Source organism: bacterium (genome assembly GCA_035530055.1).
Taxonomy (GTDB): domain Bacteria; phylum UBA6262; class WVXT01; order WVXT01; family WVXT01; genus WVXT01.
In genome coordinates this window covers 1-46,787 of the sequence record DATKVN010000005.1, presented here as the reverse complement: position 1 = coordinate 46,787, position 46,787 = coordinate 1, and the positions used below count along the sequence as shown (strand labels likewise).

46 protein-coding genes are annotated in these 46,787 nt (G+C 41.6%); all 46 read right to left on the bottom strand.

Going from position 1 to position 46,787, the window contains the following annotated elements; all coding sequences use genetic code 11:
* The coding region (locus VMW39_00470; protein ID HUW22496.1) for a hypothetical protein at positions 1–1,186 on the bottom strand (1,186 nt) is incomplete at its 3' end.
* Positions 1,187–1,195: 9 nt separating this feature from the next.
* Complete coding sequence (locus tag VMW39_00465) at positions 1,196–3,415, bottom strand: glutamine amidotransferase (protein ID HUW22495.1); 2,220 nt, start codon at positions 3,413–3,415, stop codon at positions 1,196–1,198.
* A gap of 118 nt (positions 3,416–3,533) precedes the next feature.
* On the bottom strand, positions 3,534–4,304 hold the full coding sequence (locus tag VMW39_00460; protein HUW22494.1) for a DUF4159 domain-containing protein: 771 nt from the start codon (positions 4,302–4,304) through the stop codon (positions 3,534–3,536).
* 6 nt (positions 4,305–4,310) lie between these two features.
* On the bottom strand, positions 4,311–6,491 hold the full coding sequence (locus VMW39_00455; protein HUW22493.1) for a BatA and WFA domain-containing protein: 2,181 nt from the start codon (positions 6,489–6,491) through the stop codon (positions 4,311–4,313).
* A gap of 3 nt (positions 6,492–6,494) precedes the next feature.
* Positions 6,495–7,391, bottom strand: coding sequence for a DUF58 domain-containing protein (locus VMW39_00450; GenBank protein ID HUW22492.1), 897 nt, complete (start codon positions 7,389–7,391; stop codon positions 6,495–6,497).
* Between the two features lie 63 nt (positions 7,392–7,454).
* Positions 7,455–8,459, bottom strand: coding sequence for a MoxR family ATPase (locus VMW39_00445; protein ID HUW22491.1), 1,005 nt, complete (start codon positions 8,457–8,459; stop codon positions 7,455–7,457).
* A 233-nt stretch (positions 8,460–8,692) separates the two neighbouring features.
* Positions 8,693–9,592, bottom strand: a complete 900-nt coding sequence (xerD, locus tag VMW39_00440) for a site-specific tyrosine recombinase XerD (protein ID HUW22490.1) — start codon at positions 9,590–9,592, stop codon at positions 8,693–8,695.
* The gene (locus VMW39_00435; GenBank protein ID HUW22489.1) at positions 9,589–10,203 is read right to left on the bottom strand and encodes an MBL fold metallo-hydrolase; all 615 of its coding nucleotides are present in this window, start codon (positions 10,201–10,203) and stop codon (positions 9,589–9,591) included. Before VMW39_00435 ends, xerD begins: the two co-directional genes overlap by 4 nt.
* A 6-nt stretch (positions 10,204–10,209) precedes the next feature.
* On the bottom strand, positions 10,210–11,217 hold the full coding sequence (gene recA / locus VMW39_00430; protein ID HUW22488.1) for a recombinase RecA: 1,008 nt from the start codon (positions 11,215–11,217) through the stop codon (positions 10,210–10,212).
* A gap of 19 nt (positions 11,218–11,236) precedes the next feature.
* A complete protein-coding gene (locus tag VMW39_00425) occupies positions 11,237–11,677 on the bottom strand; it encodes a phosphatidylglycerophosphatase A (protein HUW22487.1) in 441 nt (146 codons plus the stop codon).
* 53 nt (positions 11,678–11,730) lie between these two features.
* Positions 11,731–12,369 (bottom strand): CDP-diacylglycerol--glycerol-3-phosphate 3-phosphatidyltransferase, encoded by a 639-nt coding sequence (pgsA, locus tag VMW39_00420; GenBank protein ID HUW22486.1) that lies wholly within the window; start codon positions 12,367–12,369, stop codon positions 11,731–11,733.
* Complete coding sequence (locus VMW39_00415) at positions 12,370–13,188, bottom strand: RodZ domain-containing protein (GenBank protein HUW22485.1); 819 nt, start codon at positions 13,186–13,188, stop codon at positions 12,370–12,372.
* A gap of 143 nt (positions 13,189–13,331) precedes the next feature.
* The gene (locus VMW39_00410) at positions 13,332–13,985 is read right to left on the bottom strand and encodes an outer membrane lipoprotein carrier protein LolA (GenBank protein HUW22484.1); all 654 of its coding nucleotides are present in this window, start codon (positions 13,983–13,985) and stop codon (positions 13,332–13,334) included.
* Entirely contained in the window at positions 13,972–16,038 is a 2,067-nt protein-coding gene (locus VMW39_00405; GenBank protein ID HUW22483.1) for a DNA translocase FtsK 4TM domain-containing protein, read from the bottom strand. The genes VMW39_00410 and VMW39_00405 overlap by 14 nt, the downstream gene beginning before the upstream one ends.
* Positions 16,039–16,214: 176 nt before the next feature.
* Entirely contained in the window at positions 16,215–17,012 is a 798-nt protein-coding gene (locus VMW39_00400) for an undecaprenyl-diphosphate phosphatase (GenBank protein ID HUW22482.1), read from the bottom strand.
* Between the two features lie 93 nt (positions 17,013–17,105).
* Positions 17,106–17,303, bottom strand: coding sequence for a winged helix-turn-helix domain-containing protein (locus VMW39_00395; GenBank protein HUW22481.1), 198 nt, complete (start codon positions 17,301–17,303; stop codon positions 17,106–17,108).
* A gap of 6 nt (positions 17,304–17,309) precedes the next feature.
* Positions 17,310–17,798, bottom strand: a complete 489-nt coding sequence (locus VMW39_00390; protein HUW22480.1) for a biotin/lipoyl-containing protein — start codon at positions 17,796–17,798, stop codon at positions 17,310–17,312.
* Positions 17,795–19,987 carry a polyribonucleotide nucleotidyltransferase gene (pnp, locus tag VMW39_00385; GenBank protein HUW22479.1) on the bottom strand — a complete coding sequence of 731 codons (2,193 nt, stop codon included), beginning with the start codon at positions 19,985–19,987 and terminating at the stop codon, positions 17,795–17,797. The genes VMW39_00390 and pnp overlap by 4 nt, the downstream gene beginning before the upstream one ends.
* Positions 19,988–20,010: 23 nt before the next feature.
* On the bottom strand, positions 20,011–20,280 hold the full coding sequence (gene rpsO / locus VMW39_00380) for a 30S ribosomal protein S15 (protein ID HUW22478.1): 270 nt from the start codon (positions 20,278–20,280) through the stop codon (positions 20,011–20,013).
* A 63-nt stretch (positions 20,281–20,343) separates the two neighbouring features.
* Entirely contained in the window at positions 20,344–21,663 is a 1,320-nt protein-coding gene (locus tag VMW39_00375) for a sensor domain-containing diguanylate cyclase (GenBank protein HUW22477.1), read from the bottom strand.
* A gap of 56 nt (positions 21,664–21,719) precedes the next feature.
* Positions 21,720–22,703, bottom strand: coding sequence for a bifunctional riboflavin kinase/FAD synthetase (locus VMW39_00370; protein HUW22476.1), 984 nt, complete (start codon positions 22,701–22,703; stop codon positions 21,720–21,722).
* 23 nt (positions 22,704–22,726) lie between these two features.
* Entirely contained in the window at positions 22,727–23,626 is a 900-nt protein-coding gene (truB, locus tag VMW39_00365) for a tRNA pseudouridine(55) synthase TruB (protein HUW22475.1), read from the bottom strand.
* Between the two features lie 13 nt (positions 23,627–23,639).
* Positions 23,640–24,641, bottom strand: coding sequence for a bifunctional oligoribonuclease/PAP phosphatase NrnA (locus VMW39_00360; GenBank protein HUW22474.1), 1,002 nt, complete (start codon positions 24,639–24,641; stop codon positions 23,640–23,642).
* Complete coding sequence (rbfA, locus tag VMW39_00355) at positions 24,598–24,990, bottom strand: 30S ribosome-binding factor RbfA (protein HUW22473.1); 393 nt, start codon at positions 24,988–24,990, stop codon at positions 24,598–24,600. The genes VMW39_00360 and rbfA overlap by 44 nt, the downstream gene beginning before the upstream one ends.
* 47 nt (positions 24,991–25,037) lie before the next feature.
* Complete coding sequence (locus VMW39_00350) at positions 25,038–25,328, bottom strand: DUF503 domain-containing protein (protein ID HUW22472.1); 291 nt, start codon at positions 25,326–25,328, stop codon at positions 25,038–25,040.
* Positions 25,329–25,483: 155 nt separating this feature from the next.
* A complete protein-coding gene (gene infB, locus VMW39_00345; GenBank protein HUW22471.1) occupies positions 25,484–27,700 on the bottom strand; it encodes a translation initiation factor IF-2 in 2,217 nt (738 codons plus the stop codon).
* Positions 27,697–28,938 carry a transcription termination factor NusA gene (nusA, locus tag VMW39_00340; protein HUW22470.1) on the bottom strand — a complete coding sequence of 414 codons (1,242 nt, stop codon included), beginning with the start codon at positions 28,936–28,938 and terminating at the stop codon, positions 27,697–27,699. Before nusA ends, infB begins: the two co-directional genes overlap by 4 nt.
* 179 nt (positions 28,939–29,117) lie before the next feature.
* On the bottom strand, positions 29,118–30,836 hold the full coding sequence (locus VMW39_00335) for a proline--tRNA ligase (GenBank protein HUW22469.1): 1,719 nt from the start codon (positions 30,834–30,836) through the stop codon (positions 29,118–29,120).
* Between the two features lie 130 nt (positions 30,837–30,966).
* A complete protein-coding gene (radC, locus tag VMW39_00330; protein HUW22468.1) occupies positions 30,967–31,677 on the bottom strand; it encodes a DNA repair protein RadC in 711 nt (236 codons plus the stop codon).
* A 7-nt stretch (positions 31,678–31,684) separates the two neighbouring features.
* Positions 31,685–32,830, bottom strand: a complete 1,146-nt coding sequence (ispG, locus tag VMW39_00325; protein HUW22467.1) for a flavodoxin-dependent (E)-4-hydroxy-3-methylbut-2-enyl-diphosphate synthase — start codon at positions 32,828–32,830, stop codon at positions 31,685–31,687.
* Positions 32,831–32,835: 5 nt separating this feature from the next.
* Positions 32,836–33,873 (bottom strand): RIP metalloprotease RseP, encoded by a 1,038-nt coding sequence (gene rseP / locus VMW39_00320; GenBank protein HUW22466.1) that lies wholly within the window; start codon positions 33,871–33,873, stop codon positions 32,836–32,838.
* On the bottom strand, positions 33,864–35,024 hold the full coding sequence (locus VMW39_00315; GenBank protein HUW22465.1) for a 1-deoxy-D-xylulose-5-phosphate reductoisomerase: 1,161 nt from the start codon (positions 35,022–35,024) through the stop codon (positions 33,864–33,866). The genes rseP and VMW39_00315 overlap by 10 nt, the downstream gene beginning before the upstream one ends.
* Positions 35,025–35,036: 12 nt before the next feature.
* Positions 35,037–35,876 (bottom strand): CDP-archaeol synthase, encoded by an 840-nt coding sequence (locus VMW39_00310; GenBank protein HUW22464.1) that lies wholly within the window; start codon positions 35,874–35,876, stop codon positions 35,037–35,039.
* Between the two features lie 8 nt (positions 35,877–35,884).
* Complete coding sequence (locus VMW39_00305; protein HUW22463.1) at positions 35,885–36,631, bottom strand: isoprenyl transferase; 747 nt, start codon at positions 36,629–36,631, stop codon at positions 35,885–35,887.
* 62 nt (positions 36,632–36,693) lie between these two features.
* On the bottom strand, positions 36,694–37,251 hold the full coding sequence (gene frr, locus VMW39_00300; protein ID HUW22462.1) for a ribosome recycling factor: 558 nt from the start codon (positions 37,249–37,251) through the stop codon (positions 36,694–36,696).
* 19 nt (positions 37,252–37,270) lie between these two features.
* Positions 37,271–37,984, bottom strand: a complete 714-nt coding sequence (pyrH, locus tag VMW39_00295; protein HUW22461.1) for a UMP kinase — start codon at positions 37,982–37,984, stop codon at positions 37,271–37,273.
* Positions 37,985–38,108: 124 nt separating this feature from the next.
* The gene (gene tsf, locus VMW39_00290) at positions 38,109–38,705 is read right to left on the bottom strand and encodes a translation elongation factor Ts (GenBank protein ID HUW22460.1); all 597 of its coding nucleotides are present in this window, start codon (positions 38,703–38,705) and stop codon (positions 38,109–38,111) included.
* Positions 38,665–39,498: a 30S ribosomal protein S2 gene (gene rpsB / locus VMW39_00285; protein HUW22459.1), complete on the bottom strand. Its 834-nt coding sequence runs from the start codon at positions 39,496–39,498 to the stop codon at positions 38,665–38,667. Before rpsB ends, tsf begins: the two co-directional genes overlap by 41 nt.
* A gap of 115 nt (positions 39,499–39,613) precedes the next feature.
* Positions 39,614–40,627 (bottom strand): hypothetical protein, encoded by a 1,014-nt coding sequence (locus VMW39_00280; GenBank protein ID HUW22458.1) that lies wholly within the window; start codon positions 40,625–40,627, stop codon positions 39,614–39,616.
* Positions 40,628–40,639: 12 nt separating this feature from the next.
* Complete coding sequence (xerC, locus tag VMW39_00275) at positions 40,640–41,560, bottom strand: tyrosine recombinase XerC (protein ID HUW22457.1); 921 nt, start codon at positions 41,558–41,560, stop codon at positions 40,640–40,642.
* Positions 41,561–41,593: 33 nt separating this feature from the next.
* Positions 41,594–43,585, bottom strand: coding sequence for a type I DNA topoisomerase (gene topA, locus VMW39_00270; GenBank protein HUW22456.1), 1,992 nt, complete (start codon positions 43,583–43,585; stop codon positions 41,594–41,596).
* Between the two features lie 29 nt (positions 43,586–43,614).
* A complete protein-coding gene (locus VMW39_00265; GenBank protein HUW22455.1) occupies positions 43,615–43,803 on the bottom strand; it encodes a hypothetical protein in 189 nt (62 codons plus the stop codon).
* A gap of 70 nt (positions 43,804–43,873) precedes the next feature.
* Positions 43,874–44,983: a DNA-processing protein DprA gene (dprA, locus tag VMW39_00260; protein ID HUW22454.1), complete on the bottom strand. Its 1,110-nt coding sequence runs from the start codon at positions 44,981–44,983 to the stop codon at positions 43,874–43,876.
* Between the two features lie 70 nt (positions 44,984–45,053).
* Positions 45,054–45,248: a hypothetical protein gene (locus VMW39_00255; protein ID HUW22453.1), complete on the bottom strand. Its 195-nt coding sequence runs from the start codon at positions 45,246–45,248 to the stop codon at positions 45,054–45,056.
* Positions 45,249–45,321: 73 nt separating this feature from the next.
* A complete protein-coding gene (locus VMW39_00250) occupies positions 45,322–46,260 on the bottom strand; it encodes a LysM peptidoglycan-binding domain-containing protein (GenBank protein HUW22452.1) in 939 nt (312 codons plus the stop codon).
* Between the two features lie 42 nt (positions 46,261–46,302).
* Positions 46,303–46,787, bottom strand: a 485-nt coding sequence (locus VMW39_00245; GenBank protein HUW22451.1) for an ATP-binding protein, incomplete at its 5' end; no start/stop codon positions are given.

Here is a 46,787-nt window from a genome sequence, read left to right as displayed (position 1 = left end):
GGGGATTGTCAAGAAGCGTCTTTATGTAGTGCTTGATTGGACTGGGATTCGTATAACCCTGAGTGTCTTCCACTTCCACCCAGTAGACTCTCTCGCCAGTGAGAACTAAACCCCCTTCCAAGTACAAATCTTTCTCAATTTTGAGGGGTAGTCTCTTTCCATCATCGGTTAGAAGGAATCCTTTCCTTATGGGCTTATTAGCCTTCAAAGTCATTTGCACTTGAGTTCCCAGTAGTGCCTCAAGGTCCCCGCTGGTCTTCTCCACCTTCAACTCAGGCAATCCTGTATAGGAAGGATAGATGTATTTGACAGAAACGTCTCCCACTTCCGGAAGGATGACTACACTGATAGAGTAAGTCTGAGTACGCAAATCTTTCCACTTAATAAAATAATCGATTGGTTGAGTAATCTTCGAGAATTTATAAGAGAACTTACGAGTTTCTCCTTCTGGGTATGCTTCTTTAAGCATTTTGGCTCTTTGCCAGTTACCTCCGGAAATCTTATAGATTAAGTAAGGAGTTCCCCCTCTCTGGAAAATCTCCACTCCAATCTTCTGACTTTCGTCATGTAACACTTCTACGTTCCCTGGAGTAACCTGCAGTAACCGATTCACCTGTTCATAATCCAAGGGCCTCAAAAGCCGGGGAAGTGAAAAGGGAAGAATACGCGGTGGAAAGAAAAGAAGAAAAGAGAAGATGAGAGAAACTGAAAGACTTGTAAAGAAAAATTTCTTAAGACGCTTTATATCTTCTACCTCAAAAGGGTTAACGATTCTCACCTTTTGGGAAGTCCTTCTAATAAGTTCACCAATCAGTGCTTTAGATACATAGACTTCATCTCTCAAGCTTGCTATGGGAAAGAGCTGTATAGAATTTATCAAATCGTCTCTTAAGGCGGGGTACCTTTTCTGAATTTTGAGGGCAATCTTATTCTCGGTTAAAGGGGAAAGTAAAGGAATAACAATAAATTTTACTAACAGAATAATAATGGAAAGAATAAGACCTATAAGAAAATAGAGGCGCACCCTGGAATTAAACGAAATTGAATAGTCTAAAATGCTAAAAACTATTACCAATCCCAGAAGAATGGAAAAGGACAAAAGAATCCCCTCAATTAAACTTTTGATTCTTATCCATCTTTTGACCTTACCAATTATTCTAATCAATTGGAAATAGGCATCGACCATTTTCTCCTCTTACATCATCCCGCTTCTCCTACGAATATACCATTCTATACCTAACAATATACACAGAAGAAGAAAGATAAAAGGATTGTTCCACACAGCTACTACTCTCTTCACTACAGGAGTAGTCTCCCTTACTTCAGGTAAAATGATTTCTTCCGATTCAATACTACTAATATGGAAATATTTTCCCTTAGTTAAATCTGAGAGTTCTCTCAAAAGTGGTTCGTTCAGTTGCGCATTTTCCCACTCCAGAGAAGGAATGGCCACTTTACAGAAAGCAGTATCCCTGCCGAGAACCTTCGAGCCTTCCCAGGCTGTGGCAGTAAATGTATACTTTCCTTCTCTCTCGGCTAAATAATTAGTTCCATATTCACCAAGTCTATCTGTTGGTGAGATGCTTCCTAAATCAATCCTCTTTCCTGAGGGGTCTACCAATTCTACATACACCCGGGCATGTTCACTGGGCCTATAGTATTTGTTAAACACCCTGACAGATAAAAGGATCTCTTCCCCTTTTGCATAGGTTTTCTTGTCTGTATTTAGATGGACGAGTTTTAGTTGGGGAGATTTCACTAACCAGTGAACAGCCTGATGCCAAAACCGTTCATAATAGGCACCTGTGCCGCCTCTCCCCCGAGCCTGAAAGCTCCATCTCCAGGTACTATTGGAAGCCACACTCATTACCCTCCCTTTACCTTTTTCCCAAACAGCAAGTATTACCAGATTTCCGTACTTATTCTTAATTAAAGGATGGACTCCTAAAACAATGGCATCAGGCTTTGCTTTTAATAGACGATTGCAACCATCCAACTCCGGCATCCTTGCCCATATCTGGCTATTCTCTCCCGGGTTATCGGATAATCTCAGAATTGGATGCGTGGCTTCTCTGGTTAACATTTTGAACTTACCGTCTATAATAATGTTTCCTTTTACCTCCTCCATTTCCACCGGCAATATCTCTTCAACCGGCGTCCCTTTATATCTTCCCCGGGCAAAGGAGTTGTCTCCACCTATCATCAGAAAGCCTCCCCCTGCTTCCACAACAAATTTCCGAATGTTCTCCAGGTACTCTCTGGGAATCCCAAAGCGGGTATAGGTAAAATTTTCAAATATAAGTAAATCGAAGTTGAATATCTGTTTAGTAAATATTTCTGTTGTAGGAAAGGGAATCAAGGAAAGCTGATTTTCCGGCACTATAGAGATATTTTCGGGATTACGCAGGATTATAAAAGAGACAAGTTCTATGCTCGGGTCGTTCTTCAAAGCAGTCCTTAAAAATTTATATTCCCAGCTTGGTTGCCCACAGATGTAGAGAATTCTAATTTTATCCCGAAGTACCTGGAGAGTGAAATCTTTTCTGTTATTGACAAAGGAGATTTCACCTCTATAAGAGGGAACGGAAATCGTATAGTGGAAAGAACCTATCGAGCGGGGAGTGAAGCGCAAACTCAAAGAGACCTCTTTCCCATCTTCGGGCATGCGAACTTTCTTTGTCTGGAGTATTTCCGTCTCTTTCTTTAAAATAACCGATATCTCCTTATTTTCAAATCCATAACTTCTTATGTTTACCCCTATATCTGTGGGAGTATTCTTGAAGACAAAATCGCTAACTTGAACTTCGGAAATTTGCAAATCCTTGAATTCCCGGGGATTCCCCACGCCCACGGAAAAGATAGAGGCAGGAATCCTTTCAGTTGCCAGACGGGGATCTCTTCCTGCATTATGAGCCCCGTCTGTAACGAGGAAAATTCCCGCCAGTCTCTGGCCACGAAGTTCTTCTTCTAAGCCATCCAAAGCCTGTCCAATATCAGTCGATTTTCCTTGAGGAATCGACTGCAGGATTTCCTCTGCTGTAGCTCGCCTGAAGGTGGAAGCGAAAGTAAAAAAGAGGAGATTGTATTTCTCTTTTAATCCTTCAAGCAAAGGACCTTTCAGAAATTCTTTGACCAGAGAGAACCGGGAAATAGGATCCTTCACTCCCATGCTGCTTGAGGTATCTATCAAAAAAGCGACGCTTGCTTCCTCATCCGGCTCTTCTTCTATAGTTCTTACTGGCTCAAAGAGAAGAAATATGAGAAGGAGATAGATTGATAGCCTCAACATAAAAAATAGACCTTTCCTTTTCCCTATCCATTTGAAATTCCAGTATAAGAGAACTACTAAGACGAGAATAGTGGCTATTACCAGCCACAGTCTATTAGGGTCTAAAGAAAAATGGAGAGTTCCCACAGTTAGCCTTCCTCTCAGCAAAGCGTAATCGTAGTGTAGCCCTTTATGGGCGTAATTTTTACGGGGACAAGCCCTTGGGCGACCATAAAGGTCGCCCCTACGCTACCAAAAACTCCGTTTACGGTGCTGTCCTCCGAGTTTTGAGTTTCTGTTGAATATAGGGTTGATGAATAGTATCCTTCTTATATGTGCCAGTTAAAGAATAGATAATGACGTTTAAAAAGAGTTTCATTGCTTCCAATCTTTGCAATTCTCCCCCGGGAACACATTCGTAAAGCCAGTTCCCTAATCTATCTCTAACCCAGGCTCCTCCCAGGTCATTCTGGGAGTAGATTACCACTGTTTGACCATCAATATCGATGCCTTCCAGATAAGGATTTCCTACCCTTCGGCCAACAACCCTGGGCGATAGATAGAATGAACGAAAAACAGCATGGTCTGGGGGAATCCTTTTTAGCTTCCCTTCAGGGAAGAACTTCTCCATTTCCCTCAGCACTGCCCTGTTGAATCCGAGATCTCTCCCTCCCGAAGCATCGTCAATTAACAGTAGGCCTCCACAGGACAAATAACGCCTAAGATTCTCTATTTCTTGTGCAGTGAAGGGAGCAAATTCCTCCTTGCCGCTCATATACAGAAAAGGAGAGAAAAAAAGTTCCGGATCACTCAATGATAACTCTCTTCTTGCTGTTTGAGCCCTCACACTGGTAGTTGTCGTCAGGTAATGGAGAATTTCCTTATATGCTGTAGGATAGGGATCCCAGTCTCCTCCTTTATAACGCAATTGGCTGAACACAAACCTGTCCCTCTGTTCGGCTGGAAGAGGACTGGCAATCAAATTACAAATAACTATACCTATGACGAGTAGCGAGCCAAACTTCCCATGTCCCATCACAAATTACCTCTTTCCCCGCGGATTTGCCAGAAAAACCTCTAAAAATAGGAACCCCACTAAAAGAAAGATTAAATTTTTGGATATTTCCTTTCCATAGAGGAGTTGTAGAATCTCCTTTTCTAAATTAGTCAAGTCATCGATTATTTTAATAGGTGTGGCGAGAAAAAGTTTTCTTATTTCCCTGGTTCCCATTTTGGCCAGGTCAGACTCATTGCTTTCTATATTGAGGTTAAGCGGTAGATATTTATTATTCCATTTTCCATCCGTTATGTATGAGAGCTGATAGATACCAGGCACCTCCACAGGGCCAAATTCTATACCAGAGAAATCTCTCTTCTGGACGGGAATCACTGAAAACTTTTTTCCCTGAGGACCGATTATTTCTACAGATGGAGGTAATTCTCCTGGGCCCAGTTTATATCTTATTTCCTCGCCAACAAGAAAAGTTCCCCAAGGTTCTTCCCTTAAAGTAGAGAGAGCTAGGTAGCGAACCATCTGTTGGATTAAAGGTAAAAAGACTGGCTTGGTGGGCAAGTTATTCCAGTCTCGATCTAAAGTAGAGGTGAACAGTAACACCTTCCCTGCCCCGGGATACGGCAGTTCTCCCTCGATAAGTAAAGGTAGTCCATCTGCAAGACCGAGAACCACCTTTGCTGAAGGTTTAACCTGAGTGGCGAAGTATTGGTAGAATCTTGTTCGGGTTAAATCTCCCTCTTTCCCTTGGGCAAAAACCTGTAAGATTGGGTGAGTAAAGTCTTGAAAATCAATCGCTTTGAATTCTCTTTCTCCTTTAGATTTTCCTTTAACTTCCACCAACTCAGCTGGCAGGAGGTTGTCAAAATTAAGATTATATTCTTGGGCATTCACGTTATCACCCAGGGAAAAGACGACTCCCCCTCCTTCCCGGACAAAATTTGTGAGTCTCTCCCTTAAGGAACTGGTAACTTTTCCCACATTAGCCAGGAAGATTACAGAAAAATCATCTAATTTCTCTTGGGGAAATCCATCTAGCGTGACCACCTTCACCACTAACGGTGACTGTATAGGGGAAACTTCGGAGGTGGTCGGTGAAAGGCTGAGTGTTAAATAGAATGTCTCACTGGAAAAAGAGGAAATTCCCGGATGGCCATCAATCAGGAGCACCTTAATTTTCTCTAAGGCCTCTGCTTTAAAGTAGAATCTATCGTCAGAAGGGAGACTGTCTTCCTGAATCTCTACTTTCCCCAGATAAGTTCCTTCTCGAGGGAAATTGTAGAAGAAATCTTTACTGGCTTTTCTTCCCCCTTTTAAATCTACAAAGCCCTGGCCTACTTTCTCTCCAGTTTCTCTGTCAATTTGAAACTTGCTTTGCGGCTCCAGGAAAACTGAAACAAATAGACGGGAAATTTTTTCTTTAGAATAATTTCTTATTTTAATTGATATCTGGGAAGTCTCTCCCATAGTCAGTCGGCGACAATCGACTTTTGCTACAGCGACATTGGAAAGCGATTCCCTATTTAAATCGATAATAATAAACTTCACTTCCGGGTCGAATTCTTTTATACTCTTTCCGTCAATTCCCTGCCATCCGTTAATTCCCAAATCTGCAATCAGGATAATCTCTCTATTTGGTGAACCGGACTCCTGGAGAATTTTATATGCCTGAGAGATGCCCGGGAAGAGATTCGTAGGACGGAAACTCAAGGAGCCTTCCTCCAATCTCTCCCAGAGAATCTGCTTGTCGTCAGTGAGATAAGAGACTAAAGGCTTCACCTCATCGGAAATTAAAAAGAGTGCTGCGCGGTCACCTCTTTTGGTCATTTTCAGAATACGTCTGGCCACTTTCTTGGCTAGAGCGAAGCGGGATTCTCCTTCTTCCACATATCCCATAGAATAAGAGTTGTCGATGAGAATTACACTGGACCGTGAGACCCCTTCTGCCTGGGCAAACAGAGGCATTCTCCTCACCACAGGCCTGGCGAAAAGAAGAGTTAACAGGAGAAGAATAAGAGACCTCAATATAAGTAAGATTAGCTGTTTCAATTTAAACCGTCTGATTACTGTGGTGGAGGCTAATTGAATAAACTTAACAGAAGAAAATTGGGAAGTTATTGGTCTTCTTCTAGAGAAGAGATGGATAAGTATGGGAATGGAAACTACTGGTAATCCCCACAGGAACGATGGATTTAAAAATGTTATGTTCATCTCTCACCTTAACATTTTTCTCCTGGCAAGGTATGCTCCTAATGCGAAATCGAGAGGAGTTTTTGTGTCCATAAGACAATAATCTATATCGCTTCTTAAACAACTTAACTTGTACGTTTCCACGAATTCTTTTATTACATCTTTATACTTCTCCCGGATGATTTTTGGATGGGTTAGAACTCTCTTTCCATTCTCCATATCTTCCAGCCAGAGGACGTTGGTAAAGGGAAGTTCCAGCTCGGCGGGATCGAGGAGATGAAAAACGATTACTTCGTGTTTCTTAAACCGGAAGTACTTCAGAGCATTCAGAACCTTTTCTTGTTCATCCAGGAGGTCGGAAATCAGAATAATCAATCCCCGTCGTTTGGTATATTGTCCCAGTTCCTGAAGAGAGCGGTTTATTCCTGTTTGGGAAGATGGAACCAGTTTCTCCAGCTCGTCTAAGATTAGCGAAAGGTGCCCCTTGCTCTGGCGGGGAGGAATATATTTTTTAATCCTCTCATCGAAAGTGGCCAGTCCCACCGAGTCCTGCTGTCTGAGCATCAAGAAGGCTAATGAGGCTGCTAAATAAGAGCCATACTGGAGCTTAGTTATTTCCTTACTCTTATATCCCATAGAGGCGCTTCTATCAAGGAGAATATATCCCTTCAGGTTTGTCTCTTCCTGATACTGTTTGACGAAGTATTTGTCTTTTCGCCCATAGACTTTCCAATCTACATGTCTGGTTTCATCTCCTGGTGAGTATTCCCTGTGCTGGGCGAACTCGAGACTAAAACCCCTGTAGGGGCTCTGGTGTAGTCCGGCAATAAATCCCTCAACCACAAATCTTGCTTTGAGAAGCATGGTGGAAAGTTTAGCCACAATTAAAGGGTCGATGTAACCTCTCTTTGGTTGTTCCATTTTTACCTCTCAAAAAAGGGGACAGGTACTTTTTTCTTCTGTGAAACCTTGTTGCTTCCAGACTCAAGTTTCCCGAACTGTTTCCAGTAGTCTATCTATTACTTGATCGGTGCGCACGCCTTCAGCCTCTGCATTAAAATTAAGTAGGATACGATGGCGTAAGACAGGGTGAGCTAAGGCCTTGATGTCTTCTACCGAGGCATTGAAGCGACCATTAAGGATTGCCCTTGCCTTTCCTCCTAAGATTAAGTTTTGTGAACCCCTGGGGCTCGCTCCCCAACTGACCCACCTTTTGATGAATTCCGGAGCTTGGGATGAAGATGGTCGGGTAGCTGTCACCAAATTTACTGCATAGTTAACAACATACTCGGAAGCCGGGACTTTTCGCACAATCTCCTGTAGATGGATTATCTCTTTAGCATTAAGAGTTTTTATTAATTTCGCCTGGAAAGTGGAGGTGGTTTTAGTGACAATCTCCTTCTCCTCTTCATACTTAGGGTAGTCGATATTCACCTCAAAGAAGAATCGGTCAAGCTGGGCTTCGGGCAAGGGATATGTCCCTTCCTGCTCAATGGGATTCTGGGTAGCTAAGACGAAGAAGGGAAGTTCTAAAGGGTAAGTATTTCCACTGGCAGTAACCTTATACTCTTGCATAGCCTGCAGGAGAGCAGATTGTGTTTTGGGAGGAGTACGATTAATCTCGTCTGCCAAGACTATGTTAGCAAAGATGGGTCCCTTGATGAAACGGAAACTTCTCTTTCCTGTGGAAATATTCTCTTCAATCACATCTGTTCCCGTGATATCAGAGGGCATAAGATCTGGGGTAAATTGGATTCTCTGGAATTTCAAATCGAGAATCTCGGCAATCGTAGAGATCAACATTGTCTTAGCCAGACCAGGCACGCCTACAATCAGACAGTGACCTCGGGCAAAAAGAGCAATCAGGAGCTGTTCAATCACCTCATCCTGCCCCACAATTATCTTATGGAGTTGTTCCAGAATCGATTTCCGTCCCTGAGCTAACTTCTCTACTAACTTCAAATCTTCTTTTCCCTCTGGTCTAACCATAAAATTCCTCCTTTAAAACTCTTTTTTAGTATTATAACCCATTTCTCCCGTCTTTTCAAGACGAATTTTGTTCCATATAGGTAGTGTAGGGCTTTATGCCCGTAAGAATTACGCCCATAAAGGGCTACACTACGAATAATGATTTGGTAGTGTAGGGCTTTATGCCCGTAATGGTTTTGGTAGCGTAGGGACTTATCTCGGTAAAGATTACGCTCATAAAGGGTTACACTACCTTAACCCCGAGGATGGAATTTTTTGTGGAGGTCTTTCAAACGTTCGCGGGTTAGGTGGGTATATATCTGGGTGGTGGAGATATTTTCATGTCCCAACATCTCCTGAATTGAACGCAGATCAGCACCCCGTTCTAAGAGATGGGTGGCAAAAGAGTGCCTCAAGGTGTGGGGTGTTATCTCTTTAGTTATTCCGGAAAGAATAGCGTATCTCTTAATTATCTTCCAGAATCCCACACGAGAAAGTTTTCTGCCTGAGGGATTTAAAAAGAGACTCTTCGGCTGCCGTGCAGACGGTTTGGAGAGTGCTTTATGGGCAGACCTTACCTTTTTCAGATAGATGTTTATGAACTTAATCGCCTCAGAACCGACGGGAACAATGCGCTCTTTCCCCCGTTTGCCAAGGCAACGCAAATAGCCCAATCTAAGATTAACGTCTTCCAGTTTAAGATTGATAATTTCTGAGACCCTCATTCCCGTGGCATAGAGAAGTTCCATCATTGCCTTGTCTCTGATTCCTACAGGGGTATCAGGAGGAACGTTGAGCAATGTTTCCACTTCGGCAAAAGTCAACACTTTGGGTAGTCTCATGCCGAGGTGCGGGGAATCTAAGTTCTGAGTGGGATCCATTTTACAATAGTTATCTGATACTAGGAAACGATGAAACATCTTAATTGAAGTTATTACCCTGGCTAACGAGGAAGGCGATAGATATCTCCTTTTAATCAGTAAGAACTCCATAAGGTCACTATGGGTGATGCGAGTGGCAATTTTGCGATTCTCTTCCAAATATGCGAGATACTGCGAGAGGTCTCTGTGGTAAGCCAACTTTGTATTTTTTGACAGACCTTTTTCCACATCTATGTAGTTGATAAATTCGTCAAGAAGCTCGGAATTTTTCATGTTATAAAGGGGTTACTGTGGAGTTCCTGACTAACGGTGGTCGCTGGACCATGTCCAGGGTATACAATTAAATTTTCATCCAAGGACAAAATCTTCTTTATTGAATTTAAAAGTACCTCTGGAGAACCGCCGGGCAAGTCGCTTCGGCCAATCGAACCTGAAAACAGCGTGTCACCAGTAAAGATGGAATCATCTATCAAAAGAGAGATTCCTCCCGGCGTATGTCCGGGAGTATGGAGAACCTTCAACTTCATTCCCGCACATTCAATTAAATCCCCGTCTTTTATGAAAGTGTCCGCCGGAGGTGAGGAGGATTCTACAGGAAAGATGAGAGAAAGAACGCTCCCGCTTTTTGCAAGCATGGGAGCGTCGTATTGATGAATCAAGATTGGAGCATTAGTATGCTCTTTGATCTTTCGGTTGGCACCTATGTGGTCTGGATGTCCGTGAGTATTAATGATGTAGTTAATGGATATTTTTTCTTGTTTAATAAATTTAATTAAATGCGACCCTTCTGCACCAGGGTCAATAATCAATCCTTCTCTTTTATCAGGATTATAAAGAATATAACAATTGGCCTCCATGGGGCCAACTGTGAATATCTTTAGCATGTTCTATTAAGATTCTTCTTTCGAGCTAAGTAGCTTTTCTCTTAGAATGTTATCGATTTCCTGGGTGATTTCTGGGTTTTCCTTCAGGTAAGACTTGGCATTTTCTCTTCCCTGTCCGATTCTGTTTCTTTTGTAAGAAAACCAGGTTCCACTCTTCTCAATCAGGTTATTTTCCAGCGCAACATCCAAAATGGAACCTTCTCTGGAGATACCCTCATTATACATCATATCGAACTCTGCCTTCCGGAAAGGTGGAGCCACCTTATTTTTGGCTACCTTAACTCTTATGCGGTTACCTATATGTACCTCTCCCGCCTTAATAGCGCCTATACGACGAATGTCCAGTCTAACAGAAGAATAGAACTTCAATGCTCTTCCTCCTGGAGTCGTCTCTGGATTGCCAAACATCACACCTATCTTTTCTCTTATTTGATTAATAAAGATTACACTGGTATTAGATTTAGATATACAAGAGGTAAGTTTCCTGAGAGCCTGGGACATCAACCTGGCCTGTAAGCCCATCTGCGCGTCGCCCATTTGACCCTCGATTTCTGCCCTGGGCACCAGAGCAGCTACACTATCAATTACAATTACATCGATAGCTCCGCTACGAACCAGAGTCTCAGTAATCTCCAGAGCCTGCTCGCCGTTATCGGGCTGGGAAATTAGGAGGTTTTCGATGTCCACTCCCAACTTGCCGGCATAGGCTGGGTCCATGGCGTGCTCGGCATCTACGAAAGCAGCTGTCCCTCCCATTCTTTGAGCATTGGCAATTATCTGGAGAGAGAGAGTGGTTTTTCCTCCCCCTTCCGGACCGAAGATTTCCACCACTCTTCCTCTAGGCACTCCTCCCACCCCTAAAGCTACATCTAATGCTAGGGAGCCAGTGGGAATCACTCCCACTTCCCCCTTATAAGCCTCATCACCCAACCTCATTATTGTTCCTTTCCCGAACTGTTTTTCAATCTGGGATACTGCTGCCTCCAAAGCTTTTACTTTCTCATCTTTTCCCATTTTTTTCCTCCTTTCTCTCTTATAGTGTGTGAATTATGTGTAAAATAATATTAGTTATTATGCCCGCACAAACATCATCAAGCATTATCCCTAGGCCTCCGGCAAGCATTTCTAACTTCTTCATCGGATATACCTTGATTACATCCAGAAGCCGATAGATAATAAATCCTACAACCATCAAGCCAAGCGTTTTGGGCAAAAAGGCCATAGCGATAAAGTATCCACATATCTCATCAATAACTATTTTAGGAGAATCGACTTCGCCTATGATATTTTCTGCCTGGTGAGAAATCATTGTTCCGCCAATAATTAAGCATAAAATGAGCATCCAGTAGAAGGGAATGGTTGTAGGTAAAATAGCATAAAGCAGAAATGCTACCAGTGTTCCCATTGTCCCTGGAGCAAATGGCGAATAGCCAACAAAAAATCCTGTCGCTAAAAATCTAATAACCCAATTCATCTTTTCTTCTTTACCCTATAATGTAAAGATGTTATATCTTTTGCTAACTGGGTTTATCTTGTGGTTTTAATGCTTATCTCTTCAAAAAGTAGCTGTTTATTTTTGAAAATGTAATTAAATCCTGAAATCACGGTCAAAATCGTAACCACAAGCATCAACCAATAAGGAGCTCTATCTAAAATATATCCAAGCACTCTTTTCCAACCCAGAAAAGCCTGTAATTCCAAAGGAGTGGTGTGCCAATAATTCTTCAACACAGCATTGACAATCAAGATTAGCAGAAGAGTGATAATGACTACCATTTGTGAGGTCGTCTTAAATTTTCCGGAAAGGGAAGCTGAAATTATTGTTCCCCTGGACGCCGCTACACTTCTCAATCCTGTTATTATAAATTCGCGACTGATCACAAGGATAACCATCCAGGCAGGTATTGCCAGCTCCCTTAACTGAACGAAAGAAATGAAAGCAGCAGAAACTATCAATTTATCAGCAAGGGGATCTATGAACTTTCCGAAATTAGTGACTTCCTCTCGATGGCGAGCAATAATCCCATCGTACATATCGGTGAGTGCCGCCAGAATGAAAATTAGAAGAGCTGCTACCCGGGTATAAATATTGCCTATAAACATAAACAGTATGAAAAATGGAATAGCAATAATTCTTCCCATAGTAAGTTTGTTGGCTAAATTCATTTATCTTTCCTCTTTTTGCAATTCGTTTTCCACTGGCTCCATTTCTTCCCCTTGTTGAGACCATCTCTGTTCCATCTTAATCAAATCTTTTCCCTTTAACCTGGTGAAAACCAACTCATTAACCCGTCCTAAATTTCCAGAAATAGTCTCTACCTCTTCCCCATTTACATATAGTTTGACACCATCCACGTTTCCAATGCGAACATTCATTCCATTTTCTGCCATCCATCTTCTATTTTCACCAGGAAACAGTATTCCTTCAAAAGAGACCACTCCATCCCCAACTACTCGTAGCCAGGTCTTGTCATTTATTTCCGCTATCACAGAAATATTTTGGGGAATATTAGTGGAGACATTTGTTCCTGCTTTCACCTGCGGAGAGAGTTGCCATAAAGCTGAGTAAAGATAAAAAATCACCAAAAGACCCACCCCCACAATCACTCCTGTAGCCAAGATAAATGGAATGAGACCCTTCTTAGTAAATCGAAATGCAGTAATCCCTCCTTTAAGTTTCGATTTCTCTCCTCCACCCTGACTCACCACAATAGGAAATTCAGGATTGAGACCCATTTTGTCTTTTCGTCCGGAATGCTCTCTCTTATAAATATGGACAAGCACTTCAGCGTCCAGCCCCAGATAGCGAGCATAACTTCTGATAAATGAGACTACATAAACCTTTGCTGGAAAGAGACCGTATTCTTCTTTTTCCAAGGCTTTCAGGTACTCCTTGCTTATTTTCGTCTCTTCTGAAACTTGCTGTAAGCTAATTTCTTTGCGCCGACGAGCTTCCTGGAGTCGTTTACCAATATTTTCTGCCATTTCTGTTCCTGTTTATTTTTGTAGCCGCTCCGATTAATCGGAGCTTCCCTGTAGGGGACGGACTCCGTGCCGTCCCTTCCTTTGGGCGACCACAGAGTGTCGCCCCTACAATATAGAGCTTCGCTCTGTGGCTACAATGCCCACTATGGGGATTCGAATACTTGTGCTTCTAAAGGTATTTTAAACTCAAAAATTTCATTATTTACTTCAGGATTCTTTACGATGTTTTCCAGACGAGTGAAAACCACTGTATAACTATCGCTAACTTCTGTTTCCACTGGCAACCAATCTTGTTTAGAAATTGTCAGAATTATCTCTACTCCATTCCCAGTTTCTGGAACCAATTTAATCTTACAACTTTCACTTTTTTCTTCTACTACCTCTTTTCTATAATTCTCCAACTCTCCAATCCTACTTGCCCAAAAGAAGAGACCTAAATTTAATCCCATTAACTCTTCCAATCTGCCAACAGACTGGATGGAAACCTGGTTATAGTCAGGCAAATAGAACCAGACCTTTTTGCCATTGCTTACAATGATTTGTGGATAAGGTCGAATGTACTCAGCATATAGTTTATCGGGAACTTTAAATTTTATTGAACCTGTAATTAGTTTTTCTTCCAGAGTAGCTCTTATCAGTATTTTTTGTCGGAAGTCGAAACTCCCCGTTTCTATCTTTTTCCTTTCCCTCTCCAATTTTTTCAGAATATAGGAAATTGTCTCCTTTTGAGAAAAGCCCTCACTAGAAATCAGAAAAGTCAAAGAGAGAAAAACCAGACCTATTTTAGTTATCTTCATCCTTCTCTATCTTTTGCCAGAACTGTTCAATTTTATCTAAAAATATCTGGCGAGGTTTAGAACCCTGCTGAGGACCAACGAACCCTTTGGTCTCCATTAAGCTTATAAGATTTGTTGCTTTTCCGTCGCTAATATGTAATGCTCCCTTGAATAGGGAAGTGGATGCCTGTCTCCTTTCCAGGGTCAATCTCAGAGCCTGCTTGAATAATTTCCTGATTTCCTGGTCCTCTTCTTCTTCTTCTTTCTCTTCTGAGATCTTTGTCAAATGGAATAAGTCTTGAGAATAGGTCGCCTCTCCCTGTTGTTTAATAAAGGTTACAACCCTGTTTATCTCCTCTCCACTTATGAATGCTCCTTGCAGGCGTATTGGTTTTGCCTCTCCTGGAGCGAGAAAGAGCATATCCCCGCGTCCCAAGAGGTTTTCCGCTCCGTTCATATCCAAAATTGTCCGGGAATCTACCTTAGAAATCACCTCAAAGGCGAGGCGCGCCGGAAGATTTGCCTTAATAATGCCCGTGATTACATTTACGGAAGGCCGTTGTGTGGCCAGAACAAGATGGATTCCCACTGCTCTGGACATTTGGGCTAAGCGGATTATCACTTGCTCAATTTGATTGGGAGCTGTAGCCATCAGGTCAGCAAGTTCATCAATAATAATAACTATAAAAGGTATTTTCTTCCCTTCTTCTTTAAACTTTTGGTTGTACTCGAATATATCACGAGTCCCGGTAGCAGCGAACCTTCGATAACGGTTTTCCATTTCGCCAACAATCCATTTCAACGCTGCTACAGCGTGCTTTACGTTAGTAACCACAGGACTTTTCAAGTGGGGAATGCCATTATAAATCGGCAATTCTACCATTTTTGGGTCAATTAAGAGAAATTTAACCTCCTCAGGCCTGGCTTTATACAGAATGGACAGGATTATTGTATTGATCGATACCGTCTTACCTGAACCCGTAGCTCCGGCAATCAGGAGGTGAGGCATCTGGTTCAAATCAGCAATGTATGTCTTTCCAGCTACCGTCTTACCTAAGGCAAGGGAAAGGAAAGAGGCACTTTTCTTGAACTCGGGAGATTGGAGAAGTTCTTTTAAACATACCAATGCCATACTCTGATTGGGGATTTCTATGCCGACAGCAGCCTTTCCTGGAATGGGAGCCAGTATTCTTATGCTCTGTGTCCGTAACGTCAAAGCGAGATCGTTAGATAAACTCTTCACACTACTAACTTTTATTCCTGGAGCCAGTTCCAGTTCATAACGCGTAATTACAGGTCCTGGATGAATCTGGGATACCTTTGCCGAGATGCCAAAATTCTTGAGTGTCTTTTCCAAGACCTCGGCGTTATTTTTCAATTCTTCCTCCCTCTGGACGAGATCTGTTCGCGGTGGGTCATCAAGGAGCTCTATGGAAGGAAGTTCGAAAGTGAGTGCACCTAAAGGGGAAACTGGGGAAACAGACTCGGCTTTCACCTGAGGAGAGACTTTCCTATAGGAATCAGGTTTTACCTCTGGGGTGGAGATCAGGTGCTTTATTCCCGGAGGTCTAGCTCGAACTACCTGAACCGTCTTTCTTAAGGTCTGCAGAAATTGAATAATAGATGTTTCGGTTACTAATTGTATAGAAATGAGGAATACAGTCAATACAATAAGATAAGTGCCTGTTTCTCCAAAAGCAGGAACCAGGAGGGAGTCAGAAACGAAGTCACCCGCTGTTCCACCCAATCTCGTTTGCCTCCCCAAGAGGTTCAAAAAACTGCAAAAAGCCAATAGCAAAAACCCCAAGCCAGAGAGTTTAACCCAGATACCTTTTATTTTTTTTCCTTTTTGAAAGGTCTTCCATCCCCAGTATCCAATAGAGCAGGGAAGGAAATATGCCCCCCATCCGAAGGCGGCTATTAGGGAAAGAGCCAAATATCTTCCCAAAGCGCCCACAATACAACGCCCCATCTGATAGGAGACCAGACTCAACAATATAAGCAGAGAGAGTGTAAGGAGTGCAATGCCAGCGATTTCGTTCCTTTCCTCTTTTGTCTTGCTTATTATCTTCACTTTATAACCTCTTGTCCTCGAAGAAAGTTTACTTTTTTTTGTTCACAAAGTCAAGATTTTTCTAAAGGAGTAGCAGAGCTTGCTCTGCGTTAACGCGAAACAAGTTTCGCTACTCCAAATAACGTGGAGTAGCAGACTTCAGTCTGCGTATAAATCGCTCCGACTGGTCGGAGCGGCTACCAGATGTGAAGGAACAAAACAATAAGTCCTAACGTTACGCAATAATAAGCAAAATAGTGAAGTCTGCTTTTTTGTACAAACCTCAACACTACTCTGAGTGACCAATATCCAGAAAAAAGAGCTGCAAGCGCTCCAGCTATATAAAAAGTCAGTGTGGAGAAGTTAACCAGGGATAAGATGCTGGGGAGTTCAATGAGGGTAGCTCCCAAAATTGCCGGCACGGCAAGGAAAAAGGAGTACTTTACTGCCCATTTCCGTTGTAGACCACAAAATAGCGCAAAAATGATAGTGACCCCTGAACGTGAGATACCCGGCAGAATTGCAAAAGCCTGAGCTGTGCCAATTATCAATGCATCTGCTATTCCTGTCTCCAGGACACCCTTATGAACGTTTCTTATCCGGTTACCAAAGTAGAGAAGTATTCCGGTTAAGATAAGAAACAAACTGACTAATTCAATATTGGAAAAAAGAGATTCTATTTTATCTTTAAGAAGTATTCCCAAAATAGCTATAGGCAATGAACCGATAACCAGAAGAAAAAGAATTCGTGTGGAAGGATTGGTCTTTGGCCCCTTTATGTTTCGGAAACCTTTCAATATTTCCCATAAATCTTTTCTAAAGAAGAGAAGGATTGCTAACAGCGTGGCGAAGTGTAAGAATACAGTAAAGGAAAGTTGCGGTTTATCTATACCTAGATACTTCTGGAAATATGTTAGATGAGCACTACTGGAGATAGGCAAAAATTCTGTTATACCCTGAACTAACCCGAGTATAACAGCCCTCGTCAGACTCATTTTCATCCTTCCAGGCGGGGATAGTTATTTTATTTTCGCCGTAGAAAAAGACGAGGCAATTGAGGGGAAGTATATAGAGGAGAATAGTGAACATCAGTGCAGCCCTACCCGGTAATCCTTCGTTTCCTTTTTGATGTATATCTTCTCCTCTCGTATTAACCACCCCAATGCTAAGTAGAGTAAGCTGTTAGGTACTCCCAGTCTGGTCTTCAACACCAGAACCGGAACTTCACCTTTGGCATTCAAAAAATTCCAGATTTTTCCAGCAAGGAGCCCAATCTGTTTGCTCATATGAATTTACTCCATTATAGGCAATACCAGAAACAATGGCTCGTTCACTTGAATGTTCTGATTATCGGAAACTAATACTTTCAGTATTTTGCATTTTGTCTCTGTCTGAATTTCATTCATCAGCTTCATTGCCTCAACGATGCACACCGTCTCACCCACCGAAACTATATCACCTTCTTCGACAAAATGCGGGGCTTCCGGTGCGGGAGAAGAATAAAAAATACCTACAATTGGCGATTTTATGATAATTGTATCCTGTTCAATTTGCTCGGCAGGCGCCGAAGCTTCTTTTTCCAATACCTTACTTCTCGATTCCTTTCCGTAGCGCCTGAAGGAGATACCAGAGCCAAATTCGCGTCTTATCATAATTTTAAATTCTTTCTCTTCCCAATTCAGTTCACTGAGATCCTGGTGAACCATAAAATTATAAATTCGGAAAAGCTGAGAAAGATCACTGGAGCCGTTGCCTTTTTTCTTCGGTTTGATTTTACTCATTTAATATCTTCTCCCTGTTTCCCTCCAGAAAACTCTTTCTCTTTTAATACAGCCTTACGACTGAGATTGACCCTACCCTCATGGTCAATTTCCATACACTTTACTAAAATTTCTTGCCCTTCCTTTACAACATCACTTACCTTGTTGACGCGCCTGTCATCTAACTGAGAGATATGCACCAGTCCTTCTTTTCCCGGTAAAACTTCAACGAAGGCGCCGAAGTCCTTGATGCGTGTTACTTTACCTTTGTATATTTTCCCCACTTCAACGTCAGCAGTAAAGTATTCCACCATTTCCTTGGCCGCATTGGCAGCTTCTCGAGTATCTGCGGTAATGATAATCACGCCGTCTTGTCCTATATCCAATTTAGTTCCTGTCTCATTTTGAATTTTGTTAACGATTTTACCTCCCGGACCGATTACTTCTCTGATTTTGTCAGGATTGATTTCTATTATCAAAATCTTAGGTGCTAATGGTGAGATTTCTTTACGAGGAGCTTCTATTTTTTCCTGCATCTTCTCTAGAATAAACAGCCGAGCTTTCCTCGATTGTTCCAAAGCTTTAGCCATAATTTCTGGTGTAATCTCGTCAGTCTTACTATCTAACTGCACTGCGGTGACCCCTTTTTTGGAACCGGCAACTTTAAAATCCATATCGCCAAGAAAATCTTCCATACCAAGTATATCAGTTAACAGGACAGCTCTTTCCCCTTCTTTAATCAGACCCATTGCTATTCCAGCTACAGGCGTAGTAATAGGCACTCCCGCATCCATTAGAGAGAGTGTTCCACCACAAACAGAAGCCATAGAAGAAGAACCATTAGATTCTAAAATATCAGCGACGATTCTTATAGTGTAAGGGAACTCTTCCTCAGAAGGTAACACCGGAGATAATGCCATCTCAGCCAGCACCCCATGTCCAATTTCCCGTCGTCCGGGACCCCGGGCGGGCTTCACCTCTCCGGTGCTGAAAGGTGGAAAATTGTAGTGGAGCATAAATCGCTTCTTATATTCTCTTTCCAATTCGTCCATAATTTGCATATCCCGGGATGTGCCCAGTGTAGTGGTTACCAAAGCTTGCGTTTGTCCACGGGTGAATAAGCCAGAACCATGGGTTCGTGGCAGGACGCCTACGGCACAGGTAATTGGACGAACTTCGTCTGTTTTCCGTCCATCTATTCGCTTATTCTCTTCCAGGACTAATCGCCTTAAATAATTACGTTGAACCTGGTCAATGGTATCTCCGATGGTTTTCTCTTGTTCAGGATAATCTTTGGAAAGATTATCAATAGTCTCAGAGACGATTTCACTGATTCTCTTCTCTCTTTCAAGTTTGTCGCTAATTCTCAGTGCTTCTTCTACCTTTCCCTGGCAGAACTCAATAATCCGAATTGTCAGTTCTAAATTTGCAGGAATTGCCTTCCTCTGGGCATATGGGAGAAGGCGATAGAATTCCTTCTTCAGTTCTTCATTTATGGGGGGTTCCTCTTTTCCAGGAAGTTCAATTTTGGGCTTCCCAAATTGCTTTATTAACTTTTCCTGTAAGTCTATTGTTTCTATTATAACTTTATGAGCCAGTTTGACCGCTTCCTGCAAGACTTCTTCTGGTACTTCCTTTCCCCATCCTTCCAGCATGGTTACTGTGTTTCTGGTGCCGGCAACAACCAAATTGAGACTACTCTCCTCCAGTTGAGCGAAGGTGGGATTAATGATGAACTTTTCCTCAACCCTTCCCACCTTTACTGCACCAATAGGCCCAGCAAAAGGTAACCCCGAAAGACTTACTGCACAACTAGCACCAATGATTGAGGGAACATCGGCATCGTTTTCCTGGTCGGAAGATAAGACGGTAATCATTACTTGAATTTCGTTCAGAAAGTTTTTGTCAAAAAGAGGTCTTAAAGGTCTATCCACTAGTCGGGAAGTTACCACCTCGTTCTCGCGCGGCCTTCCTTCTCTCTTGAAGAATCCTCCAGGAATTTTACCAGCAGCATAAGTTCTTTCTCTGTAATCTACCGTGAACGGAAAGAAACTCAGCCCTTCTTTTGGCTCAGACGCTACTGTGGCAGTGGCTAAAATAACAGTTTCTCCATATCTAACCAGTGCCGAACCAGCAGCCTGCTTTGCCAGGTCTCCTGTCTCAATAGTTAATAATCGTTCTGCAATTTCCGTCTCTACTTTTCCAGCCATAGTTAATCCTCCCTTGAGAAAAATTATTTTCTCAATTTCAATTTACTGATAACCTCTCGATATTTCTTCAAATCATTAACCTTCAAGTAGTTTAATAGTTTCCTTCTCTTCCCCACAAGCTTTAAAAGACCCTGCCGAGAATGGTGGTCTTTACTGTGAGTTTTGAAGTGGTCTGTCAGATCATTAATTCTCTCGGTCATTAAAGCAATTTGAACTACTGCAGAGCCAGTGTCTTTTTCGTTGATGCGAAATTTCTTTACGATATCTTTCTTTTTATCATCTGTTAACGTCATTTTCCCCTCCTTATTCGTCCCGATTTCATCGGGACCATCCTGACCATTATCTATTTTATAGAATCAGGCCGAACAGGTCCGGTTGCGACCCTCCCTTTTAGCTCGATAAAGAGCCTCGTCTGCCTTCTTGATTAAATCAGTCCTCAGACAGGCATCGTCAGGATAGGATGCCACTCCCAGACTTACAGTCATTTTTGCCCCAACTTCTCCAAAAGTCTGCTCGTTTATTGTTTTTCTTACCCTTTCTGCTGCAACAGAGGCTCCTTCTTTGTTAGTTTCCGGAAGAATCACTACAAATTCTTCGCCACCATATCTGGCTACGAAGTCTGTTTCTCTTAGAGAATTCTTTAGAATTTGCGCTATTTTTCTCAGTAAGGTATCTCCCTGTAAATGTCCATAACTATCGTTAAATTTCTTAAAACGGTCGAGATCAATCATAATTAATGAGAGATTCAGGTCGTATCTCTGGGCGCGTTTTACCTCCACTTCCAATTGCTCATGGAAGTGTCTATGGTTATATAAGCCTGTTAAACCATCGGTTATGGAGAGATGTTCTGTAGACTTATACAGCATAGTATTTTCAATAGCTTGCGCTGAATAGTTGGCAAAAGTAGAAAACAACCTTTTCTCCTCATCTAAGAAATGGTGGTTCTTTTTCTTACTATGTAAGGTTATAAGCCCAATCAACTTCTCTTCTCTTCCAATCAATGGAATACACATTCCTGTTTCTATCTCCGGAACCCCCTTAAAATTTTCCGAGAGGGACTCATCTTCTTCCCTGTTGATTATGGGCTGAGGCAATTTTTGCTCTTTCCATAACTGGAGTTTCTCTTTTTCCTTTTTCTTAATTAGTCCAATTATCTTTTCATCCAAACCCCAGGCTGTCTTTAGCGACAATTCTTTGCATTTCTCATCAAAAATGAAAAGGGAGCCTGCATCCGCCTTGGTCCCTTTAATACAGGAATTCATAATTAAAATGTATAGCTCTTCCAATCCTATAGAAGGGTCTGTCATTTTACTGAGCCGTTCAAATTCAGCTAAGGCCTTTTTTTCTCTAAGGTGGTCCCAGAGAAGGCCTGTTACAGGACCCTTCATAACTTCGATATTTGAAGATTGACCTATCCTCTGGAGTTGTTTATCTACTTCCGGGTCATCACTCAGGTTTAGGATAGCATCTATTTTCTTCTCTTTAAGCAAATCGCGAAAATCTCCCGCCGTAGGAATCCCTAGCTTCTTGGCCAATTCCATTCCACTAGAATTTTGATTCCGATCAGCAATACCCGCAATTCGCAATTCCTCATCTTCATGTAATGCTTCGATAATTGCTATTCCTCTTCTCCCTCCTCCAATAATTATGATATTTTTTTTCTTCTGTTTATCCATAGTTTTAAATTATACCATTTTAATCCACCTTTGTCAAACACCCAGAAAGCTTTCCTCTATCTTTTAAACAGAGAGAGTTCTGGCCGTAGCTTTTTTGTAAATTGGATATCTTTCTTTATTCGGTTCATCAACTTCTCGGGAGTGGGGAATTTCATTTCTTTCCTTATTCTTTTTATGAGAAAGATTTCCAGCTTTTGCCGGTAGAGGTTTCCTTTAAAATTGAAAATATATACTTCCACTATCGGGCGAATATATTTTCTGGTTACTTTCCGAGGGAAAAATTGAAGGCCAGGAGAGAATGTAGGACGGGTGCCAATATTGGCAACTCCCATGTGCTTTTTTCCTTTAAGACTAACCAGAACAGCATAGACTCCCTGAGGTAAAATGACATCTCCAGAAATATCTAAATTTGCCGTGGGAAAAGATAGCTCCTTTCCTCTGCCGCTTCCTTTCTTCACTCTCCCGCTAATGCTATAATATTTTCCCAACAGGCGGCCTGCTATCTCTATTTTACCCTGCCAGAGCAATTGACGAATCTTACTGGAACTTACTTTGATATTACCTATTTTGACTTTACCAACAATAGTCACTTCAAAACCATACTTCCTTCCCAGTCGTTTGAGTAACGCCACATTTCCCAGGCGGTTCTTTCCAAAACGGAAACCAGGACCTACAACCACTCTTCCTGCACCTATTCTTTGATAAATGACTTTTTTAACGAATTCTTCTGGTTCTACCTGGGCAAGTTTGCGATTAAAGTGGATAACCAGCATCGCGTCGATGCCCAGATTTCTGATTATCTCTTCCTTTTGTTCCAGTGTTGTAATTAATCCGACTTTCTCTCTTTCTTTTCCTATTATCGCCCGCGGAAGTGGTTGGAAAGTCACCACCACTGAGGTCTTACCTTGCCTCCGGGCTACATCCTGCGTAGTCTTAATAACCTGTTGATGGCCGCAATGGACTCCGTCAAATGTTCCCAGGGCGACCACACTACTTTTAAACTTTCTCCTTAATTTGTATAGTCTTTCTATGACTTCCATTTTCTTATATAAGCCTTCTTTCCCTATATCTCTGGATTAAACACTCTCAATAACTTAAACTCTCTCTCCCCAGATGCAGGCTCTCCTTTAGCCAGGGCTATCAAATTTCCGTCTTCATCGGATACTTTGAATGTCCCATGGGTATTAGCAATTTCTGAAGGAGACAGAGAAACATTTATAATTTCTGAGCTTTTTATCTGTCTACCCATTCCAATTCCGCGAGCCATCCTGCGGGTAACTACAATACTGGGAAAGTCGGATAATGCTTCTGAAATAGATTGAATTTTCTGGTGAAATAACTCCTTCCTTTCCCAGGAAGGAGCATCGCTCAATTTGAAGTTACCTACCCGCATCCGCACCAGATGCGACATATAGGCTCCGCAACCTAAAGCCTCTCCTATGTCATGGCATAAAGTGCGCACATAGGTGCCAGAAGAGCAAATGGTGCGAAACTTAACTTTAGGCATATCGTAAGATAAAAGTTCCAATTTTTTAATCTCCACTTTCTGAGGAGTTCGTTCAATTACATTTCCCTGGCGAAAGAGCTGGTATAACCTTTTCCCATGGTATCTTTTGGCTGAAACCATAGGAGGAATCTGTTCTTGTATTCCCAAGAATTTATCAAAAACCTTATTTAACTCTCTTAACTCTATTTTTTTTGGTTCAATCCTTCTCAAAATTTCGCCTTGTTCATCCTGAGTGGAGGTACTGACTCCTAAAACCATCGTCGCTTCGTATTCTTTCTCCAGCCTCATCAAGTATGCGGAAATTTTAGTTGCCTCACCTAAAAGAATAAGAAGAACCCCTTCTGCCTGGGGATCGAGTGTTCCAGCATGGCCTGCTTTTCTCACTGAAAGGAACGTTTTCACTTCCTGAACTACAGCAAAAGAAGTCAAGCCCTTTGGCTTATCAATATTAAGAATGCCATCCTTTAGCTCATCCAGTATTATCTGCCTCCTGGGAGATAGCTTTTAAGACTTTCTGTTTAACTTCTTCCACAGCCCCTTGAATTGCACACCCAGCAGCATTCCTATGACCGCCCCCACCAAATAACCTGGCAATCTTACTCACGTCTATCTTGCCCTTCGAACGGAAACTAACTCTAAGCTGGTTACTAACATCAGTTTCTTTGAAAAGAACTCCCACTTCCACCCCTTCCATCTCTCTGGCGAAGTTAACAAATCCCTCAACCTCATCCTCCCTGGCGCCGGTTTTTTTATACATATCTTGCGTAATCAAAAGAAGAGCAATTTTTCCGTCAGCGGTTACTTCTAATGTACTTAAAGTTAACGATAGTAATTTCAATCCGGGTTCAGTCCTCGCCTCATAAACCTTCTGACTAACGACTTGTGGGGAGATTCCCTTGCTTATGAGTTCAGCGACAATTTCATGGCAACGGGGAGTAGTGTTAGCTTCCTGAAATCTACCTGTATCGGTGAGAATGCCCACATAGAGAGCAAGTGCCTCCTCCTCAATTATTTCCAAATGAGCCTGTTTAAATATATCATAAAGTTCTTCGGCAACAGATGATGCCCGGGGTTGGACGTAATTGTAATCTCCGAATAGTTCACAGTTTACATGATGGTCTATATTAATTATAATTTTTACCCTGTTTTTGAGGTCTATTATATTTCCTGTTCTTTGGAGGTCACCACAATCTAAAATAAAAGCCACATCAAAGTTTCTCTCTACCTTTTCTACAATGTGAATATCGCTACTATGTGACAAAAATTGGTAAATCACTGGAACAGGGTCTCGATTTGCAATATAAACATCCTTGCCCAATCGCCTCAAGAAGGAAGCAAGAACTAACTGTGCACCTATCGAATCCCCATCTGGTTTCATGTGAGAAGAGATAAAAAATGTACGGTTTTCTCGGATTACTTTTAGAATCTTATTGATTATCTTCTTTTTTTCTCTCCTGAGTCTCTTTTGCATTATTTCTCTCTTGATGGATTTTGTTAATTAACTCATCGACGCGGGTAGCCCGTTCAATTGTCTCATCGTACTGAAAAACAATTTCCGGCGTATACCTTAACCTGATTCTCTGACCAACAAGGTAACGCACAAAAGATGTCTTTCTTTTCAGTACTTTTTTCGTCGATATTCTTTCCTGCTCTGAACCATAAACTGTAAAATAAACTTTAGCATGCTGTAAGTCATCGGTAACTTTAACTTCAGTTATGGTAACAAAACCCAATTGGGTATTTTTTATCTGCTTTTGAAGGATTTCACTAATCTCTTTTTGGATTAAATGGGCTACTCGTTTCGGTCTTTTAAGAGGCATTTTTCCAACCATTAAGGGAGAGCGACAACACGAGGAGAAATGGAGGTTTAGTGGTTCTCTATTATAAAATCGTGCTCGATAATTTCTGCTTTCTTCGCTTCCCGAATAAATTCAACTATTCTATCACTTATTGTTTGTGCCTGTTTCCTGTCAGAACAAACTAACGCAATTCCCAAAGTAGCACGGTGCCGTAAATCTTGGTTATCCACTTCAGAGATGGAAACATTGAACCTGGCTCTTATTCTATCCTTAAGGCTTTTAACCACTCTTCTCTTCTCCTTGAGAGAGGGCGGTTTTTCCCGAAGATATAGAGTAATCCGTCCTAAGCTAAAGACCATCTCCTTATCCGATATATCGCGGATCTGTAGTGTAGCCCTTTATGGGCGTAATTTTTTACGGGGACAAGCCCCTACACTACCAAAACCATTGCGGGCATAAAACCCTACACTACCTACATTGATGTAGAGCTTCGTTCTACCGCTACATCCATTTGCTATAATTTGCGCGCAATTTTTTCTAACGTGAAGGCTTCCATAATGTCGTTTTCTTTTATGTCATTAAAATTTTCCAGACCTATTCCGCATTCAAAACCAGCATCTACTTCTCTCACGTCATCTTTGAACCTTCTCAGAGAAGATAATTTACCTTCATAGATTATAACGTTATCACGCAAGAGCCGCACGTTACTCTGGCGGGAAATCTTTCCCTTAGCCACAGAACATCCTGCTACTGTACCTACCTTGGGGATTCTGAATATGCGTTTTACTTCAGCTCTGCCCAATGGGATTTCCTTGAACTCCGGCTCCAGAAGCCCCTCCATCGCTTTTTTCGTCTCCTCCACTACTTCATAAATAACCCTATAAATGTGGATATCCACTCCCTCTTTTTCAGCTAATTCTTCTGCGCTTGGCCCTGGACGAACATTAAAGCCGATAATAATTGCATTGGAAGCAGCACTTAACATCACATCGCTTTCATTGATTCCACCCACTCCCCTGTGGACTATATTTAGAGCTATTTCCTGAGTACTCAATTTTTGCAGAGAATCGCAGAGCGCTTCAACAGAACCTTGAACATCGGCCTTAATAATTATTTTGAGTTCCTTAAGCTTCCCCGATGCAATCTGCTCATGTAAGTCTTCTAATGTAATTCTCCTGCTCCGGGACAGAATCTCTTCCCGTCTGGTTTTCTGCCGTATCTCACTAATTCCTCTTGCTGTTTTCTCGCTATCTAAGGTATAAAATTTATCCCCAGCCTGCGGTAGACTGGAAAATCCTAACACCTCTGCAGGCATAGAAGGACCGATTCTTTTAACTTTTTTCCCTCGATCGTTAAACATGGCTCTTACCTTACCTGCCGAAAAACCGGAAATAAAAGGATCACTAACCTCTAACGTGCCAGATTGCACTAACACAGTGGCCACCAAACCCCGTTGCTTATCTAATCTCGCCTCAATAATCGTTCCCCGGGCTTTCTTATTAGGATTCGCTTTTAATTCCGACATCTCCGCTTCCAAAAGAATCATCTCTAAGAGATTATCCAGACCAATTTTTTCTTTGGCAGAGACTTCCACAAAGATAGTCTTGCCTCCCCAGTCTTCAGAAACAAGATCATATTGACTCAGTTCCTGTTTTACCTTCTCCACGTTGGCATTGGGCAAGTCTATTTTATTCACTGCCACCAAAATCGGCACACCTGCTGCACGGGCATGATCTATAGCTTCTACGGTCTGAGGCTTGGCTCCTTCATCGGCAGCCACAACTAAAACTATTATATCAGTCACCTGAGCCCCGCGAGCTCGCATTGCTGTAAAGGCTTCGTGGCCGGGGGTGTCTAGAAATACGATATCTCCTTTATCTACACTGACATGGTATGCCCCAATATGTTGCGTAATTCCACCTGACTCTTTGGCAATGATCTTGGATTCTCGAATTGCGTCCAATAACGATGTCTTACCATGGTCTACATGTCCCATTATAGTCACTATCGGCGGACGTGGTTGTAATAAGGATTTGTCTTCTTTTTCCTCCTCAAGAAGTTCTTCTCCGTATAAAGGAACTACTTCTATTCCGAAACCGAATTCTCCTGCGACAAGGGTAGCAGTATCTATACCCAACCTTTGGTTGATTGTGACCAGGATACCCTGAGTCATTAACTTCTTAATAAGTTCACTTACTTTTACTTCCATTTTACTGGCCAGCTCGCTCACTGTAATCGTTTCGTCTATCTTAATAACTTTAGTAGGAGGTAGGGTAACTTTCTCTTCTTCTATTTTTTTCGCTACTTCAGGAACTACTTTTTCCTCTTTTTTCACCTCTTCGACTACAGGTATGGCTTTCTTAGGGATTTTCTTCTCTACCGGTTTTATGGTTTCAACCGCAGGGGAAACTGAAGGAAGAGTGGAAGGTTTTTCTTTGGCAACAGCGCGTTTAGTAGCCTTCTTTCGTCGCGTAGTAGGCGCTTTTTTCTTTTTAACCCCAACTGCTTTTTTTTTCGCTACTTTAACTTTAGCACTTACTTTTTTTCGGGCGACCTTTTTCTTGACAGGAACCTTCTTCTTTTTCTTGGCAAAAGAACTTTTAACTTTCTTCGCTTCCTGAGAAGTCAGGGAATCTTCAGAACTTTTCACTTTAATTTTCAACTCAGAAGTTTTTGCCAATAATTTCTTGTATGAAATATTCAGTTCCTTAGCCAGTTCTTTTACCTTCATTTTATCTTGCCTTCTTTCTTTGCAGCCTTGTAAATTTTCTCTGCTAATTTCTCCCCAATTCCAGAAACCTTAGTTAGTTCGGAAACGGAAGATGAGGCTATCTTTTCTATAGTTGTAAATCCATGCTGAGATAGAAGTTGAGCAGTAACCTTACCCACTCCTGAAAGTTTAGTAAGATCGCTGACTGCTGCTTCTTTTGCCTCTTTTATTTGCGATTCGCTCTTAATATCAATATGCCAACCTGTGAGCCGGGCAGCCAAACGCACATTTTGACCTGCTTTCCCGATGGCCAACGAGAGCTGATCATCAACCACAACTACCAAAGCATTCTTTCTATTCTTCTCTATAGTCACACTTACTACCTTAGCCGGGCTGAGAGAATTAGCAATATAGGTGGTAGGGTCTGTACTATAAGAAATCAAATCCATCCTTTCTCCACTCAATTCATTAATAATTGCCTGAACCCTCGAACCTTTCACTCCTACACAGGCACCCACAGGATCGACCCTTTCATTATTGGAAATCACAGCCACTTTACAGCGGTATCCTGGTTCTCTGACTATTTGTTTTATCTCCACAGTGTGATCACTTACTTCTGGTACCTCCAATTCATAAAGTCTCTTTACCAAGCCGGGATGCGTTCGGGAAACGGTAATCTTCGGACCTCGTGGTGATTGCTCCACCTTCAATATGTAGACCTGGAATCTTTCAAAAAGCTCGTACTTATGGTCACGTGCTTGCTCCCATTCTGGCAAAGTGGCTTCTACTTTTCCCAAATCAACGATGATATTCTTCCGAGCAAACCTCTGAACCACAGCATGCATAGCAGTGCCTTCCTTTTTTTTGAACTCCTTGAACAGATTCTCCCTTTCGGTTTCTCGGATACGCTGGACAATTACCTGCTTTGCAGTTTGAGCGGCAATTCTTCCAAACTCCTTGGTTTCCACCTTAATTTTTATCTCGTCACCTAACTTAACCGCAGGGTCGAACTTTAATGCTTCTTTTTTAGCTATTTGGATATAATGGTTTTCTACTTTACTTACCACCTTTTTCTTTACATAGGCAGTAATCACCCCAGATTCTGGATCAATGTGTGCTTCAAATTTCTGCTTTTTCCCAGAATGTTTGTGAAAAGCCGAAGTTAAAGCCGACTCAATCATTTCCAGAAGTTCTTTTTTGGGAATGCCTTTCTCTCTTTCTATCTGTTCAAAAACCCCTATTAACTCTCCCTCCATCATTTCCTCCAACTACTATTATAGAAAATTTGACATCAATAAAAACAAAAAGTGGCTTTTTAGAGCCACCTGTATTTAATATAGCAAGTTTTAAAAGATAATGCAAGTAAAAAATTAAAAAAGGTCATGCCCCTTTTTCTTTTCACTTAACGAAAAAATGACCCTGACTCTTTTTTCTCTTTTTATTTCTTCGTTAGCTCGGGGATTAGTTTTTGAACCTGGTCGGGCTCGACCTCTCTCACCTCTTTTTCTCCTCGAAGTTTTACTTCCACTATATTCTTGGCCAAGGTCTTTTCTCCCACAGTTACCCTGATGGGAATTCCTATCAGGTCTGCATCTTTGAATTTCACCCCTGCTCTCTCATCGCGGTCATCCATTAACACTTCGTAGCCGGCACTTTCCAGTTGTTTATAAATCCTATTAGAAATGGTCTTTATCTTTTCGTGCTCATAGTTTACAGGCAAAATTAGAACCTGGAAAGGTGCTATGGGTAGTGGCCAGATAATACCATTCTGATCATGGCTCTGCTCGATAGCAGCAGCTACAATTCGAGAAACTCCTATGCCATAACAGCCCATCACAAAATATTTCTCTTTCCCATCCTTATCAAGAAAAGTCGCCCGCAATGTTTTAGAATATTTAGTTCCCAGTTTGAACGTATGCCCAACCTCAATGCCCCGGGAAAATTCTAAAGTTTTCCCGCATTTTGGACAAACATCCCCCTCCTTCGCTCTCCTCAAGTCCAGAATTTCATCTACACTATAATCTCTGTTTATGTTGACATTTTTCAAATGGTAATCTTTTTTATTTGCCCCAGTTACGCCATTAACAATCCCCTCCACAGAATAGTCGGCAAGTAGCTTACACTTTATTTTCAATCCCACCGGACCGGCAAAGCCAAGAGGAGCACCGGTAACTTCCTTAATTGTTTTCTCATCTGCAAGAAAAATTTCATTCACACCAAGATAACTTTTTACCTTGCTCTCGTTAACCTCATGGTCTCCCCTTACCATAACTATTACATATTCACCATTAGTCTTGTAAACCAATGTCTTTATAAATTTATCCGGTTTCTCTTTCAGAAATTTTCCCACTTCTTCAACTGTCTTCATATTTTTCGTTTCAACTTCTTCTAGTTCTTTTAGTCCGCTTCTCTTTCCAGCCTTTCCGCCTACCTTAGCTGGAGGGACACCTTCTGCCTTTTCCAAGTTCGCAGCATAACCGCATTTACAGGAGACTATAATTTCCTCTCCAGTATCAGCAATAACCATAAACTCATGAGAAAAGGCTCCGCCAATGGCACCGGTCTGTGCTTCTACAGAGCGAAACTTTAGACCACATCTCTGGAAAATTCTGGAGTAGGTTTCAAATACATTGTTATAACTTGTTTCTGCATTCTTATCAGTAGCATCAAAACTATAGGCATCCTTCATATAGAATTCCCTGGCCCTGATTACTCCAAACCTGGGTCTGATTTCATCTCGGAACTTGGTCTGAAATTGATAAAGCAAGAGAGGCAATTCTTTATAAGACCTGACTTCCCTGCGCACCAGGTCAGTTATCACTTCTTCATGAGTAGGGCCAAGACAGAAATCTCTTCTATTTCTGTCCTTTAGCCTTATCAACTCTTTCCCATAGAAGTCCCAGCGTCCACTTTCTTCCCACAGTTCTCTTGGCTGCATTGCTGGAAGAGAGACCTCCTGAGCGCCAATTGAGTCCATCTCCTCTCGAATGATGTTCTCCACCTTGTGGAGAACCCTCAAACCTAAAGGCAACCATTCGTAAATACCACTGGCTAATTGTCTCATTATTCCTGAACGAATCATAAGTTTATGGGAAGGTATCTCTGCCTCCCGGGGAATCTCCTTTAATGTGGGTAAGAGATATTTTGAAAGAAGCATAATTCCTCCGGAATTTTGGAGTAGCGAAACTTGTTTCGCGTTAACGCAGAGCTGGAGTAGCGAGACTTGTCTCGCGATTAGTTATCGCAGAGCAAGCTCTGCTACTCCTAACGCACCGCAAGCGGTGCTGCTACTCCACTGCTATTTTTTTCTCTTTAAGACTTACATATTTATTTTTACCTATTATGATGTGGTCTAAAAGTTCTATATCCATTGTCTTTCCCACTGTGGTAAGCTTCTTGGTAATTTCTAAATCGTCCTCAGATGGTTCGGGGTCACCCGAAGGATGATTATGTGCAATAATTACCCCACAGGCAAGATATTCTATTGCTGGTTGAAATACTTCTCGGGGATGAACCAGATTAGCAGTTAGAGTTCCAATAGAGATTACTTCGTCGTGGATGACCTTATTTCTCGCATTCAAATATAACCCTCGAAACTGCTCCTTCTTCAGCTTTCTCATATCTTCCAAATAGATGTACACATCTTCTGGTCCTCTAATGATGGGCATCTTTCCCGGCTCCTCCTGGAAGAACCTCCTTCCCAGCTCAAAACAGGCAACTATCTGGCAAGCCTTAACTACGGGAATTCCCAGGGTTTCCATCAGTCGTCCAACATTCTTTTCACAAGCAATTGCCTTGGAGCCGTATTCTTTAATTATCCTGTGTGATAACTCCAGAACATTTTCGTCCCGGTATCCTGTATTCAGGATAATGGAGACCAATTCTGAAATTCTCAAAACGTCAGGACCATATCTTATTAATTTCTCACGAGGCTTCTTTTCCTCAGGCATTTCCTTGAGGTTTATGTGGTAACTGCTTCCAATTCTATTCCTCGCCATAACAGCACTATCTCCTTCTTATTTCTTTTTCAATCTCCTCCATGAGAACATTTATCATCTTTTTTTCCGTAACTTTCTTAATCACTTTACCTCTCCTGAAAAGGAGTCCCACACCCTTTCCCCCGGCTATTCCCACATCTGCTTCTCTAGCTTCTCCCGGACCATTGACTACACAACCCATTATGGCTATTTTAAGAGGATAAAATCTGGAAGGTTGAACTCTGGCAATAATGCTTTTTTGTCGAAAAAGAGATTCCAGCTTTTTCTCTACTCTATTAGTGATTTTAATCAGGTCAATCTGACAGCGACTGCAAGTAGGACAGGAGATGACCTCAGGCCCAAAGCTTCTCAGATTCAATGCTTTCAAAATTTCATACCCAACTCTCACCTCCTCCTCTGGAGAGGCGGTGAGCGATACTCTTATTGTATCACCAATACCCTCGCATAGTAATGTCCCAATACCCAGAGCCGACTTTATGGTACCTGAGAATTCGGTTCCCGCTTCAGTAATTCCTAAATGAAGAGGATAATCTGTTTTCTCAGATATCAACCTGTAAGCCTGAATGGTAGTGGAAACATCTGAGGCTTTAAGGGAAATAACAATTTGGTGAAAATTTTGTTTCTCCAGAATCTTTACATATTGGAGTGCTGAAGCGACCATCTTCTTAGCTTTGCTCATTCTTCCGCTATGAGAAATATCGCCTTGATGAAGGTTAGTTCTCGCCTTTCTTTCGGGCAAAGGGAGTTTCAAGGAACCTGCATTAACTCCTATCCTTATAGGGATTTTTGCTCTTCTGGCAGCCTTTGCTATAGCCTCCACTTTTTCTCGGCTTCCGATGTTTCCTGGATTTATCCTTATCTTATCTACGCCCTGAGTAATAGCCTCCATTGCCAAACGGTAATCGAAGTGGATGTCAGCAACTAAAGGGATATGGACTCTCTTTTTTATCTTTCCTAAAGCTTTAGCTGCTTCCATATCAGGAACAGCTAAACGGACTATTTCGCATCCTGCTTTCTCTAATCGCCTAATCTGGTTGACAGTACTCCTGATATCGTGTGTATCTGTCTTGGTCATAGATTGCACGGAAATCGGAGAATCACTGCCAATAAAAAGATTCCCCACTCTTATCTTGCGTGTCTTTCTCCTTCTCACAATTTTTACCTTCTCAGCCTCAATATATCCTGATAAGTAACCAGAACTAAAAGAAAAATGATTATCACTGCTCCAATCGTCTGAGCAATTTTCATCTTGTTTTCATCCAGGGGCTTACCGGTAATTCCTTCGACCAAATAGAACATAGCATGACCCCCGTCAAGAAGGGGAATAGGAAAAAGATTAAACAGACCAATCCCAGCGCTGATTATAGCAATCAATGACAGCAATTGATAGACTCCTGTTCTTGCCACTTGAGCCACCATCTGGGCAATTCCTATAGGACCAGCAACAGCAGGCTTTACTGCTCCTAAAAGCATCAGCCATATATATTTAAGTGTTAGAACTATAAGGAATGCTGTCTGTTCAAATCCTGCAAAAAGAGAAGATATGAAATTATACTTTCTTGTATGCCAGGCTGGGCCAATTCCTATCAGGCCCACTCCTCTTACCTCATCATATTGAGGTATGATTTTGAGAGGTATTTCTTCCTTTCCTCGCAAGATTTTTATGCTTATCTCCTCACCAGGCTTAGAATGGATTATTTCTGCCATTTCCTTCCAGTTGCTGACTTCCTTTCCGTCTATTGAGATAATCTTATCCTTTTCTAACACACCTGCTTTCTCCGCCGGCATCTCTGGAATCACGCTACCAACTTCTGTTGATTCATAGTGAGGAATCATAATCCCTACAAAAAATGCCATCAAGGAGAAAATAACAATTGCCAAAATAAAATTCATTGCCGGTCCCGAGGCAACGACAAGTATTCTCCGCCACCATTTCTGAGAGAGAAACTCATCGGGTGTTCCCTTTCTCTTCTCCCCGGGATGTTCCCCGGCCATCTTCACGTAACCACCTACAGGAATCAAAGAGACTACATATCGCGTCCCTCCCTTGGTAAAACCTAACCATTCAGGTCCAAATCCTAAAGAGAACTTCTCCACTCTCACTCCCATTCTCTTAGCAGCAATAAGGTGCCCTAACTCGTGAAAAAAGATAACCAGTCCAAAAGTGAATACTATGGAAAATATGGTCAAGAGCATTTTATCTTCTCCCTTGTTCTATTTCTTGCCCACTGGTCTATTTCTAAAATCTTTTTCAAGCTCGTTCTCTTATTTACTTTATGTTCTGCCATTACTGATTCGATAATTTTCGGAATATCAGTAAGTTTTATTTTCCCCACCAGAAAAGCCTCCACGGCAATTTCATCAGCTGCGTTCAAAACAACCGGCATCGTTCCTCCTGTCCTACCAGCCTTGAAAGCCAAACCGAGACAGGAAAAATTCTTTAAATTTGGCTTCTGGAAAGTAAGATGAGCTATCTTTTCTAATTTTAATCCCTGTAATCTACTCAAATAGCGTTGGGGATAGGTAAGTGCAAATTGAATGGGAATGCGCATATCAGCAATTGCCAGTTGAGCTAAAATCGAGCCGTCGACAAGTTCCACTAATGAATGGACAGTTGTTTGTGGGTGAATCAAAACGTCAATGCGATTAATATCAATACCGAAGAGGTGACTGGCTTCAATCGCTTCTAAACCCTTGTTCATCAGGGTTGCTGAGTCGACTGTGATTTTTTTACCCATTTGCCAGGTGGGGTGATGGAGAGTCTCTTTCACAGTTACTTTTTCCAGTTGACTTTTTTTATATTTATAAAAAGGCCCTCCTGAAGCTGTCAATATTAGCCGTCGAACATGCTTTATCTTTTCCGCTCTCAGACATTGAAATATAGCGCTATGCTCACTGTCCAGAGGTAAAATTTTAATTCCTCTCTTCTTGGCAGTCTTAATAATCAAGTCACCTGCCATCACCAGTATTTCTTTATTAGCTAAGGCAATATCTTTACCCGCTTCAATCGCTGCCAAGGTAGGTAACAGTCCGGCTGCACCAACCAAAGCGGAAACCAGAAAATCGGAAACAGGATTCCGGGCAAACTCAATTAATCCAGAAGTCCCCTCATAAATCCTGGGAAGAGGACGGAAACGACGGAGTCTCTTTTTCAATTCTTGAGCCGCCCCTTCATCACCCAGCGCTACAATTGTTGGTCTAAATTCAATTATCTGCTTTATCAGTAAGTCTACGTTCTTCTGGGCAGAGATTCCTGTAATTTTATAACCTTTACCCAGTTTCCTCACTACATTTAATGTATTAACCCCTATGGACCCAGTCGAGCCCAGAATTGCAATCTTTTTCAAGATATCTCCTTTTCAGCGCAAAAATAACTCGATATAGTAATATAGTAGGGGGGCATTGAACATCAGGCTATCTACTTTGTCCAACATTCCTCCATGTCCACCAGGAAAGAGGTTACCTGAATCTTTCACCCCGGCATTTCTCTTGAACAGCGATTCAGCTAAGTCTCCTACCTGTCCACCAATTCCCAAGAGAAGCCCGGTGACCAGACATCCTATAGGAGTAATAAAATTGAGGTCTAAATTGAGGCGGGTGAAAAATTGCAATCCCAATAATGCTCGGCAACCAAAAACTACACCAATCCCTGTCAGCAAACCAGAAATGGCTCCCTCCCAGGTTTTATTGGGACTGATGAGACGGCTCAACTTATGCCGTCCAAACTTTGTTCCTACCCAATATGCGCCAGTATCCACACACCAAGTAGTTATAAATAGAAGATATATCAGCCCTTCTCCATGAGGGCGAAGGTCGCGAAGAAGAATTAAATGGCTCAACAGCCAAGAGATATAAAATATTCCCAGGAAAGTTACTGAAACAGAAGAGACACCGAATTTGATTTCTTTCTTCAAAATTACGTCGATTAAGATTAGAAACAAAAATATAGTAACAACGAATCCTCCCAGTCCGCCAGATAACTTTCCCTGAAAGAGAAAAAAGCTGAGACAAAGAAAAAACCCTCCCAGCACTCCCAGGAACTTCTGGGGATGGTAATTTCTCCTCTCCATCAAATGATAAAATTCGAGAAGACTTACAATAACTCCAGCAAGAACTAAAAGAAAAAAGGGGATAACCCCCCAATGTATTATCAACAACAATATGGGAATAACAACTAATGGTGTCTTTATTCGCTCCATTATCTCTCTTATCCGTTTTTTACCCTACCGAAACGACGCTCCCTCCCCTGATAATCTATGAGTGCCAAAAGTAATTCCTGGCGGTTGAAATCTGGCCAGAGAACCGGGGTAACGTAAATTTCAGAATAAGCAATTTGCCAGAGGAGAAAGTTGCTTATCCTGAATTCACCACTGGTACGAATCAACAGGTCGGGATCAGGTAGGCCAGTGGTATAAAGATAGTTATTAAAAAACTCTTCATTAATATCTTCTACTTTTTTTCTTCTATTAGAAACCTGTCTAGCAATTTCCCTGCAGGCATGAACTATCTCTTCCCGTCCACCATAACTCAGAGCTAAATTCAGAATCAGTCCTCTATTTTCCTTGGTGGCATCTATCGTCTTGGATAATTCAATACGTACCTTAGTGGGTAACCTCTCTATCTGTCCAGAGGCAAGAAGCTTAATGTTATTCTTTTGTAAATTATTTATTTCCTGTCTTAAGAATCTGGACAGCAGATTCATCAGAGCATAAACTTCTCTTTTGGGCCTGTCCCAGTTCTCTGTGGAAAAAGCAAAAAGTGTAAGTATTTTAATCCCTGTTTCACTACAGGATTCTACAATTTTCCTTATCGCCTTTGTGCCTTCCAGGTGACCAGCAATTCGTCTACAGTTATGTTTTTTTGCCCAACGACCATTACCGTCCATAATGATTGCTACATGCTGAGGAAGTCTCTTTCTATCAATTAGCTTAAGAAGTTCTTTGTAATTATCCAACTGCTTCTCCCCATTTTTATTCTATTTTTACCATCTGAAATCTGAAATTTGAAATCTATCTATTATACTTCCATTATCTCTTTCTCTTTATGCCTGAGAGCTTCATCAATCTTTTCAATATATTCATTTGTTACCTGACTAATTTTTTCTGTAGATTTAAACTTCTCGTCTTCAGAAATCACCTTTTTTGTTTCCAACTCCTTCAACTCATCTTTGGTCTGCCTTCTAATGTTCCGCAGTTCCACCTTGTGGTCCTCAGTAATCTTTTCGATTCTCTTTACAAGCTCTCTTCGGCGTTCTTCAGTTAAGGTGGGTATTTTTAGCCGGATAATTTTCCCATCGTTGAGGGGGCTCAATCCCAAATCGGACTTTAAAATTGCCTTTTCTATCTCTGGAATGACGCTTTTATCCCAGGGTTTTATCTCGATTAATCTTACCTCTGGGATAACAATGTTGGCGACTTGACTGATAGGGACCTGGGCTCCATAATAGGCAACTCGAATACCTTCCAACAGAGTGGTGGAGGCGCGACCAGTACGAATAGTCGTGAATTCGTGTTTCAAATCCTCAATTGCTTTTTCCATTTGCAGTTTAACCTTATCATAAATGTTCTTTGCCATACGCGCTATTCTCTCCTCCTCACTTGATTATTGTACCCACCTTTTCTCCACATATCGCTTTTTTAATCTGTCCAGCTTTGTTTATATTGAATACCATAATGGGTATTTTATTCTCCCAGCAAAGGGAAAGCGCCGTTGCATCCACAACCTTCAATCGACGATTTATTGCTTCCATAAAGGTGAGACTACTGAACTTCTTGGCTTTCTTATACTTTGCGGGGTCCTTATCATAAACGCCATCAACTTTCGTCGCCTTCATAATTATTTCCGCACCAATTTCTACTGCTCGTAACGCTGCAGCTGTATCAGTTGTAAAGTAAGGGTTCCCTGTTCCTCCGGCAAAGATAACTATCCTTTTCTTTTCCAAGTGGCGGATTGCTCTGCGGCGAATAAACGGCTCGGCAAGTTTGGCTATCTCTATGGCGGTCTGGACTCTGGTGGGAATTCCCAGCTCTTCTAACGAGTCTTGAAGAGCCAGTCCATTAATTATTGTTGCCAACATTCCCATATAATCGGCTGTAACTCTGTCAATCTCCTGGGCAAAAAGAGAAATCCCTCTCCATATATTTCCTCCACCCACTACCACGGCAAGTTGCACACCCAGAGAGTAAGCCTTTCTTATTTCTCCAGCAAAGAATTTGAGCATTTGGGGATCGATCCCATATCTGTGAGTGCCCGTTAGAACTTCCCCACTCATTTTCAAAACAACTCGCTTATATTTGACCTTTGCCATTTTCCTCCTCCCTTTATTTTTTTCCTCCCTCTCGGGAGGACTCCAGGTTCTGGAGTCCTTGCGAATCGCGTAGGGGCGACCCTTGTGGTCGCCCAAACCTCCCTTTCGGGAGGAGTCCGGCTTTCTATTCCTCACCTACCTTTAAACGAGTGAACCGACCCACTCTAATATTCTCTCCCAGTTTGGTGATCGATTCTGTTATGAGGTCTTTGACCTTAAGTTTAGGATCCTTAATGTACGGTTGTTCCAGAAGACAGACTTGAGTGAAATATTTTTCCAGCCTACCTTGAGCAATCTTCTCTATGACCTTTTCTGGCTTCCCCGATTCCTGTGATTGTTTCTTATATATCTCTTTTTCCTTTTCAATAACTTTCTTAGGTACATCTTCAGGTTTAATCCACAGAGGGTCCATGGCTGCTATTTGCATTGCCAATTCCTTTGCCAGTTGAGAAAACTCGCTCGTTTTGGCAACGAAATCGGTCTCGCAGTTTATCTCTAACAGAACGCCTAATTTATTCCCGCTATGGACATAAGAAGAGACTAATCCTTCCTGTGTCTCTCTGGCAGAACGTTTGATCGCTACGACACTCCCTTTCTCTCTCAAAATATCCTGAGCCTTTTGAATATCTCCACCAGCCTCTAATAACGCCTGTTTACAATCCATTACTCCCGCACCCGTCTTATTCCGAAGTTCCCGAATTAAGTCCTTGCTTATCTGCATTTATTTCTCCTTTTTTCTCGAAGTCTATATTTTTTTCTTCCTTGACTTCTTCTTTTACTTCTTCTTGAGGAAGTTCTTCTTTTACTTCTTCAGTAACTTCTTCTTTCTCTCTTAACTCTTTACCTTCAACCACCGCCTCAGCGACTAGGTGAGTAATTAACTTAATTGACCTGATAGCATCATCGTTGCCGGGAATTACATAAGTTATCCTCTCAGGGTCACAATTTGTGTCCACCAAGGCGACAACCGGAATCTCCAATTTAATTGCTTCGGAGACGGCAATTGCCTCTTGAGGTATATCGATAACAAAGATCGCTGCCGGCAAGTCCTCCATATCTCTAATCCCTGATAGTCCCTTTACCAGCTTCAATTTTTCCTTCTCTATCTTAGCTAATTCCTTCTTGGTGAGAGTAGTAGACTTTGATTCTTGCTGAAGTTGCTCCAGTTTCTTCAGTCGCTCCACGCTCTGGCGAATGGTGGAGAAATTGGTCAGCATCCCTCCCCACCATCGCTGATTAACATAAAACATCCCACACCTTTCTGCTTCTTCTTTTATGATTTCTTGAGCCTGACGCTTGGTTCCCACAAAGAGCACTGTCTGATTGTTGGCTACAATGTTGCGAACGAACCTATAAGCCTCTTTTATCTTCGCCAATGTCTTTTGCAAATCGATAATGTGGATGTTGTTACGAGCACCGAAGATATACTGAGCCATTTTGGGATTCCACCTTTTGGTCTGATGTCCAAAGTGGACTCCTGCTTCCAACAACTGTTTCATAGTTACAATCGCCATTCTTCCTCCTTAATTTACCCCGTTAGAATACAAAGTTAAAATTTCTCCTCAAACCCGTTAGAAACAAGTCTCCCACACAGGGTAAAAGTGGCAAAGTTTTCTAACGGGGCTTATCTCACCGACGCATTAAAATATATAAGATTATTCCCAGAATTAAGGTCAGTCCCAAAATTCCCAGATGGAATTTCTTCTTTTCTATTGTGAACTTCTGAGGCCTTAGCCTTTTGACTGTTGCTTTCTTTTCCACAACAGCCTCACCTAATATGCCTGGGCTAAACCTTGTCCTAACTACCCATTGCTCTCCTTCTTCCCTTACTTCTTCCACTATTGTGGATAGGGGAATTACCTCCTCGCCTTTGCATCCACCTAAAAGACGAGAAAGATATTGAGCAATATCCCGTGAATCTAAAATTTTCACTAAAATTAAGTCGTTTTTTCTTAGTTTCTCAATCTCTACTGATGAAGAAGAGGCATCAGTAACCAACTCCGTGTTTAAAACAATTGTGCTCTCTTTTCTATTAACCGTTTCTCCAGCCTTACTCAAAGAGGGTTTAACTCCTCCCTCAGAGGAAATGGTTGACTCTTGAGGAAACTTAAATTGGCTCAAATTAAGTTCCTCGACATCCATTTCTACTTTAAGCTGAGGGTCCTCTAAAGATTTACTGATGATTGATCGAAGGATAACGGTTGTCTCTTCATAATTTCTATCTTTCAGATTCTGGAAGAAAGACTTTCTGTGCTCGCTTGCAATCTCCCAGTTCAAATTCTGCTCCAGCTTCTGAATTAACTCGTGTACACAACCCTCTCTGAGACGATCTGCATAGAGCTTCTTTTCGAAGTCGCGCCATTTACAATTGATATCTCCCTCATAAATTACGGGATCGTATGTGGCTACTGCACCCAAACGAACAATCCTCTTTTGATGGAGATGGCTAATAACTATAAACTGACCATAAACATTGGTCTGGTCACATATAAACTTTCCTTTAATTACTATGATGTATCTAAGAAGTTGATCTATCGATTTTATAGCTTTTTCTAAGTTATTTCCTGTTGAATGGAGAGCCAGTTCTGCCTGACCCTCATCACAACCTGTCTCTTCCATGAGAATCTTTACATTCTCTCTCATCTTTCTCTCTTCTCAGGCACGAGGATGATATTTTCTATATACTCTCTTTAATCTTTCTGTGGTCACATGAGTATATATTTGAGTAGTAGATAGACTGGCATGCCCTAACATTTCCTGTACAGCTCTCAAATCACAGCCAGCATCTAATAGATGTGTGGCAAATGTGTGTCTCAAAGTGTGTGGGCTTACTCCCTTTTTGATACTGGCAAGCCTGATGTATTTATGAACAAGACGGTTTATGCTTTGTGTATTTAACCGCGACCCCTGAAAATTCAAAAATAATGGCCCTTTACTGTAAGGCAAATTCTGGAAACTTTTAATTTTAAAAAAAGCAGACTTTTCCGGCAATTGGCGCATTTTCAAATAGCGTTCGATAGAGGTAAGTCCCATCTCTCCAATGGGCACTAACCTTTCTTTCGACCCTTTACCTTTCACCTTAATCATCCCCCCTAACAGGTCAACATCGCTTATATTCAAGTTTACCAGCTCACTCACTCTCAGACCCGAGCCATATAATACCTCTAAGATTGCCCTGTCTCTCAAGCCTATAAGAGTTCTCCTATTAGGCAATTCCAAGAGTAGCCTGACTTCATGCAAATCCAAAAAATGAGGCACTTTCTTCATTTGTTTTGGTGTAGGAATATGAATTGTCGGGTTTTGAGCTATAATTTTTTCCCGCGTCAAATAACCAAAGAACGACCGAATACTGGAGAGTTTTCGAGCAATGGTGCTTTTTTCAAGATTCTTACCTGCAAGGTAAGCCAGAAACTTTCTCACCTGCAAGCGATCAACTTTGTTGAAACTATTTATCTTGTCTCTTTTAAAAAAATTGATAAAGCTTTTCAGGTCACCCTTATAACTTACCAGAGTATGCGGGGAAAAATTCCTTTCTACTCTCAAGTGTGTAATAAATTCATCCAGATAGATTTCCATTGATTTTATGGTGACAGGCACCTTTTGCCCTATCTATTCTTTTTTCGGAATTGACTTAGTATTTTTGCATTTGGGATAAGCACTACAGGCAAGGAATTTGCCTCTCCGGCCCCACTTAATTACCATAGGGCTTCCACACTTCAGACATTTTTCTTCGGTCATCTCGGTGACTATCTTGTTCCCCTGTTTATCCAGGGGAAGAGTATAACGACAACGAGGAAATGCAGAGCAAGCAAGAAATTTCCCGTAGCGCCCAATTCTGATTACCATGGGGCTTTTGCACTCTGGACAGATCTCCTTAGTCATCTGTGGTTTGATTTTCTCCATATTTTTATAAGCAATGTTCAGGGTTTCCTTAAAGGGTTGATAAAAGTTCTTTAGGACTTCAACCCACTCCCTTTTTCCCAGGGCAATCTCATCCAGATTCTCTTCCAAGTGGGCAGTGAAACCAATGTCCATGATTTTGGGAAAGTATTTAACCAACAAGTCGCTAACTATAATCCCCGTCTCTTCAGGATGGAACTGTTTATTACTCAATGTTACATACCTTCTTTCCAAAAGAGTGCTTATTGTGGGAGCATAGGTTGAAGGTCGACCGATACCGTGCTCTTCAAGAGTCTTAATTAGACTCGCAACCGTATAATGTGGAGGAGGCTCAGTGAAGTGCTGCTCGGGAACAACCTCTTTTAAAACTAAACTATCCCCCTCCTCAAGAGGAGGAAGAACTTTTTCCTCTTCTTCTTTCTCTTCCTGATAGACTTTAAGGAATCCGGGAAACTTAACCTTCTGTCCTGTAGCACGAAAGACATAATCACTCGCTCTGATATCCACAGCTATTGTGTCAAATATCGCTGAAGCCATCTGGCTGGATATAAACCTTTGCCAGATCAGGCTATAAAGTTTAAATTGTGTGGCATTTAGATATTTCGATATGGCTTCCGGAGTGCGCAGATAGGAGGTTGGTCGGATAGCCTCGTGAGCTTCCTGGGCAATTTTACTCTTACTTTTGTAAATCCTCGGCTTTTGAGGTAAGTAGCTTTCGCCAAACTTTTTCCTGATAAACTTAAGCGCCTCAACCTGAGCTGAGGAAGAGACAGCGAAGGAATCTGTGCGCATATACGTTATTAACCCTACACTCTCTTCCTTTCCCAGGTCGATGCCTTCGTAGAGCTGTTGCGCTATCACCATTGTTTTAGTCGCCGAGAAACCAAACTTTCGGGAGGACTCCTGTTGCAGGCTACTCGTGTTAAACGGAGGAGAAGGATTACGCTTCTTAGGCTTTCTGGTTACTTCCGAGACAATAAACTCTTTACCTCTCACATCCCGACAGATTTTTTTTGCTCGTGACTCATTTGCAATTTCCAGTTTTTTAAATTTCTTTTTTTCCTTAGCAATGAGATTTGCCGTAAAGATTCGTTCTTCATCCCTCTTGCTCAAATGGGCAAGTATCGTCCAGTACTCTTGAGGAACAAATTTCTCAATTTGCTTTTCCCTCTCAACAATCAACCTAAGAGTTACTGATTGTACCCGTCCTGCAGAAAGCCCCCTTCTGACTTTGCCACTCAAAAGAGGACTGAGCTTATATCCCACCAGCCGGTCAAGTATACGTCTTGCCTGTTGAGCATTAACTAAATGGAGGTCAATCTGGCGTGGAGAACGAAGAGAATTAGCAATTGTCTCTTTAGTTATCTCATGAAACACTATCCGTTTTACTTTTCCCTGGTCAGTCTTTGTGGCGGTAACTAAATGCCATCCTATGGCCTCTCCTTCTCGATCCTGGTCAGTAGCAAGATAAACCTGTTCAGCTTCCTTTATTGCCTTGGTTAACTCTTTCACAATTTTCTTTTTATTTTTAATAATTTCATAAGTAGGCTTAAAATTGTTTTTTATATCCACCCCTAACCTACGAGGAGGCAAATCACACACATGCCCCATAGAAGATTTAATCACGTAGTCTTTCCCCAATATCTTCCCGATCGTCTTTGCCTTAGTAGGTGATTCGACAATAACTAAAGCCTTAACCATAGGCTTACCCAATAGACTAACCCTGTAATTTAATGCAGATATTTCTTCCGTCCCTTGGAGTCATAGTCTTCCTGGTAACTTTCTTCCAGAACGTCAAGTAACATCTCTTCCAGTTCACTTGCAGACAATTTCAACTTCTCTAAGTATTCCTTGATTTCTCTAATTCCAAAATTCTCTCCATCCCGGAACATATCTTCATCCTTTAATTTCCTTGCCATATTCTCCTCCTATATTATAGATTTCAGATTTCAGATTTGAAATTTGTAATCTGTAATTTGTAATTTTTTATTATTGTGCTTCTGGAACGCGCAAAAACATCTTCCCCATTACTTGTCTAATTCTACCTTTCATTTCCAAATTCATGAGAACAGATGAGATCCTGTTTATAGCTAGACCGCTCTGTTTACTTATCAAATCAATATGAATAGGCTCAAATGATAATAGGTTATACACTCTTTCTTCCTCTGAAGACAACTTTACTTCCCTAAGAGACTTTATAGCCGGAGATACAGGTAGAACATCTCTTAAACAACGTATCTCTTCAATAATATCCTCACATTCCTCTACCAGTTTCGCACCTTGTTTTATTAATGAATGACTGCCCTTAGTTCCTAAATTGAAGATATTTCCCGGAACAGCAAAAACTTCCCTGCCCTGCTCCAGGGCACACCCAGCAGTGATTAAAGCACCGCTTCTGAAACCAGCCTCGACGATCACCACCCCTAAACTGAGTCCGCTTATAATTCTATTTCGCATGGGAAAATTCATCTTTTCCGGCCGTGTGCCCATAGGAAATTCGGAAACTACAACCCCCCGTTCACCAATCTCATTAAAAAGAGCCCTATTCTCCGGAGGATAACAGATATCGATGCCACATCCCAAAACAGCAATAGTTCTTCCCCCACAAGATAGAGCCCCTTTATGGGCAGAGGTATCGATTCCCCGGGCCAAGCCGCTAACTATACTTATTTCTCTTTCAGCCAATTCTTTACTCAGTTTTTCTGCCACCATTTTTCCATAAGTAGTTGGTCGCCTGGTTCCTACCATGGCAATGGCAATTCTATCTTCTGGCAACAATTTCCCCTTTACATATAGCACAATGGGTGGATCGAAAATAGATTTTAAGTTTGCCGGATAGTTATCGTCAGAAAATGTTACTACAGAAACTTTTTGTTTTTTAATTCTGGATATCTCTTTTTCTATATCTAATTTATCTCTGGAGCTGACAATTTGCCTGGCCGTGTACTCCCCGATACCGGCAACGTGTTGAAGTTCGTTCAAATTTGCCTCAAGTATAGCTTGAGGAGACCCGAAGTGTTCTAACAGCTTCTGGCATCTCATCGCCCCTATTCCAGGAATCATATTTAGAGTCAGCCAATGTTCAATTTTATCTGCCATTTCTTTCCTTTACGAAAATAAAGTTTTTTGGCACAAAGCATAATATTATATACAAAATCCCAGTAATATGTCAAGCAATCCCCTCAAAAGAGTGTAGTGTAGCCCTATGGACGTAATTTCTGCGGGGATAAAGTCCTACATCACCAATTTCAAATTTCAAATTGCGGGCATAAAACTCTACACTACCAATTGTCTGGTTATGCAAAAGAGAGTGAAAACATGGAATGAATGAAAGAATTCGGCGGGCACTAACATAGAATCTCATGATAACAAGAGACCATGACGTGGACATGGAGCAGTGTGAGTAAATTTTTCCTGCCTATTTTTATTCTGCTTTATCATTCTTTAGTTTCTTGCTCTTCTCTCTTCTTTTGCAATTTAATAGGGTCGCCGATCTCTATCGGTTTCCGGCTATCTCTTATAACTGCGGTTGAACTATCTTCTTGAATGTCTGATGTAACTTCCAATACACCAATCTTCTCAATGATTATTCCCAGAGCTTCGCCGGTTATGGGATGGATAACCTCTTTCCCTTCTCGATAGATTATAAACCTTGTCTTTGGCTTAACTTGCTGATTTTTCCCCAGATCGATGAATACTACATCTCCGTATGCTGTCATGAATTTCTTCTCTTTTACTCCGGCAATACATCCATCAAATTCAAAATCTAAGGGAGCAATAAAGATATCTCTTTCATATTCGAATCCTGGCTTAACCTCTTCTAATTTTACTACCAGCTCCCCCTGGGGCATCTCTTCCGATATTTCCGCTTTTTGATACGTGGGAATTACCAGGTCATCACCAGGAAAAATCCAATGGGGATCCTTTATATATTTATTATACGCCCATATCTCTCTCCACAAAGAAGGATCTTCGTAATACCGGTTAGCGATTTCGTGAAGACAATCCCCCCTCTTTACCTCGTAAGCTTTAAGCACAAGTTCTATTCCTTCAGGAATATCTTCTTCGGGAAGAACTCTTCTCTCAGTTACAGCCTCCTCCACCTTTTCTCGAGGCTCCTCAACTGCAACCTCCTCAGTGGGGACTTCGCTCGGCTCGACGGGTTCTTCTTCCGCCTCAAAAATAATCTCTTCTTCAGAAGGTTCCGAAGGCAAAGCTTCCTCTTCTTCCTCTTCCACTTCAGCTTCAAACGCAGGAATCTCTACTCCTAAAGGTTCAGGAGGCAAAGATTCCACATCTTCTTCCTGAGCTTGGGCAAAAAAGATACTGAAAGTTAATAGACCACACAACAGAAAAATAAGAATTCCCCTTTTCATTTTTTCTCCTTTCCATAACTTTATGGATTTACACACCCAAAATTACATCCATAAATTCCTATCCAGACTTCTATACTGGATAGCCTCAGCAATGTGGTGGGAACTAATCTCCTCCTTTGCTTCTAAATCTGCAATTGTCCGGGAGACTTTAAGAATGCGGTCATATGCCCGGGCTGAAAGTCCCAAACGCTCAATTGCATCTTTCAATAACTTCTCCGCTTCTTTTTCCAGAATACAATACTTCCTTATATATTTAGCCTCCATATGAGCATTACAATAGACCGATTTAAATTTTTTAAATCTTTCCTTCTGTATATCTCTTGCCCTCTGAACTCGGGTACGGATTGTCAATGAAGATTCCCCATCCGTATCTACTGTTAACTCCTGGTATTTAACTGGTGGCACTTCAATATGCATATCGATTCGGTCAAGGAGCGGTCCTGAGATTTTAGCTCGATATTTCTGGATTTGAAAAGGAGTGCAGGTGCATTCTCTCTGTGAATCGCCGTAGAACCCGCAAGGGCAGG

What these genes read in the sequence shown, in the direction of transcription:
- VMW39_00460 (HUW22494.1), bottom strand. Translation starts at nt 4,304, where the DNA reads ATGGGACATGGGAAGTTTGGCTCGCTACTCGTCATAGGTATAGTTATT.
- VMW39_00425 (HUW22487.1), bottom strand. Translation starts at nt 11,677, where the DNA reads ATGAATTGGGTTATTAGATTTTTAGCGACAGGATTTTTTGTTGGCTAT.
- rseP (HUW22466.1), bottom strand. Translation starts at nt 33,873, where the DNA reads ATGCTCTTGACCATATTTTCCATAGTATTCACTTTTGGACTGGTTATC.
- VMW39_00450 (HUW22492.1), bottom strand. Translation starts at nt 7,391, where the DNA reads ATGGAACAACCAAAGAGAGGTTACATCGACCCTTTAATTGTGGCTAAA.
- pgsA (HUW22486.1), bottom strand. Translation starts at nt 12,369, where the DNA reads ATGAATTTAGCCAACAAACTTACTATGGGAAGAATTATTGCTATTCCA.
- pyrH (HUW22461.1), bottom strand. Translation starts at nt 37,984, where the DNA reads ATGGCAAAGGTCAAATATAAGCGAGTTGTTTTGAAAATGAGTGGGGAA.
- infB (HUW22471.1), bottom strand. Translation starts at nt 27,700, where the DNA reads ATGAAGGTAAAAGAACTGGCTAAGGAACTGAATATTTCATACAAGAAA.
- tsf (HUW22460.1), bottom strand. Translation starts at nt 38,705, where the DNA reads ATGCAGATAAGCAAGGACTTAATTCGGGAACTTCGGAATAAGACGGGT.
- recA (HUW22488.1), bottom strand. Translation starts at nt 11,217, where the DNA reads ATGGGAAAAGATGAGAAAGTAAAAGCTTTGGAGGCAGCAGTATCCCAG.
- VMW39_00455 (HUW22493.1), bottom strand. Translation starts at nt 6,491, where the DNA reads ATGAACATAACATTTTTAAATCCATCGTTCCTGTGGGGATTACCAGTA.
- VMW39_00335 (HUW22469.1), bottom strand. Translation starts at nt 30,836, where the DNA reads ATGCTTCTTTCAAAATATCTCTTACCCACATTAAAGGAGATTCCCCGG.
- VMW39_00360 (HUW22474.1), bottom strand. Translation starts at nt 24,641, where the DNA reads ATGCAAAAGAGACTCAGGAGAGAAAAAAAGAAGATAATCAATAAGATT.
- VMW39_00350 (HUW22472.1), bottom strand. Translation starts at nt 25,328, where the DNA reads ATGGTCTTTAGCTTAGGACGGATTACTCTATATCTTCGGGAAAAACCG.
- VMW39_00280 (HUW22458.1), bottom strand. Translation starts at nt 40,627, where the DNA reads ATGAGAGAGAATGTAAAGATTCTCATGGAAGAGACAGGTTGTGATGAG.
- frr (HUW22462.1), bottom strand. Translation starts at nt 37,251, where the DNA reads ATGGCAAAGAACATTTATGATAAGGTTAAACTGCAAATGGAAAAAGCA.
- VMW39_00255 (HUW22453.1), bottom strand. Translation starts at nt 45,248, where the DNA reads ATGAGATTCTATGTTAGTGCCCGCCGAATTCTTTCATTCATTCCATGT.
- VMW39_00445 (HUW22491.1), bottom strand. Translation starts at nt 8,459, where the DNA reads ATGGTTAGACCAGAGGGAAAAGAAGATTTGAAGTTAGTAGAGAAGTTA.
- dprA (HUW22454.1), bottom strand. Translation starts at nt 44,983, where the DNA reads ATGGCAGATAAAATTGAACATTGGCTGACTCTAAATATGATTCCTGGA.
- VMW39_00400 (HUW22482.1), bottom strand. Translation starts at nt 17,012, where the DNA reads ATGAGTCTGACGAGGGCTGTTATACTCGGGTTAGTTCAGGGTATAACA.
- VMW39_00390 (HUW22480.1), bottom strand. Translation starts at nt 17,798, where the DNA reads ATGAGTAAAATCAAACCGAAGAAAAAAGGCAACGGCTCCAGTGATCTT.
- nusA (HUW22470.1), bottom strand. Translation starts at nt 28,938, where the DNA reads ATGATGGAGGGAGAGTTAATAGGGGTTTTTGAACAGATAGAAAGAGAG.
- VMW39_00370 (HUW22476.1), bottom strand. Translation starts at nt 22,703, where the DNA reads ATGGAAGTCATAGAAAGACTATACAAATTAAGGAGAAAGTTTAAAAGT.
- VMW39_00395 (HUW22481.1), bottom strand. Translation starts at nt 17,303, where the DNA reads ATGAGCAAACAGATTGGGCTCCTTGCTGGAAAAATCTGGAATTTTTTG.
- VMW39_00415 (HUW22485.1), bottom strand. Translation starts at nt 13,188, where the DNA reads ATGGCAGAAAATATTGGTAAACGACTCCAGGAAGCTCGTCGGCGCAAA.
- pnp (HUW22479.1), bottom strand. Translation starts at nt 19,987, where the DNA reads ATGGCTGGAAAAGTAGAGACGGAAATTGCAGAACGATTATTAACTATT.
- rbfA (HUW22473.1), bottom strand. Translation starts at nt 24,990, where the DNA reads ATGCCTCTTAAAAGACCGAAACGAGTAGCCCATTTAATCCAAAAAGAG.
- rpsB (HUW22459.1), bottom strand. Translation starts at nt 39,498, where the DNA reads ATGGCGATTGTAACTATGAAACAGTTGTTGGAAGCAGGAGTCCACTTT.
- rpsO (HUW22478.1), bottom strand. Translation starts at nt 20,280, where the DNA reads ATGACGTTAACAGATGATAAAAAGAAAGATATCGTAAAGAAATTTCGC.
- VMW39_00435 (HUW22489.1), bottom strand. Translation starts at nt 10,203, where the DNA reads ATGCTAAAGATATTCACAGTTGGCCCCATGGAGGCCAATTGTTATATT.
- radC (HUW22468.1), bottom strand. Translation starts at nt 31,677, where the DNA reads ATGGCGAGGAATAGAATTGGAAGCAGTTACCACATAAACCTCAAGGAA.
- VMW39_00310 (HUW22464.1), bottom strand. Translation starts at nt 35,876, where the DNA reads ATGGAGCGAATAAAGACACCATTAGTTGTTATTCCCATATTGTTGTTG.
- xerD (HUW22490.1), bottom strand. Translation starts at nt 9,592, where the DNA reads ATGAAAAATTCCGAGCTTCTTGACGAATTTATCAACTACATAGATGTG.
- topA (HUW22456.1), bottom strand. Translation starts at nt 43,585, where the DNA reads ATGGTTAAGGCTTTAGTTATTGTCGAATCACCTACTAAGGCAAAGACG.
- VMW39_00265 (HUW22455.1), bottom strand. Translation starts at nt 43,803, where the DNA reads ATGGCAAGGAAATTAAAGGATGAAGATATGTTCCGGGATGGAGAGAAT.
- VMW39_00410 (HUW22484.1), bottom strand. Translation starts at nt 13,985, where the DNA reads ATGAAGATAACTAAAATAGGTCTGGTTTTTCTCTCTTTGACTTTTCTG.
- xerC (HUW22457.1), bottom strand. Translation starts at nt 41,560, where the DNA reads ATGGAAATCTATCTGGATGAATTTATTACACACTTGAGAGTAGAAAGG.
- VMW39_00250 (HUW22452.1), bottom strand. Translation starts at nt 46,260, where the DNA reads ATGAAAAGGGGAATTCTTATTTTTCTGTTGTGTGGTCTATTAACTTTC.
- VMW39_00375 (HUW22477.1), bottom strand. Translation starts at nt 21,663, where the DNA reads ATGGATAAACAGAAGAAAAAAAATATCATAATTATTGGAGGAGGGAGA.